This is a genomic window from Acidovorax sp. ST3, from assembly GCF_003231145.1.
Lineage (GTDB): Bacteria > Pseudomonadota > Gammaproteobacteria > Burkholderiales > Burkholderiaceae_C > Acidovorax.
This window is the reverse complement of record NZ_QKVP01000007.1, coordinates 1-55,474: the sequence shown is the minus strand read 5'-3', so window position 1 is coordinate 55,474 and position 55,474 is coordinate 1. Positions and strand designations below refer to the sequence as shown.

General features: G+C 66.6%; 54 protein-coding genes and 1 rRNA gene (1 of these 55 cut by a window edge). 29 read left to right on the top strand and 26 right to left on the bottom strand.

The features are described from left to right. Both DNK89_RS21455 and DNK89_RS21450 read left to right on the top strand, forming a co-directional pair. Positions 1-770: the 3' end of a HAMP domain-containing sensor histidine kinase gene (locus tag DNK89_RS21455; protein WP_238990890.1), read on the top strand. Its footprint begins 1,399 nt before the window's first position; the window shows 770 of its 2,169 coding nt (coding positions 1,400-2,169); its start codon lies off the left edge, out of view; the stop codon is at positions 768-770. Positions 771-898: 128 nt separating this feature from the next. After that, positions 899-1,297 carry a hypothetical protein gene (locus DNK89_RS21450; RefSeq protein WP_110961764.1) on the top strand — a complete coding sequence of 133 codons (399 nt, stop codon included), beginning with the start codon at positions 899-901 and terminating at the stop codon, positions 1,295-1,297. A gap of 21 nt (positions 1,298-1,318) precedes the next feature. Here the strand turns inward: DNK89_RS21450 and rpe are convergent, their stop codons facing one another. Then, on the bottom strand, positions 1,319-1,999 hold the full coding sequence (gene rpe / locus DNK89_RS21445) for a ribulose-phosphate 3-epimerase (protein ID WP_110961763.1): 681 nt from the start codon (positions 1,997-1,999) through the stop codon (positions 1,319-1,321). Positions 2,000-2,088: 89 nt separating this feature from the next. Between rpe and apaG the strand changes: the two genes are divergently transcribed. From apaG to DNK89_RS21425, 4 genes are all read left to right on the top strand, one after another. Beyond that, a complete protein-coding gene (gene apaG / locus DNK89_RS21440; RefSeq protein ID WP_015016065.1) occupies positions 2,089-2,496 on the top strand; it encodes a Co2+/Mg2+ efflux protein ApaG in 408 nt (135 codons plus the stop codon). Between the two features lie 88 nt (positions 2,497-2,584). Then, positions 2,585-4,603, top strand: a complete 2,019-nt coding sequence (locus DNK89_RS21435) for a site-specific recombinase (RefSeq protein ID WP_110961762.1) — start codon at positions 2,585-2,587, stop codon at positions 4,601-4,603. A gap of 159 nt (positions 4,604-4,762) precedes the next feature. Then, positions 4,763-6,022 (top strand): cation:proton antiporter, encoded by a 1,260-nt coding sequence (locus tag DNK89_RS21430; protein ID WP_110961761.1) that lies wholly within the window; start codon positions 4,763-4,765, stop codon positions 6,020-6,022. Beyond that, positions 6,012-7,136: a YbdK family carboxylate-amine ligase gene (locus DNK89_RS21425; RefSeq protein ID WP_110961760.1), complete on the top strand. Its 1,125-nt coding sequence runs from the start codon at positions 6,012-6,014 to the stop codon at positions 7,134-7,136. The genes DNK89_RS21430 and DNK89_RS21425 overlap by 11 nt, the downstream gene beginning before the upstream one ends. A gap of 40 nt (positions 7,137-7,176) precedes the next feature. On the opposite strand, the gene DNK89_RS24425 is transcribed toward DNK89_RS21425, so the two are convergent. After that, positions 7,177-7,575, bottom strand: coding sequence for a tautomerase family protein (locus tag DNK89_RS24425; RefSeq protein WP_161958967.1), 399 nt, complete (start codon positions 7,573-7,575; stop codon positions 7,177-7,179). A 493-nt stretch (positions 7,576-8,068) separates the two neighbouring features. Between DNK89_RS24425 and DNK89_RS21415 the strand changes: the two genes are divergently transcribed. The 4 genes from DNK89_RS21415 (at position 8,069) to DNK89_RS21400 (ending at position 10,882) form a co-directional block, all read left to right on the top strand. Further along, complete coding sequence (locus tag DNK89_RS21415; protein WP_110961758.1) at positions 8,069-8,986, top strand: LysR family transcriptional regulator; 918 nt, start codon at positions 8,069-8,071, stop codon at positions 8,984-8,986. A 36-nt stretch (positions 8,987-9,022) separates the two neighbouring features. Beyond that, positions 9,023-9,997: a thiamine-phosphate kinase gene (thiL, locus tag DNK89_RS21410; RefSeq protein WP_110961757.1), complete on the top strand. Its 975-nt coding sequence runs from the start codon at positions 9,023-9,025 to the stop codon at positions 9,995-9,997. A 119-nt stretch (positions 9,998-10,116) separates the two neighbouring features. Next, on the top strand, positions 10,117-10,320 hold the full coding sequence (locus tag DNK89_RS21405; protein ID WP_110961891.1) for a DUF2892 domain-containing protein: 204 nt from the start codon (positions 10,117-10,119) through the stop codon (positions 10,318-10,320). A 10-nt stretch (positions 10,321-10,330) separates the two neighbouring features. Continuing rightward, positions 10,331-10,882 carry an RNA polymerase sigma factor gene (locus tag DNK89_RS21400; protein WP_110961756.1) on the top strand — a complete coding sequence of 184 codons (552 nt, stop codon included), beginning with the start codon at positions 10,331-10,333 and terminating at the stop codon, positions 10,880-10,882. A 28-nt stretch (positions 10,883-10,910) separates the two neighbouring features. On the opposite strand, the gene DNK89_RS21395 is transcribed toward DNK89_RS21400, so the two are convergent. The 3 genes from DNK89_RS21395 to DNK89_RS21385 form a co-directional block, all read right to left on the bottom strand. After that, the gene (locus DNK89_RS21395; protein ID WP_110961755.1) at positions 10,911-12,227 is read right to left on the bottom strand and encodes a ferric reductase-like transmembrane domain-containing protein; all 1,317 of its coding nucleotides are present in this window, start codon (positions 12,225-12,227) and stop codon (positions 10,911-10,913) included. A gap of 151 nt (positions 12,228-12,378) precedes the next feature. Further along, positions 12,379-13,566 (bottom strand): twin-arginine translocation pathway signal protein, encoded by a 1,188-nt coding sequence (locus tag DNK89_RS21390; protein WP_110961754.1) that lies wholly within the window; start codon positions 13,564-13,566, stop codon positions 12,379-12,381. A 17-nt stretch (positions 13,567-13,583) separates the two neighbouring features. Next, positions 13,584-14,639: an NAD-dependent epimerase/dehydratase family protein gene (locus tag DNK89_RS21385; RefSeq protein WP_110961753.1), complete on the bottom strand. Its 1,056-nt coding sequence runs from the start codon at positions 14,637-14,639 to the stop codon at positions 13,584-13,586. 142 nt (positions 14,640-14,781) lie between these two features. Between DNK89_RS21385 and DNK89_RS21380 the strand changes: the two genes are divergently transcribed. Continuing rightward, entirely contained in the window at positions 14,782-15,666 is an 885-nt protein-coding gene (locus DNK89_RS21380; protein WP_015016075.1) for a LysR family transcriptional regulator, read from the top strand. 8 nt (positions 15,667-15,674) lie between these two features. Here DNK89_RS21380 and DNK89_RS21375 read toward each other — a convergent pair whose 3' ends face one another. After that, positions 15,675-16,145 carry a hypothetical protein gene (locus DNK89_RS21375; RefSeq protein ID WP_110961752.1) on the bottom strand — a complete coding sequence of 157 codons (471 nt, stop codon included), beginning with the start codon at positions 16,143-16,145 and terminating at the stop codon, positions 15,675-15,677. 15 nt (positions 16,146-16,160) lie between these two features. Beyond that, positions 16,161-16,859 carry a hypothetical protein gene (locus DNK89_RS21370; RefSeq protein ID WP_110961751.1) on the bottom strand — a complete coding sequence of 233 codons (699 nt, stop codon included), beginning with the start codon at positions 16,857-16,859 and terminating at the stop codon, positions 16,161-16,163. A 239-nt stretch (positions 16,860-17,098) separates the two neighbouring features. Between DNK89_RS21370 and DNK89_RS21365 the strand changes: the two genes are divergently transcribed. The 7 genes from DNK89_RS21365 to DNK89_RS21335 all read left to right on the top strand — a co-directional run bounded on the left by DNK89_RS21365 (position 17,099) and on the right by DNK89_RS21335 (position 24,091). After that, a complete protein-coding gene (locus DNK89_RS21365) occupies positions 17,099-18,754 on the top strand; it encodes a DUF4139 domain-containing protein (protein WP_110961750.1) in 1,656 nt (551 codons plus the stop codon). Between the two features lie 110 nt (positions 18,755-18,864). Then, positions 18,865-19,344, top strand: a complete 480-nt coding sequence (locus DNK89_RS21360; RefSeq protein ID WP_110961749.1) for a universal stress protein — start codon at positions 18,865-18,867, stop codon at positions 19,342-19,344. 18 nt (positions 19,345-19,362) lie between these two features. Then, on the top strand, positions 19,363-19,887 hold the full coding sequence (locus DNK89_RS21355) for a phosphatidylglycerophosphatase A (RefSeq protein WP_110961748.1): 525 nt from the start codon (positions 19,363-19,365) through the stop codon (positions 19,885-19,887). Beyond that, the gene (locus DNK89_RS21350; protein ID WP_110961747.1) at positions 19,887-20,414 is read left to right on the top strand and encodes a CinA family protein; all 528 of its coding nucleotides are present in this window, start codon (positions 19,887-19,889) and stop codon (positions 20,412-20,414) included. Before DNK89_RS21355 ends, DNK89_RS21350 begins: the two co-directional genes overlap by 1 nt. An 87-nt stretch (positions 20,415-20,501) precedes the next feature. Continuing rightward, entirely contained in the window at positions 20,502-21,407 is a 906-nt protein-coding gene (locus tag DNK89_RS21345; RefSeq protein ID WP_110961746.1) for an alpha/beta fold hydrolase, read from the top strand. Positions 21,408-21,625: 218 nt separating this feature from the next. Then, a complete protein-coding gene (locus tag DNK89_RS21340) occupies positions 21,626-23,515 on the top strand; it encodes a patatin-like phospholipase family protein (protein WP_110961745.1) in 1,890 nt (629 codons plus the stop codon). 84 nt (positions 23,516-23,599) lie between these two features. Continuing rightward, positions 23,600-24,091, top strand: coding sequence for a nuclear transport factor 2 family protein (locus DNK89_RS21335; RefSeq protein ID WP_110961744.1), 492 nt, complete (start codon positions 23,600-23,602; stop codon positions 24,089-24,091). 12 nt (positions 24,092-24,103) lie between these two features. Here DNK89_RS21335 and DNK89_RS21330 read toward each other — a convergent pair whose 3' ends face one another. After that, on the bottom strand, positions 24,104-25,600 hold the full coding sequence (locus DNK89_RS21330; protein WP_110961743.1) for a SulP family inorganic anion transporter: 1,497 nt from the start codon (positions 25,598-25,600) through the stop codon (positions 24,104-24,106). 306 nt (positions 25,601-25,906) lie between these two features. Continuing rightward, positions 25,907-26,761 (bottom strand): YecA family protein, encoded by an 855-nt coding sequence (locus DNK89_RS21320; RefSeq protein ID WP_110961742.1) that lies wholly within the window; start codon positions 26,759-26,761, stop codon positions 25,907-25,909. Positions 26,762-26,977: 216 nt separating this feature from the next. Between DNK89_RS21320 and DNK89_RS21315 the strand changes: the two genes are divergently transcribed. Then, entirely contained in the window at positions 26,978-28,720 is a 1,743-nt protein-coding gene (locus DNK89_RS21315) for an FMN-binding glutamate synthase family protein (protein ID WP_110961741.1), read from the top strand. Between the two features lie 8 nt (positions 28,721-28,728). Next, on the top strand, positions 28,729-29,535 hold the full coding sequence (locus tag DNK89_RS21310; protein WP_110961740.1) for a hypothetical protein: 807 nt from the start codon (positions 28,729-28,731) through the stop codon (positions 29,533-29,535). Between the two features lie 15 nt (positions 29,536-29,550). On the opposite strand, the gene DNK89_RS21305 is transcribed toward DNK89_RS21310, so the two are convergent. The 11 genes from DNK89_RS21305 to argS form a co-directional block, all read right to left on the bottom strand. Continuing rightward, a complete protein-coding gene (locus DNK89_RS21305) occupies positions 29,551-29,865 on the bottom strand; it encodes a CcdB family protein (protein ID WP_110961739.1) in 315 nt (104 codons plus the stop codon). A gap of 3 nt (positions 29,866-29,868) precedes the next feature. Further along, on the bottom strand, positions 29,869-30,108 hold the full coding sequence (locus DNK89_RS21300; protein WP_060986243.1) for a type II toxin-antitoxin system CcdA family antitoxin: 240 nt from the start codon (positions 30,106-30,108) through the stop codon (positions 29,869-29,871). 33 nt (positions 30,109-30,141) lie between these two features. Further along, on the bottom strand, positions 30,142-30,621 hold the full coding sequence (locus DNK89_RS21295) for a putative toxin-antitoxin system toxin component, PIN family (protein WP_110961738.1): 480 nt from the start codon (positions 30,619-30,621) through the stop codon (positions 30,142-30,144). After that, positions 30,611-31,903: a class I SAM-dependent RNA methyltransferase gene (locus DNK89_RS21290; RefSeq protein WP_110961737.1), complete on the bottom strand. Its 1,293-nt coding sequence runs from the start codon at positions 31,901-31,903 to the stop codon at positions 30,611-30,613. Before DNK89_RS21290 ends, DNK89_RS21295 begins: the two co-directional genes overlap by 11 nt. Next, positions 31,900-32,382, bottom strand: coding sequence for a thioesterase family protein (locus DNK89_RS21285; RefSeq protein ID WP_110961890.1), 483 nt, complete (start codon positions 32,380-32,382; stop codon positions 31,900-31,902). Before DNK89_RS21285 ends, DNK89_RS21290 begins: the two co-directional genes overlap by 4 nt. Before the next feature lie 80 nt (positions 32,383-32,462). Further along, the gene (locus DNK89_RS21280) at positions 32,463-34,061 is read right to left on the bottom strand and encodes an RNA polymerase factor sigma-54 (protein ID WP_110961736.1); all 1,599 of its coding nucleotides are present in this window, start codon (positions 34,059-34,061) and stop codon (positions 32,463-32,465) included. Between the two features lie 88 nt (positions 34,062-34,149). Further along, entirely contained in the window at positions 34,150-34,911 is a 762-nt protein-coding gene (gene lptB, locus DNK89_RS21275) for an LPS export ABC transporter ATP-binding protein (protein ID WP_110961889.1), read from the bottom strand. A 56-nt stretch (positions 34,912-34,967) separates the two neighbouring features. Continuing rightward, entirely contained in the window at positions 34,968-35,627 is a 660-nt protein-coding gene (gene lptA, locus DNK89_RS21270; protein WP_110961735.1) for a lipopolysaccharide transport periplasmic protein LptA, read from the bottom strand. A gap of 107 nt (positions 35,628-35,734) precedes the next feature. Beyond that, positions 35,735-36,391 (bottom strand): thiol:disulfide interchange protein DsbA/DsbL, encoded by a 657-nt coding sequence (locus DNK89_RS21265; RefSeq protein ID WP_110961734.1) that lies wholly within the window; start codon positions 36,389-36,391, stop codon positions 35,735-35,737. A gap of 92 nt (positions 36,392-36,483) precedes the next feature. Further along, positions 36,484-37,140: an SPOR domain-containing protein gene (locus DNK89_RS21260; protein ID WP_015016095.1), complete on the bottom strand. Its 657-nt coding sequence runs from the start codon at positions 37,138-37,140 to the stop codon at positions 36,484-36,486. 15 nt (positions 37,141-37,155) lie between these two features. After that, positions 37,156-38,865 (bottom strand): arginine--tRNA ligase, encoded by a 1,710-nt coding sequence (argS, locus tag DNK89_RS21255; protein WP_110961733.1) that lies wholly within the window; start codon positions 38,863-38,865, stop codon positions 37,156-37,158. Positions 38,866-38,976: 111 nt separating this feature from the next. Here argS and DNK89_RS21250 point away from each other — a divergent pair, with 111 nt between their 5' ends. Continuing rightward, positions 38,977-39,504, top strand: a complete 528-nt coding sequence (locus DNK89_RS21250; protein WP_015016097.1) for a hypothetical protein — start codon at positions 38,977-38,979, stop codon at positions 39,502-39,504. Positions 39,505-39,585: 81 nt separating this feature from the next. Further along, positions 39,586-39,879, top strand: coding sequence for a PsiF family protein (locus DNK89_RS21245; protein WP_015016098.1), 294 nt, complete (start codon positions 39,586-39,588; stop codon positions 39,877-39,879). A gap of 96 nt (positions 39,880-39,975) precedes the next feature. Here DNK89_RS21245 and DNK89_RS21240 read toward each other — a convergent pair whose 3' ends face one another. Continuing rightward, positions 39,976-40,422: a DUF2214 family protein gene (locus DNK89_RS21240; protein WP_015016099.1), complete on the bottom strand. Its 447-nt coding sequence runs from the start codon at positions 40,420-40,422 to the stop codon at positions 39,976-39,978. A gap of 174 nt (positions 40,423-40,596) precedes the next feature. Then, entirely contained in the window at positions 40,597-41,967 is a 1,371-nt protein-coding gene (locus DNK89_RS21235; RefSeq protein WP_110961732.1) for a dicarboxylate/amino acid:cation symporter, read from the bottom strand. Between the two features lie 240 nt (positions 41,968-42,207). On the opposite strand from DNK89_RS21235, the gene DNK89_RS21230 reads away from it, so the two are divergent. After that, complete coding sequence (locus DNK89_RS21230) at positions 42,208-44,889, top strand: PAS-domain containing protein (protein WP_110961731.1); 2,682 nt, start codon at positions 42,208-42,210, stop codon at positions 44,887-44,889. A gap of 169 nt (positions 44,890-45,058) precedes the next feature. Continuing rightward, the gene (locus tag DNK89_RS21225; protein WP_110961730.1) at positions 45,059-45,790 is read left to right on the top strand and encodes a hypothetical protein; all 732 of its coding nucleotides are present in this window, start codon (positions 45,059-45,061) and stop codon (positions 45,788-45,790) included. A 54-nt stretch (positions 45,791-45,844) separates the two neighbouring features. On the opposite strand, the gene DNK89_RS21220 is transcribed toward DNK89_RS21225, so the two are convergent. The 3 genes from DNK89_RS21220 to DNK89_RS21210 form a co-directional block, all read right to left on the bottom strand. Next, positions 45,845-46,486: a response regulator transcription factor gene (locus DNK89_RS21220; RefSeq protein ID WP_060986257.1), complete on the bottom strand. Its 642-nt coding sequence runs from the start codon at positions 46,484-46,486 to the stop codon at positions 45,845-45,847. Positions 46,487-46,515: 29 nt separating this feature from the next. Beyond that, positions 46,516-47,451, bottom strand: coding sequence for a LysR family transcriptional regulator (locus DNK89_RS21215; RefSeq protein ID WP_015016104.1), 936 nt, complete (start codon positions 47,449-47,451; stop codon positions 46,516-46,518). Positions 47,452-47,602: 151 nt separating this feature from the next. After that, positions 47,603-49,528 (bottom strand): acyl CoA:acetate/3-ketoacid CoA transferase, encoded by a 1,926-nt coding sequence (locus tag DNK89_RS21210; RefSeq protein ID WP_110961729.1) that lies wholly within the window; start codon positions 49,526-49,528, stop codon positions 47,603-47,605. A 230-nt stretch (positions 49,529-49,758) separates the two neighbouring features. Here DNK89_RS21210 and DNK89_RS21205 point away from each other — a divergent pair, with 230 nt between their 5' ends. From DNK89_RS21205 to DNK89_RS21185, 5 genes are all read left to right on the top strand, one after another. Then, positions 49,759-51,969, top strand: coding sequence for a malate synthase G (locus DNK89_RS21205; RefSeq protein ID WP_110961728.1), 2,211 nt, complete (start codon positions 49,759-49,761; stop codon positions 51,967-51,969). A 200-nt stretch (positions 51,970-52,169) separates the two neighbouring features. After that, positions 52,170-52,421, top strand: coding sequence for a cysteine-rich CWC family protein (locus tag DNK89_RS21200; protein WP_110961888.1), 252 nt, complete (start codon positions 52,170-52,172; stop codon positions 52,419-52,421). A gap of 43 nt (positions 52,422-52,464) precedes the next feature. Further along, on the top strand, positions 52,465-52,656 hold the full coding sequence (locus tag DNK89_RS21195; protein WP_015016108.1) for a 4-oxalocrotonate tautomerase: 192 nt from the start codon (positions 52,465-52,467) through the stop codon (positions 52,654-52,656). A gap of 56 nt (positions 52,657-52,712) precedes the next feature. Next, positions 52,713-54,170 carry a DHA2 family efflux MFS transporter permease subunit gene (locus DNK89_RS21190; RefSeq protein ID WP_110961727.1) on the top strand — a complete coding sequence of 486 codons (1,458 nt, stop codon included), beginning with the start codon at positions 52,713-52,715 and terminating at the stop codon, positions 54,168-54,170. A gap of 91 nt (positions 54,171-54,261) precedes the next feature. Continuing rightward, positions 54,262-55,029, top strand: coding sequence for a class II glutamine amidotransferase (locus DNK89_RS21185; protein WP_110961726.1), 768 nt, complete (start codon positions 54,262-54,264; stop codon positions 55,027-55,029). 327 nt (positions 55,030-55,356) lie between these two features. Here DNK89_RS21185 and rrf read toward each other — a convergent pair. Continuing rightward, positions 55,357-55,469: ribosomal RNA gene (gene rrf / locus DNK89_RS21180) — 5S ribosomal RNA — on the bottom strand. Between the last annotated feature and the right edge of the window lie 5 nt (positions 55,470-55,474).

Genomic DNA, 55,474 nt, shown 5'->3' with positions numbered 1-55,474 from the left:
GGCTGGGTGACCTGGATGTGTCGGACCTGCGAGGCTCGGACGAGCTGGGCATTCTGGCCGGGGGCCTGGCTGACCTGCTGCAGCGCGTGAAGGACGACCTGCAACGCGAACAACTGCGCGCCCAGCAAGAACGCGACATGTGGCACGCCGTGGGGCACGAGATCATGTCGCCCCTGCAGTCGCTGATGGCGCTGAACGGCCCGCAAGACCCCGGCCACCGCTACGTGCAGCGCATGCAGCAAGCCATCCACGTGCTCTACGGCACGGCATCGCCCGCCGAGGCGCTGCAGGCCGCCGATGTGCCCGAGGGGCGGCTGGACCTGGACGCCTTCTTGCGCAACGTGGCCAACAACGCACACTTTGCGGGCATTCTGGATGTGGTGTACGCCCCGGGTTCGAACAACTCAAGCCCGGTGATCGTGCGCGCCGACGAGTTTGCACTCGAAGACGTGGTGACCCATATCTTGCGCAATGCCGACCGCTACCGCCCCGCAGGCAGCCCGATCACACTGACGCTCACAGCATCAGAATCCACCGCCAGTGCCACGCTGCACAACCAGGGATCGACGATTGCCGAAGACCTGCTCGAGCGGATTTTTGAACTGGGTGTGTCCGACCCCAGCAGCCCCACCCCGTTGGGCGAAGGCGAACACCGGGGCCAGGGGCTGTTCGTGGCCAAGACCTACATGGCCAAGATGGGCGGCACTATCAACGCCCGCAACACCGAGGGGGGTGTGGCATTCGTGCTCACCTTCCAGCGGCTGGGCTGACGCGGGGCGCAGAAAAACACACCCCAGGCGGACAGGGAGGCTGCGCGCCGTCCGACAAGGCGTTGTAGGGTGGAGCGCTACGCTGCGATCACGCCTTCGGGCAATGACCACAACAAGGAGTCCTTCCCATGAAACGTCCCGGCTTTTTGCCCTCCGCACCGCTGTCTTTGGCACTGGCCAGCGCTTTGTTCACCGCCAGTACCCTGGCCATGGCACAGCCATCGCCCGCCGCAGATGCCCACGCACGCTACGAGCAGGAGCGTCAGAAATGCATGACCAACAATACCCAGGATTCGCTCGCCACCTGCCTGCGCGAGGCGGGAGCCGCCCAGGACGCAGCACGCAAGGGCCAGCTCAGCAACCCGGGGCCACAGGCAGCTGACAACGCCACGCAGCGTTGCTCCGCCTTTCAGAATGCCGACGAGCAGGCCGAGTGCGTGCGCCGTGTACAGGGCCCCGCCAGCGGATCGGTATCCGCAGGCGGTGTGCTGCGAGAGTCCGTCACCACCACCGTGGTGCCGCAGTAAGCAAGCACCCTGGGCGCGTGATCAGCCCAGTTGCGTGCGCATGGCGTCGATCACACCCTTGTAGTCGGGCTTGCCAAAAATCGCGCTGCCCGCCACAAAGGTGTCAGCCCCCGCGTCGGCCACACGGCGGATGTTGTCGGTCTTGATGCCGCCATCCACCTCCAGGCGGATGTCCTTGCCCGAGGCATCGATGCGCTTGCGCACGGCTTCGATCTTGCGCAGTGCAGAGTCGATGAAGCTCTGGCCGCCAAAGCCAGGGTTCACGCTCATGATCAGGATGAGGTCGATGTCGTCGATCACCCAGTCCAGCACAGCCAGAGGCTCAGCCGGGTTGAACACCAGGCCGGGTTTGACGCCCTTGGAACGGATGGCCTGGATGCTGCGGTGCACGTGGCCCGAGGCATCGGGGTGAAAGCTGATGTAGTCCGCCCCCGCGTCGGCAAACGCAGCGGCCAGAGCGTCCACCGGCTGGATCATCAGGTGCACGTCAATCGGCACGGCCGCACCCGCAGGCGTTTTGGCGTGAGGCTTCAAGGCCTGGCAGACCATGGGGCCAAACGTCAAGTTGGGCACGTAATGGTTGTCCATCACGTCGAAATGGATCCAGTCGGCGCCAGCGGCAATGACATTGCGCACTTCTTCGCCCAGGCGGGCAAAGTCGGCAGAGAGGATGGAGGGGGCGATTCGGAATGTGCGGCTCATCCCCCGATTGTCGCAAAGCGCAGAACCCCTGGGGTTTTTGGCGCCCGGCAGTGGCCCACACGCAGGGCGGCACGGTTACCATGCGGCCCATGCCAAAGTACCAGTTTGACGTGGAAGTGCTGCCCGAATACCTGCCCGAGCAGTCTGCGCCGGACACGGGGGTGTTCAGCTTCGCGTACACCATCACCATCACCAATGCGGGCGATGCACCCGGCCAGCTGATCTCGCGGCACTGGATCATCAGTGACGCGCGCGGCCACACCGAAGAGGTCAAGGGCCTGGGCGTGGTGGGACAGCAGCCCCTGCTCAAGCCCGGGGAGTCGTTCCAGTACACCAGCGGCTGCCGCCTGCGTACATCCAGCGGCACCATGCACGGCACCTTCCATTGTGTGGCCGAGGACGGCGAGCCGTTTGACACGCCCGTGCCCCTGTTTGTGCTGGAGGCGATCAGCCACGGCCCATCGGGCGAACCCCTGAGTGGCCGGGTGCTGCATTGAAGAACCATTCCCACAGCCCCCACGCTCACCCTTCCGTGGGGCCGCTTCCCATTGGAGGAGCTGCTTTGCTGCTGAGGGCAGTCCGACCATGAAAAATTCCGCCGAGCCCAAAGACCTCGCCGACCTGCTGGCCGCACTGGACCCCACCGCCGATCTGGCCCATCGCCATCTGTGGCTGGTCTACCTGCTGAACTGGGTGCGCGGCAAGCTGGATTCCGTCCCTGCCGCTGTGGGGCGGGTGCAGCTGTTCGTGGAGGCGGTTGCAGCGCGCCCCGATATTCAGGTGCGGCTGCGTGCCTGGTGGGCGACGCTGGTGGACCAGGTGGACATCACCACATTGCTCGCAGACTTTGGCTTTGCGCCCCGCACCGCCCTGGTGAGCGAGATCGCCGAGCGCCTGCGCACCAAGCTGTTGCCCGGCAGCCCCGAGACCATCGATGCGTCCGAACTGTTCATGCTGGCCTTGCCCAGCGCGTTCGACGCGCAATGGCTGGCCGCACTGGATGAAGCCACCCTGAATCGCCTGGTGATGCTGCTGGCCCAGGACAACGCCGACGAGCGCGCTGGCGGCGCCACGCGCTGGCACCGGGCGCTGCTCGATGCCATCACCTACTGTGCAGGGCAGATTCTTTCGACCGGTTTTGCACCCGAACTCCGGCTGCGTATGAGCGAATCCGCGCGCGACGCACAGCCCTTCCATGCGCTCATCCGCGATGTGGAAAGCCTGCGCGTGGAGGTGCTGCACGCCCTGCGCACTCCCGACCGGCTCAACGAAACCGCCCAACGCCTGCGCGAGCGGCTGGAGTCGTGCCGTGCCGCAGCCGCCACGGTGTACACCCACTTCGAGGACAACGGCATCTCGGTGGGCCTGGTCTTTCGCCTGCGCCAGTTGCGCGAGCGCATCTTGCGCGTGCGCGTGCTGCTCGACTGCCTGCTGTCCGCGCAGCCCGCCGTCACTGCGGCGCAGCTCATGGCACAGCTGGTGATGGTGGGGCAGGAGCGGCGCAGCCTGCGCGCGCTGCTGGCCTCCAACTCCTCCCTGCTCGCGGCCAAGGTGGCCGAGCGCAGCGCCGAAACAGGCGAGCACTACATCACCCGCACCAGCGCCGAATACCGTTCCATGCTGCGCAAGGCGGCGGGGGGCGGGGCGCTGATGGCCTTCACCACCCTGATCAAGTTTGGCCTGTATGCGCTGGCGCTCTCGGCCTTCTGGGGCGGTTTCATGGCCGGCATCAACTATGCCGTGAGCTTTGTGCTGATCCAGTTGCTGCACTTCACGGTGGCCACCAAACAACCGGCGATGACCGCGCCCGCCATGGCGGCCAAGCTCAAGGAGCTGGGCTCCGGCGACGCCATCGAGTCGTTCGTGGACGAGATCACGCACCTGGTGCGCTCGCAGGTCGCCGCGGTGCTGGGCAACGTGCTGGTGGTGTTCCCGGCAGTGCTGGGGCTGGCCGCGTTGATTGCACTGGCCACCGGCCACCCGGCCATCAGCGCGAAGCAGGCAGAGCATGTGTTCGAGTCCCTGCACCTGCTGGGGCCGTCGCTGTTCTTTGCCGCGTTCACCGGGGTGCTGCTGTTCGCGTCCAGCATCATCGCCGGCTGGACGGAGAACTGGTTTGTGCTGCACCGCATGGACTCGGCCCTGCACTACAACCCGCGCATCACCGGGCTGCTGGGGGCCGAGCGCGCTGCGCGCTGGGCGCGCTTCCTGCGCGAGAACCTGTCGGGCTTTGCGGCCAACATCTCGCTGGGCTTCATGCTCGGCCTGGTACCCGCGTTTGCTGCGTTCTTCGGGCTGGGCCTGGATGTGCGTCACGTCACCCTGTCCACCGGGCAGATGGCGGCCGCCAGCGCCACACTGGGGCTGCAGGTGCTGCAGCTGCCCGCGTTCTGGTGGGCCATGGCCTCGCTGCCTTTCCTGGGTGCGTTGAACGTGTCGGTGAGCTTCTACCTGGCCTTCAGCCTGGCGCTGCGCGCGCAGAACGTGAGCGGTGTGGACCGCGCACGCATCTATGCCGCCATCCGCGCCCGACTTCGCACTGCACCCTTGAGCTTTTTTGTGCCCGAGCGGCACAGCCCGGTGCCCACACCGGCACAGGGTTGACGCGCCAACCGCCGTCTCTGTCCTACAAGGGCGGAGTGTTTCCGCCTGTAAATTCGGGGGACCAACGCTCCGGCCCACACCGTCCCGCCTGCGGACGGCCCTTGTGCCGGAGTCTCCACAGCGACGGGCTCCGCCCGTCTGACGCAGAGGTCTGATGACATGAATGAAATCCTGAGCTTTTGGGCGCAGTGGCTGCGCCCGTCGGCCGGGCTGCCCACGGTGCAATGGTCACTGCTGCTGGCGGTGGCCGCCATGGCGGGTTATCTCACCCAGCGCCACACGGGCCTGCCCAAGGTCGTGGGTTATTCGCTCGTCGGCACGGCAGCGGGCCTGGCCGGCTTCAGCGGCGCGGTCTGGCCGCTGCAGGGCATTGGCCTGTTCCTGCTGGAGCTGGGGGTGGCCATCGTGCTGTTTGAATGCGGCGGCCGCATTCCGCTACGCTGGTTCCGCCACAACCCCATGGTGCTGGTGCAGAGCATTGCCGAATCGGTGCTGACCTACTTTGCCGTGTACTGGGTGCTGGTGTGGCTACAGTTGCCGCCCCAGGCGGCAGGTCCGCTGGCGCTGGTGGCGCTGGCTGCATCGCCTGCAGTGCTGACCCGCGTGGTGGCCGACACCCGCGCTGCGGGCCCGGTGACGGAGCGCGCCATCGTGCTCACCACACTCTCCACGCTCTACGCGCTGACGTTGGGCAGTGCCAAGGCAGAACTCATCAACCGCCAGAGCCTCACCCTGCTCGAAACCATCTCGCCCGTGGTGGTGGTGCTGGGCGTGTCCATTCTGGTCGCCGCCGCGTTGTCTCTGGTACTGCGCCTCGCGCTGCGCTTCATGAGCCCCACGAGCGAAAACACCTCCATGCTGTTCCTGGCGCTGGTGGCAGCAGGCACAGCGGTGGCGGCGCACATGGGCGGCTCCGCCCCCCTGGCCGCCTTGCTGGGCGGCATGATGCTCAAGCAGCTCAACCCCCGCCCCTGGGCCTGGCCACGCCAACTGGGCAATGCCTCGTCACTGCTCACCATGCTGATGTTTGTGCTGGTCTCCACCGTGGCGGCGCAGGCCGACTGGAGCGCCCCCGTGGCCGGTGTGGTGCTGGCCCTGATTGCCGTGCGCCTGTTGGCCAAGGCGCTGGGCGTGGCATTGGGCAATGTGGGCAGCGGCGCCAGCTGGAAGCAAGCCCTGTGGGTGGGCTGCGCGATGACGCCCATGTCCTCCATCGCCCTGCTGATTGCCTCGCAGTTCGTGCTCGCATCCCCTTCCACCGGCCATGTGATTGCGGGCGTGGCCCTGCCTGCCATCTTGCTGATGGAAGTGTTCGGCGCCGTCATTGCCACCGTGGCCATTTACCGTGCGGGCGAAAGCTCCAAACCCTGGGCGCCCCTGACGCGCAGCAACAATGGAGAGAACCACCGTGAGTCTTGAAGCCTTCAACCATTCCGAGCCGCTGACGCTGGGCGTCGAGCTGGAGCTGCAGCTGGTCAACACCAACGACTACGACCTCGCGCCCTATGCCGAGGACATGCTGCGCCTCATGAAGAAAACCCCGCTGCCCGGCAGCGTGGTGCCCGAGATGACGAACAGCATGATCGAAATCTCCACCGGCATCTGCCACTCGGCCAGCGAGGTGCTGGGCCAGCTCACCCCCATCCGCGATGCGCTGGTCAAAAGCGCCGACAAGCTCAACATCGCCGTGGTGGGCGGTGGCACCCACCCTTTCCAGCAGTGGCACGAGCGCCGCATCTACGACAAGCCACGCTTTCGCGAGCTGTCCGAGCTGTACGGCTACCTGTCCAAGCAGTTCACCATCTTCGGCCAGCACGTGCACATTGGCTGCCCCGATGCCGATGCCGCGCTGCTGATGCTGCACCGCATGTCGCGCTACATCCCGCACTTCATTGCGCTGTCGGCGTCCAGCCCGTACGTGCAGGGGCAGGACACGGCGTTTGACTCGGCCCGGCTCAACTCGGTGTTTGCATTCCCCCTGTCAGGCCGCGCCCCGATGGCGCTGACCTGGGACGACTTCACCACCTATTTCAACAAGATGACCCGCACGGGCGTGGTCAAGAGCATGAAGGACTTCTACTGGGACATCCGCCCCAAGCCCGAGTTCGGCACCATCGAGATCCGCGTGTTCGACACGCCGCTGACCATCGAGCGCGCTGCGGCCTTGGCGGGCTACGTGCAGTCGCTGGGCGCGTGGTTCCTGGCCGACCAGCCCTTCATGCCCGAAGAGGACGACTACCTCGTCTACACCTACAACCGCTTCCAGGCCTGTCGCTTTGGCATGGACGCGGTGTACGTGGACCCGGCCACGGGCGACCACATGCCGCTGCGCGAGCACATCCTGCGCACCATGGACAAGATCGCAGGCCATGCGGCTGTGCAGGGTGCGTCGAGCGCCATGCACATGCTGCGCACCGAGGTCGAGGCGGGGCAAAACGATGCCCGCTGGCTGCGCCAGCGCCAGAGCGAAGAGCAACTGTTGGCCGAGGTGAGCCGCCAGGCGGCACAGCGCTTTCGCGGCGCGGTGGCCTGATCTGCACGCCTGGAGCCGGCCGCCTCACGCACTCGCCAGCTCATGCAGCCAGCACCAATCTGCGCGCCTGCTGCGTGCGCCCGCCATAGCCCCAGTCGCTGGCGGGCAGCTCCCGCACCACCACATAGCTGGCCGCAGCCAGCGCGCCATCACCCGCCAGCTGGCGCTGCAGCTCGGCAAACGCGGCGGCGATAAAAGCGGCCTTCTCTTCCTCGGTGTTCGTGCCCTGGGTGATGCTGATCTCCAGCAAGGCCGTGGGTTGTGCCACGGACGCACCGCCGATGTGCCAGCGCGCGGCAGGCAGGTCGTCGATGACCACGGCCGTCACCTCGCGGCGTTTGCCCAATAGCTGGACCGTATGGTCCGTCAGCGCACGGGCCAGCGCCTGGTAGCGCTCGGGGTTTTGCAGCGGGGTCAGTTTCAGGACAAGGGTGGGCATGGCGTATTCGCTTCCAGGGTGGATAGGTGGGAGGGTGCGGATGGGATCCGCATTGCATGAAGAACCCGTCGGGTCAGGCGCACAAGCCCCCGGGCCACCCAGGCATGGGCTTCGCGGATCGCCTCCTGGCGCAACTGCAGAGCGTGACACTTGGCGGCATCGCGCAGGCGCTGGTAGTCGTCGGGGTGCAAGTCGGGAGGCAGATACGGACTCATGGCATTCCTTTCGGGGTGGAGCCACTGTAAGCAGCACAGGGCGCGGCGGAAACGGCCCGCGGGGCAATACCGTTTTGCGCGGACTGCAAGGCATGTCCTGCATCACGCTCGCGCGTTGGTGGTAGTGCGGATCGGGAGGGGCCGCAAGGCGTCTTTTTGCAGCCCATAGCGGGGCTATTGGCAAAAAAAGCAACGCAGCGGACCGCCCGAGGCCGCGCTATCACCGACCGCAGGGAGTGATGCAGGACATCACAAGACCCCGCCGTTACCATTGCCCGATGCGCGAGATCCGCTTTGAAGACATGCACCTGTTTGCCCGCGTGGCCGACCTGGGCTCGCTGTCGGCCGTGGCGCGCGAGCGCGATGCCTCGGTGAGCCAGGTCTCGCGCGCGCTGGCGCGCATCGAGCAATCCTGCGGTGCGCGGCTGGTCCACCGCAGCACGCACGGCCTCACGCTCACAGCCGAGGGGCAGACCTTTCTGGACTACTGCCGCCGCATCACCGGTGCACTCGACGAGCTCGAAGGCGAGTTCGCCCAGCAAAGCAGCCAGCCCAGCGGCTGGGTGCGCGTGGCCTCCAGTTCGGTAGTGGCTGAATACCTGCTGATCCCCAGCATTGACAGCCTGCAACAGCAACACCCGCAGCTGCGCGTGGAGCTGGTGGTGGACGACCGCATGGCTGACATGGCGCGCGATGGCATCGACATCGCCATCCGCACCGGCCCGCCACTGACCGACACCGTGGTGGCGCGCCCACTGGGCACGCTGGCCCGTGCGTTGTACGCCACGCCCGGCTACCTGCAAGCCCGCAGTGTGCCGCAGCAGCCGGGCGACCTGCGCCAGCACCGGCTCATCACCAACAGCGCGGTGGCCTTTCTGAACCACTGGCCCTTTTTGGTTGATGGCGTGCCCGAGGTGCTGGTGGCCGAGGGCCACTGGCGCTCGGGCAGCACCGCCATCACCGCGCGGCTGGCGTTGCAGGGCCTGGGCATTGCGCGACTGGCCACGGTAGTGGCCGAGCCCCTCGTGCGCCAGGGTCTGCTGGCGCCGGTGCTGGCCGACTGCGTGGACCTGCAGCCCACGCCCATCCACGCCATCACCCTCACGCGCAGGCACCGGCTGCCCAAAATTCAGGCCTGCATCGACCACTGGGCGACGTGGTTTTCTGCACAAGCCAGCAGTGCTGGATACCCATGACGCCTTTTGACCTTTTCTGGATTACCAACCACTGCCATGGGTGAATTCGACCTGATTACCCGCTATTTCACCCGCCCCGTGCGCAAGGCGGCCCTGGGTGTGGGCGACGACTGCGCGCTGCTGGCGCCCGCACCCGGCATGCAGCTGGCCGTCTCCAGCGACATGCTGGTGGAAGGCCGCCACTTCTTTGCCGACGTGGACCCCGAAGCCCTGGGCCACAAGGCGCTGGCCGTGAACCTTTCGGACCTGGCGGCGTGCGGCGCCAAGCCGCTCGCATTCACCCTGGCCCTGTCACTGCCCCGGGTGGATGAAGCGTGGCTCGCAGGTTTTTCGCGCGGGCTGCTGGCGCTGGCCGATACGCATGGCTGCGAGCTGGTGGGCGGCGATACCACGCAAGGCCCGCTCAACATTTGCATCACCGTGTTTGGCGAGGTTCCCACCGGCCAGGCCCTGCTGCGCAGCGGTGCGCGGCACGGCGACGACATCTATGTGAGCGGCACGCTGGGCGACGCCCGGCTGGCGCTGGAGGCCCTGCTCGGCCACATTACCCTGCCCGCCGAGGTGCTCGCCCGCGCGCGCCAGCGGCTGGAGCGCCCCACCCCGCGCGTGGCCCTGGGCCTTGCCTTGCGCGGTGTGGTCAGCAGCGCGATGGATGTGAGCGATGGCCTGCTGGGCGACCTATCGCACATCCTGAAGGCCTCTGGCGTGGGGGCCCGCATCGACACCTCATTGACTACTGATTTGATAGCAGAAAAGGCATATTCGACTAGCGCATCTGGCGTATTCGACGCCAAACTGCTCCACCAATGCACCTTGGCTGGCGGTGACGACTACGAACTGGCCTTCACCGCCCCACCCGCGCGGCGCGATGCCGTGGCTGCCGCGTCGCAAGCCAGCGGCACGCCCGTCACCCGCATTGGCACGGTGCTGGCCGAGCCCGGCCTGCAGTTGGTGGATGCACTGGGGCACGTGGTGGAGAACCGCTATGCCTCGTTCGACCATTTCGGGTGATGGGTGGTGGACGGCAAAAATTTTTTCAACCCATGAATCCTTTTGCGCAAACAGCGGCTCTTGGTGGTGAAGGCGCCCTGTGCTGGCACCTTCGTCACCCCACCAAGGAGCTTTTCACCATGCTGTACCGCAAGAACATCACCCGCCCCGAAAGCCTGCTGCGCGTTGTCGGTGGGATCGCCCTCATTGCCGCCGGGCTGTGGTGGCTGGCCGCATCGCCCCTGGGCCTGGTGCTGGCCGCCTCGGGCGTGGGCAGCATCCTGAGCGGGGCGTTCGGCTACTGCCCCGCCTGCGCCATGGTGGGCCGCAAGCCGGTCGAGTGAGCGGCGCCCCATGACAGCAACGTCCCCGCCCCTCACCGTGGCCCAGCTGCTGCCCGCCGCGCGCAGCGGTGACGCGAATGCGATGGAGCAGCTGCTGCGCCTCACCCGTCCTGACATCCGCCGCTATGCGCTGCGCCACTGCGCGGCCACCACCGCGACGGACGACGTGGTGCAGGAGGCCCTCATCATCGTCTACCGCCGCGTGGGCGCACTGCGCGAGGTGGCGGCGTTTGGCGGCTGGGTGGTGCGCATCGTGCAACGGCTGTGCATGCGGCCCATGCTGGCCTGGCTCAAGGGCGAGCCGCTGGCGCAGGTGGAGGACAACCTCGCCTGGTCCCACCGCCCCGACCACGAACTGCGCCACGACCTGGCCCTGGCCATTGACTCGCTGCCGCCCCTGTACCGCGAAGCCCTGCTGCTGCGCGACTTCGAGGAACTGACCATCGAAGAAATGGCGCAGCGGCTGGGTGTGACGCGCGAGGCCGCCAAAAGCCGCCTGCACCGCGCGCGGGCCCTGGTGCGGGAATATCTGGTGCCCACGGACCAGCACCCGACACGCTAGGCCACGGAGAGGCGCAGGGCCTCTGCCCTCAACGCATCTGGAACAACTCCTGGTGAAAGCGCGCAGGCGAACGCCCCAGCTGCTGCATACCCTGCCGCACCGCCTCGGCTAAACCCTGCGGCCCGCAGAACCACACACTGGCCGCCGGGCTGGTGCCTGCCAGGAGCACTGCCGGCGTCACGGGCCCGGCATCGTCGCTGTAGTGAATATCCAGCGCCACGCTGGGCAGACGGGCGCACAGCGCGGCCATGCGCTCGGCAAACACGGCCTCGCCCGTATGGCGCACGCAGTAGTGCAGGTGCACCCGGGGTGCCAGCGCGGGCGTGGACTGTAGCGACTCCAGCCAGGCCATGAACGGCGTGGCGCCAATGCCCGCAGCCACCCACACCTGTTCAGGGGCGCTATCGCTGCGGAAGTCGAAGCAGCCATACGGCCCCTCGATGTTCACCCGCTGGCCCGGCTGCACTTGCAAAGGCAACTGTGCCGTGTGATCGCCCAGCGCCTTGATCGCAAAGCGCAGCATGCCGGCGCCCTGATCGGCATTGAGCAGGGTGAACGGGTGCGCGCCTTCTGCCTTGCCAAACGTGACAAACGCAAACTGCCCAGCCGTATGCCGCCAGGCACTGGCGGGGCTGACCTGGCAGGTCACCTCCAGCACGCGGGCCCCTTGAGGCGCCACGCTCACCACGTGGGCCGCATGGCGGCGGCTGCGCCCGATGGCCCCGACCAGCGAGCGCACGGCGCACAACACCCCCACCAGCGTGCACAGGCCCACCAGCACGCCCGCAGGCTGCGCCCACCAGGCGGGTGGCGTCAGCACCACGGCATGAAACGCCAGCACCAGGTACACCCCGGCCAGCAGCTTGTGCAGGTAGCGCCAGACGTGGTACGGAAACCGCTGCCACAGCGTGATAACCAGCATGGCCGCCAGGAACCACACCGCCCATTCCCCCATCTCCTCAGCCAGGTGGCGGAAGGTGTTGAGCCACCAGTCCGCCCGCGGCGCACGCACCGGACGGCCCACCCAGGCCGCCAGCAGGCTGCGCGACAGCTGCAGCCCGTAGTGCAGCAGCGCCAGCACGATGGCCCCGATGCCCGCCCACTTGTGCAGGCGGTAGCTCTTGTCCAGGCCGTCCAAGGGCTTTTCCAACCACGCGGGGCGCACGGCCAGCACCATGATCAACGACATCAGCGCCCAGGCCGACACCCCGGTGAGCAGGATCAGCTGGTTGCGCCACCACCAGACATCGCCCCACGCAGGCGGCGCTGGCTGCGGCCCCCACAGTGCCATCAGCCAAGCCGCACCTGCCAGCGCCAGGGCGCCCACCAAAACCTTCTTCCACATCACCAGTCACCATTTATTGCAATGCAGCAACTGTAGAAAACTGCGATGAACGCCACCTGAACGGCGTGTGAAGCAGCGGCAAAGCGCGCCAGCTTGTAGCCGGAGGTTGATCTGCATCAGCCCTCTGCGCAGAGGACAGCCGGACTCGAACTCACGTCCGTACAAATTTCGCAAGCGCCCTGCGCGGCGTGGCGGGCGCCGGGTCGGGTGCGTAGCCCATGCGGCAGAACATCTGCACCGTGGCATCGTGCGGCGTGCGCGGCGCGGGCTGGCCCAGCACCAGCTGGTGCACCCGTTCGTAGTGCGGCGCCATCTCGGCAAACTCCTGCAGGGCCTGGCTCATGGGGTGTATGCCTACGCCCAGCGCGGTGGCCTGCAGCTGCAGACGCACATACGCACGCCCGGCCTGGACCTGGTCGCTGCGCGTGTTGGGCCCGGTGATCCACACAAACCCCATGGCCGTGCTGCTGTGGCCCTCAAAACGCCCCATCGCGCTTTTGTAGGCGGCGCTGCCTTCGGCCGGGGGCTGGGTGCGATCGAACAGGCCCAGCGCGGCCACGGCGCGCACAAAGGGCGAGTTGATCGAGATGCCGTCACGGTGCTGTAGGATCTCCGCCGGGCCCACGCGGGTGAGGTGGATGCTTTCCATCATGGTGCGCGGCGTGAGCAGCTCGACCTGGGCGGACTCCCAGCACAGCGTGCGCAATGCGGGCAACTGGTCTGCCGCCACGGTGCCGCCCACGCGCAATGCGGTCTGCCCGGAGGCTGGGGCGCTGGCCAGCAAGCGGGCCAGCAGCTCGGGCGCCACGGGGCGAGTGGTGTCGAAGTCGGTCTTGGGCGTGCGGCGCAACAGCACGTGGGCAAACAGTGGGTCGGGCTGACCACCGGGCTGCAGCGTGATGCGCGCCACCGGGCGGTCGTCCCAGTCTTTCGGCGCCAAGGGCAGCTCACCCTGTGGCCACAGTTGCACCTGGCTGGCCACGCCCTGATGGGCCAGCGCCATTACCAGCAGTTCCAGAAACGCGCCGTGGCCGATGAGGATCTGGCGGCCCAGCGGGTCGGTGTGGGGCAGCACGCGCTCGCGGTCGGTGCGCAGGGTGATTACGCTCTGCTCGCGCAGGTCCACCAGCCAGGGCTGCAGGTTGTGCGGGTTGGGCGCGGTGATGGCGTAAGCCACGGCGCGGCGGCGCAGGTCGGTCTCGCCCACTGGGCCGTTCCAGGCCTCCACCGCCTCGGCGGGATAGTGCGAGCCCAGTGCGCCACAGGCAGCCAGCGAGCCTGCCGTGGCAGCGGCGATGGTGCCGCCACCGGCCAGGCGGATGAAGTTGCGACGGTTCATGGGAGTGCTCCAAAGGGTCAAAGTGGGTGGGGTCCGGCCAGCGCGGCGCGGGGCGTGTGAATGGCCACCAGCCCTAGATCCGCCAGCGCCTGGCGCACGGCCTGGTCAAACGGGGTGTGGACTTCGTCGCCGGTCAGGGCGCGCAGGCGGGTGTTGTCCAGCCGGTGCGGCGTGCTCCACAGGTAGCGCATGTCCGCCAACGCGGCGAACGTGGGTGCCACCAAGCCGGCCAAGCGCAGCAAGGGCCAAGGCAACTTCCCCCCCCGTAGCGCGCCCGTTGCGGGCAGCCAGCCCTGCTCCGCCGCAATGGCCGTGAAGCTGCGCAGCCACTGCTGCGCGGTGACGTGGTGGCCCGCGAAGTGCAGGCACTCGAAGGCGGCCAGCCGGTGCCGCTCCTGCGCCACGCGCACCAGCGTGCGGGCCAGGTCGGGCAGGTACGCCCAGGGCGTGGTCACGTCCAGCGGGCCGGGCCAGGTGATGCGGCCCCGGGGCAGGTCCTTGGCGATGGCCTGGTCGATCCAGCTGCCGGTGCCGCTGCCAAAGAAGTCCCCGGCGCGCAGCACCACGGCGCGCATCTCGCCCGCTTGCGTGGCGGCCTGCAGGCGCTGCTCCAGCTGCACCCGCATGCGGCCCTTGAAACCGGTGGCGGCCTGGGGCGTGTCTTCGCGCAGCACTGGCGGCATGGTTTTGCCAAAGTTGTAGACGTTGCCCGGCAGCATCAGCGTGGCGCGCAGCTGGCGGCTGACGGCAATGGCCGCCTCCATCAATGCGGGTGCCTCTTCGCGCCAGGCCTTGTGGGTGTAGGCGGGGTTGAGCGCATGCACCACCACCTGCGCCCCTTGCGCCTGGGCAGCCAGCGCGGCGGTGTCGTCGACCGCCACGGGCATCCACCACACCCCGGCGATGGCAGGCAAGGTGGCGCGCTGCGCGCCGGGCCGCACCTGGGCCAGCACCTGCCAGCCTGCCTGTGCAAACGCACGGGTGGCAGCCAGGCCCAGGCGGCCGCGAGCGCCCAGGATCAACACGGTAGGCGGCTGCTCGCCAGCGGTGGGAAGCAAGGGTTGAGGGGTCATGCCAGGGCTCCATTCACAAGGGATAGAGCGATTGTGAAAACGCAGGAACTGTTACACAATTGGCTAAGCATTCATACCAGCAATGCAAATATGAATACCACCAACCACCCCGCTGTAGCCCTTTCGCAGGCACGCTATCGCCATGAACCAGACCTTTGACTGGAGCCTCGTGCAGTCCTTCCTGGCCGCGCTCGACCAGGGCAGCCTGCTGGGCGCGGCACGCGCACTCAACGCCAGCCAGCCCACCATCGGCCGCCACATTGCCGAACTGGAATCGCAGCTGGGCGTGGTGCTGTTCGAGCGCACCGGGCGTGGCCTGCTGCCCACGGCCACGGCGCTGCGGCTGGCCGAATCGGCCCGCGCTATGGAGATGGGCGCCCACCAGCTGGCTCGCAGCGTGTCGGGCGCCGAGGAAGGCGTGACCGGCACCGTGCGCATCACCGCCAGCCAACCCGTGGCCTGTGTGCTGCTGCCGCCCGTGCTGGCGCGCATGCGCCAGGCGCTGCCCGAGGTGCAGGTGGAGCTGGTGGCCAGCAACCAGGTCACCAACCTGCTGCGGCGCGAGGCCGACATTGCGCTGCGCATGGTGCGCCCCGACCAGGCCAGCCTGGTGGCCAAGCGCATCGGCGCCGTCACGCTGGGCGCCTACGCCCACCGCGACTACCTGCGCCGCAAGGGCACGCCCCGCCAACCGCCCGACCTGCTGCAGCACGAGCTGGTGGGCAACGACCGGCACGAAGACATCCAGCAAGGCTTTGCCGCCATGGGCTACCCCGTGGAACGCCAGCACTTCGCGTTCCGCACCGACGACCTCATGGCCTATTGGGAGGCCGTGCGCGCAGGGCTGGGCATTGGCTTTGTGGGCAACTACATGGCCCGCACCGACCCGAACGTGGTGGCCGTGCTGCCCCAGCTGCCGCTTCCTGATCTGCCCATCTGGCTGACAGTGCACCGCGAGATACGCACCAGCCGCAAGATCAGGGCGGTGTATGACTTTCTGGCGGCAGAGGTGCCCTTGGTGCTGTAGAGGCCGTGTCAGGTGTGCTCAGGCTGCGGCTGCCCACGCACGATGAAATGCCGGGTGAAACCTACAGGGCGGCTCACGCCTGTGGGCTCCGACCACAGCGGAATACGAAAGCCCGGCTCGGGGAGTACCTGAACGCTCCAGTCGGTGTCGCCGATGAAACGGAAGCGGAATGTGTCCAGCTCAGCCGACTCGAGCGGCGAGAACGATCCCGTCGCGTAGATGCCGCCCAGCGTCGCGGAATCCAGCAAGCGCAGATCAGCGTCCAGCAGGTGGATGTGCAGCAGCTCTTCAAACGGCGTGTCGTCGGTGGTGAACAACAGGTAAAACGACTGCCACTGAGCGGCCATCTCCAGCACAGCGCCCGGCACCCGGCATACGGACGCCTGACCGTTTCGCAGGATCTCGCACTGGGGTGGAGCGTCTTCATGGGGCGTACGGACGCGTACTACCGAGAGGTCTGCGGGGGACACGATCTGCATGTGAAAAGCCCCCCACTACCAGAAGAAGTCCACGCCAAACGCAGCCAAAGCGCCGCCTACAAAAGCTCCCACAGTGACACACACTGGAGCTCCCGGGCCACATGCCAGGCCCGCCACCGCACCGCCTGCAATACCACCGCCAATGCCTGCGCCCGTCACTGCCAGTTCGCGGCGCGCAGCACTGGCCTTGTCTTCGGCATTGGCGACGGAGTACACCGAGATAGCGATGGACACCACCAGCAGACCGCGCCCCGCGCGCGAAAGGTTGCGCATGGTGGCCGTCACCCGGGGATTGGAGGTGCCTGCGGACTTGACGATCTCCGCGTACACCGCATTCTTCTGCGTAGCCGACAGCCGGTTGAAGTCGGCGGACACGCCATGCAGTTGCTGCGTCTTGCGCGCAATCAGTTCATTGAGGGTTTTGCCCTCCCGCTTGAGTCGCTCCGCCATGGCGCGACCTACCGGGGTGCTGCGCCCGCGGATGACTTCCATGATCGCGTTGCGCGCCTCTTGGGCCTGCTGCGCGGCTTGCGCCCATGTCATGCGCCCGCTGGCCACCTGGCCCCGCAGTTCGTTCGCCATGACCTGTATCTGCATCGCATAGGACTGCCGCGCTGCGGCATCGATCGCCAGGTGGGTGCCAGCGTTGGCAATCTCGAACTCCAGCGCTCGAATGGCGGAATCAAAGGCACTCTTGTCCTGGGTGTCCTGCACGCGGTGTCTCCAACAAAGGCTAGAAAGGAGTGAGCGGGCTCCACGCCCGCGCCGGCATTTTTAAACGCCAAGGCACATCACACGGCAGATTGCCCTGCAGAAATGGTTACAGGACGTTGGGCGATCCTAGGGACATTGCACCCTCCAGCAAGCCAGGCAAGAGACAGGCCCCATCCCCAATGGCAGCAGTACGTGCGGCTGCTAGCATCCGTGCACTCTGCGCATCTCAGGAGCCGCTCATGCCCATCCCCCCTGCCGTGACCCGCCCCGTGTTGGCCAGTCTGGCACTGTTTCTTCTGGCGACCTTTCCTGCCCAAGCCCAAGACACCTCCCGCATCGCCCGCGTCACCGTCTACCCTGGCAGCGCCACGGTGGAGCGTGTGGCCAAGGTGACCGCTGGCGCACGCAGCCTCACGCTGGCCTGCCTGCCCGCGTCGCTGGATGTGCAGAGCCTTCAGATCAACGCCGACCCTGCCGTGCGCGTGGGCGAGTTCAATGTGCTCACCGAGGACCGCGATGTGGCAGCAGGCTGCGCCAGCCCGCTGGACGGCCGCATCCGCGAGCTGGAGGATCAGATCGCCGGGGTGAAGGCCGAGGCTTCGGCCCTGCAGCTGGTGGATGGCTACCTGCGCAGTGTGGCGCAAACCGGCACGGGCCCGGAGGCGCCAGCGTCTGCCAACACCGCCCCCCGTGCCGCCACTCCAACGCCCGCACAGATCACCGCCACCGCAGAGGTGCTGCGCAGGTCCGGGCAGGACAGCGCTGCGCGCGCGCACCAGCTCCAGCGCAAGCAGGAGGCGCTGGAACTGGCCCTCAAACCCCTGGTGGCCGAGCGTGACCGCGTGGCCAGCCAACGCGCACGGGTGGTGTCGGTCACCATCAACCTGGCCACGGAGCGCGAGGCCGAACTGCGCCTGTCCTACCAGGTGCGCGGCCCTGGCTGGCAGCCCAGCTACCGCGCCACGCTCGATGCCAACAAATCCACGGTGCTCATCGAGCGCCAGGCCCTGGTGGCGCAAAACAGTGGTGAAGACTGGGGTAACGTGCAGCTGACCTTGTCGACGGGCCAGCCCGGGCGCGCCACACAAGGACAACTGCCGCGCCCCTGGTGGCTGAACGTGGCGCCACCGCCCCAAGGCTCGCCTGCACCCGCCATGGCGATGGCACCAGCGCCCGCACCGACCGTTGCGTCGCTGTCCCGGTCGCGCAATGCCGCCGAAGAGGCCATGCCCACGTTTGACGTGAGCGCCCTCGACAAAGGGTTTGCCACCGAGTTCGCCGTGCCCCAGCGCATCACTGTGCCTTCCAGCGGCCAGCGCCTGACGCTGGCGCTGGGCAGCCACAGCGCCCCCGCCACACTGATCACACGCACGGCACCCGCCGTGGAAGAAGCGGCCTACCTGGTCGCGCAGATTGCGCAGCCGCCCGGTGTATGGCCCGCAGGCGCAGCGGGCCTGTACCGCGACGGCGCCTTTGTGGGCAACGGCCGCATCAACTTCGGCGCACCCAGCGCCGGTGCCCCGGCGGGCAGCACCAGCCTGCCGTTTGGCCGCGATGAACTGGTCACCGTGCGGGCCGAGCCTGTGCAGGACCTGACGGGCAGCAGCGGTTTTACCGGCTCGCGCGTGGAGCGCAAGACGCGCCGGGCCTACAGCGTGGAGAACCGCCACAAGACAGCCATCACGCTGCAGGTGCTGCATGCCGCACCGGTCTCGCGCAATGAAAAGATCGAGGTCGAATCGCGCTACCAGCCCCAACCAGCAGACACGGCATGGAACCGCACGCCCGGCACCGTGGCCTGGCAACAGCCCGTGGCCGCGGGGGCCACGGCACAGTTCAGTGCCGAGCACACCATCCGTTACCCCAAGGACGTAGAGCTGATCGAACGCCAGTGACCTTGGAGACACGGTGACTGGCCCTCTGAACGCCCCGCGCAACAGCGGGTCGGTCACAATCCGTCACAGCGCCTGCCAAGGCGCCACCGAGCCCCCAGGAGCCCGCCGCCATGAGTTACCAACACCTCCTCGTTGCCGTTGACGGCAGCCCCACCGCCGACCACGCCGTGAACGAAGCCACGGGCCTGGCCCAGGCCACGGGCGGACGCATTCGCCTGCTGAACGTGATGGACCCGTTGGCCCACATCAGCGGTTTTGAGCGGCCCGATGTGTACAGCCAGGAAGTGCTGCCCCGCCTGCGCCAGGCCGGCGAGGCCTGGCTGCGCCGCGCCCAGGAGCGCGTGGCGCAAAGCGGCGTGCCAGTGGACACCGTGCTGATCGAAAACCTCGACGCCCGGGTGGCTGACTTGGTGGTGGAACACGCCCAGGCCTGGGGCGCCGACCTGATCGTGCTGGGCACCCACGGGCGCCGTGGCCTCGCCCGCGTGCTGATGGGTAGCGATGCCGAGCAGATCGCGCGCACCGCCCCTGTGCCCGTGCTGCTGGTGCGCCTGCCCGCCGGGGCTACCGGCAACACCGCCAGCGCCTGACCCCTTTTCTTCCGTGCCATGACCGTTTCCGAGCCCCAGCCCAGCCTTGCCCCCCTGCGCCCCAGCGTGCGCTTCATGCTGTCCCACCCGGCCCACTTCATGGCGCTGGGCTTTGGTGCCGGCCTGGCCCCCAAGGCACCGGGCACCGTGGGCACGCTGTGGGCCTGGCTGGCATACCTGGTGCTGCAGCAGTGGCTGAACCCGCGGCAAATGGGCCTGCTGATCGCGATCAGCACCGTGGTGGGTTGGTGGGCCTGCACCACCACAGCACGCCACATGCGCGTGGCCGACCCCGGCAGCATCGTGTGGGACGAGGTGGTGGCCTTCTGGCTGGTGCTGTGGCTGGCCATGCCCATAGGGCTGTGGGGGCAGGTGGTGGCGTTTGGGCTGTTCCGCTTTTTTGACGCCGCCAAACCCGGCCCGGTGGGCTGGGCTGACAGCCTGTTCAAGGGCTTTGGCTGGCGCGGGGGCTGGGGTATCTTGTGGGACGACTTTGTGGCAGCCTTCTGTACCTTGCTGGTCATTGCACTGTGGAGGTTCTGATGGCACCCACGTCACTATCAAAAAGTGAGCTGCTAGCGCAAGAAATACAAGCGCTTGAGGCCAATTTGACGCAAATATCGCTGCGTTTGCTGGCCCGCCGCCACCTACTGGCCACAGCCGAAAGCTGCACCGGCGGCATGATCGCCGCCGCCTGCACCGACCTGTCGGGCTCCAGCCAGTGGTTTGAGCGCGGCTTTGTGACCTACTCCAACGAAGCCAAGGCCGAGATGCTGGGCGTGCCCCCCGGCCTGATCGATCAGCACGGTGCCGTGAGCGAACCCGTAGCGCGTGCCATGGCCGACGGCGCCCTTGCCCACTCGCGCGCGCAGGTCAGCCTGGCCGTGACGGGCGTCGCGGGCCCCACAGGCGGCACCGAGGCCAAGCCGGTGGGCACCGTGTGGTTTGCCTGGTGCGTGGGCGGCGAAACCCACAGCGAAATGCAGCACTTCGCCGGGGACCGCGCCGCCGTCCGCACCGCCACGCTGCGGTACGCCCTGAAGCGGCTGCTGAGCCTGCTGCCTGCCTGACCCTACCGGGGCACCATGCCCCGGCATGGGTAGCCGCTGTCGTCCACAAGACAGGGCTTCCCCCGCCCCTTGCCACACCATACGGCCATGACAACGACACCCTCCTGGTTTGACGGCTTTGCCACCCAGCGCATCACCACCTCCGGCGCGGAGATCTTTGTGCGCACCGGCGGTACCGTGGGCGCTCCGCCGCTGCTGTTGCTGCACGGCTTTCCGCAAACGCATGCGCTGTGGCACCGTGTGGCGCAGCAACTGGCGCGTGACTACTGCCTGGTACTGCCGGACCTGCGCGGTTATGGCGACTCATCCCACGCGCCCGGCTTGCCCGACCACAGCAACTACAGCAAACGCGCCCTGGCGCAAGACATGGCCGAGGTGATGACCACGCTGGGCCACGACCGGTTCTACCTGTGCGGCCACGACCGGGGCGGCCGGGTGGCCCACAGGCTGGCGCTGGACCACGCCGCGCGCGTCAGGAAGCTGTGCGTGATCGACATCGCGCCCACGCTCGACATGTACGCGCGCACCGACATGGAGTTTGCGCGCGCCTACTACCACTGGTTCCACCTGATCCAGCCCGCGCCGCTGCCCGAGACCATGATCGGCGGCAACGCGCGCGCCTACCTGCACGCCAAGCTGGGCGGCTGGGGCAGCGCAGGCCTGGCCCACATCGAGCCCCAGGCCCTGGCCGACTACGAGCGCTGCTTTTGCACACCCGAGGCCAGCCACACCGCCTGCGAGGACTACCGCGCCAGCGCAGGCATCGACCTGGACCATGACAGTGACAGCCGCGCGCGCGGCGAGAAGATTGCGTGCGATACCCTGGTGATCTGGGGCGCGCACGGTGTGGTGCACCGGCTGTTTGATCCGCTGGCGCTGTGGCAGGCGCAGTGTGCAGGCGTGGTCACGGGCCAGGCCGTGCCGGCGGGGCACTTCATTCCTGAACAATTGCCCGGCGAAACCGCCGAGGCACTTCGCAGCTTCATGCGCTGACGGCCCGGTCCCATTCGGCCCGAAGGGGCAATCGAAAGGGCCTGCCGTGCATTTGTTCACGCGCTGCGCAGGCGCCATGCTCCGTGCAGTGCGCACAGGGGCCTTCGCGTTCCTAGAATCCGCCGCTTCGCACGCTGCGGAACACTTGGCCAGCACCGGTGGCTGGCCAGCCATCACCTTTCGCAGCGCCTTCACTGTGCCTTGCCCATTGCGTGACCATGCCTCCCTTTACCGCGACCCAGAACCAACTGCTCACCGAGCACCTGCGCAACTTTCTGCCAGGCATCGAGCCCGAGGCGCTGGAGCTGCTGCGCGCCCAGCTGGAATGGGTGGAGGTGCCCGGCGGCAGCACGCTGATGACCCAGGGCGAGCCCGGCGAATCGATGTACCTCACCGTCAGCGGCCGCCTGCGCGCCTATGTGCGCAGTGACGACGGCCACAGTGGCACGCAGCGCCGCGTCGCCGACATGGGCCGGGGCCAGGTGATTGGTGAGATCAGCCTGTTCACCGACGCCCCCCGCGCCGCCACCGTGGTCGCAGTGCGCGACTCGGTGCTGGTGCGCCTGACCAAGGACGTGTTCAAGACCCTGCTGGCCAGCAGCGCCCAGGTGTCGATTGCCCTCACACGCCAGATCATCCAGCGCCTGCAGTCAGGCACCGCCGCCCACACGGCCGCGCAGGAGCGCCCTGTGGCCATGGGCCTGCTGCCCGTGAGCAGCGGCGTGGACCTGCAGGCCTTTGGCCAGCGCCTGGCGCGCCACCTCGGCACGGTGGGCCGCGTGCGGGTGGTGGACTCGACCACCGTGGATGCCGAATTGCACGAACCCGGCATTGCCCAGCGTGAAGGTGCCGACGCCACGGCCAACCGGCGCATCGCCATGCTGCTCGACGAGATCGAGGCGCGCAATGACTTCGTGCTGCTGCTGGCAGACCCGGAGCCCACGCCCTGGACGCGCCGCGTGAGCCGCCACTGCGACGAGTTGCTGCTGCTGGCCGACGCACAGGCCGAGCCCGCCATCCACCCCATTGAAGAAAACTGCCTGCTGCGCCGCGCGCCCCTGGCCGAGGCCGCCGAGATCCTGGTGCTGCTGCACCCGGAAGGCACGCAGTGCCCGCGCGGCACCCAGCAATGGCTGGACCGCCGCCCCGTGGCCGACCACGTGCATGTGCGCCCTGCCCTCGACCGCGACATGGCGCGCCTGGCCCGCATCCAGAGCCGCACGGCTGTGGGCCTGGTGCTGGCCGGTGGCGGCGCGCGCGGGTTTGCGCACCTGGGCATCTACCGCGCGCTGCAGGAAGAAGGCGTGGAGATCGACTGCGTGGGCGGCACCAGCATCGGGTCGGTGATGGCCGCGTATGTGGCGTCCGACCAGCCCCTGACCACGGTGATGGACAACGCCCGCGAGGCGTTCCGCACCAACCCCACGGGCGACTGGAGCCTGCTGCCGCTGATGTCGCTCATCAAGGGCCGCCGCCTGCGTCACATCCTGCACGACGCAGTGGGCCAGCTGGTGGGCTTTCCGGCGCAGGTCGAGGACCTGTGGAAGAACTACTACTGCGTGGCCACCAACTACTCGCGCGCCAGCGAACAGGTGGTGCGCCGGGGCAGCCTGGTGAAATCACTGCTGGCCAGCATCTCCATCCCCGGCGCACTGCCGCCCGTGGTGCACGAGGGCGACCTGCTGTGCGACGGCGGTACGTTCAACAACTTTCCCGTGGACGTTATGCGCAGCAGCATGCGCGGCGTAGGCACCGTGATTGGTGTGGACCTGAACTTCCGCAAACCGCGTCGCATCGAGCTGGACGACATCCCCAGCAGCTGGGCCCTGTTGCGCGACAAGCTGCGGCCGCGCGCGCAGCGTCGCTACAAGCTGCCCTCGCTGGCCAGCTACCTCATGCAGGTCACCATCCTGTACAGCATGTCGCGCCAGCGCCAGTCGCAGCAGCTCACAGACCTGTACTTCAACCCCCCCATGGACCGCGTGGGCATGCTGCAGTGGAACCGGTTCGAGCAGATCGTGCAGCAGGGGTATGCGCACGGCATCCAGGTGCTGGACGCATTGGACGACACCAAGCGGCGGCGCATCGGAGGGTTGCGCACCGGCTGAACGCACATCGCCGTGCCGGTCCCGCAGGGGGCAGGCAGCGCAACGGCCCCGGTGTAGCATGGGCGCCCTTGAGGAGGAGAACCCATGCACCCCAACGCCCAGACCCTGCAGCGCTTCTACACCGCGTTTGCGCAACTGGACCACGCCACCATGGCAGCCTGCTATGCCCCCGACGCCACGTTTGACGACGAAGCCTTTTCCCTGAAAGGCCGCGAGCAGGTGGCCGGCATGTGGCGCATGCTGTGCACTGCGACGAAAAAGCCCGGCGCCGCCGAGCACTGGAAGCTGGAGTTCAGCGGCATCGACGCCGATGCGCAGGGCGGCAAGGCCCACTGGGAGGCGCACTACCTCTTCAGCGCCACGGGGCACAAGGTGCACAACATCATCGACGGCACCTTCACCTTCACGCCCGAGGGGCTGATTGCCACGCACCGCGACCGCTTCAACTTCTGGCGCTGGGCGCGGCAGGCACTGGGTGCACCCGGGCTGCTGCTGGGCTGGTCGCCATCGCTCAAGCGTAAGGTGCGCAGTACAGCGGCGGGTAATCTGAAGAAGTTTCTGGCGCAGGGCGGCTAGGGAGCGAGCGGGCTATTGGGCCAGCGCTGCATCGCCCGCCAGGCGGTCGATCAGCACCGCACTGGCTTCGTTCAGCCCCAGCACCTGCACCGTGCAGCCGTGGTGGCGCAGGCGCTCCACCACCTTGTCGAGCGCAGCGACGGCAGTGATGTCCCAGAAGTGGGCGTGCGTCACGTCGATGACCACCGGGCGGCCTTCGGCGCCCAGCACGTCGAAGGCCTCGATGAACGCGTCGGCCGATGCAAAGAACACCTGACCGGACACATGCCAGGTGCGTTGGCCGGTCTGTGCGTCGTCGTGCATGCGCACGTCCAGCATGCGCGACACCTTGAACGCAAAGAACACCCCGCTGAGCACCACGCCCACGGCCACGCCGGCAGCCAGGTTGTGGGTGGCGATGGTGACGGCCACTGTGGACAGCATGGCGGCGCTGGACAGGCGCGGGTGGCGCACCAGGGCGCCGAGCGACTTCCAGTCGAACGTCTCGGCCGACACCATGACCATGATGGCCACCAGCGCAATCACCGGCACCTGCGACACCCAAGGCTTGAGCGCCACCATGAGGATGAGCAGAAACACCCCCGCGAACAGCGTGGACAGGCGCCCGCGCCCGCCGTATTTCACGTTGCCCACGGCCTGGCCGATCATTCCGCAGCCCGCAATGCCGCCAAAGCAGCTGGCCGCGATGTTGGCCACGCCGAGGCCCGCGCATTCACGGTTCTTGTCGCTGGGGGTGTCGGTCAGCTCATCGACCACGGCGGCGGTCAGCACCGATTCGAGCAGGCCCACCATGGCAATCGCCAGCGCGGGCAGCAGGATGATGCGCAGTGTGTCCAGCGACACGGGCACCTGCGGCAGCGCAAACACGGGCAGCGCATCGGGCAACTGGCCCAGGTTTCCCACAGTGGGTAACTTCAGGCCCAGTGCAGACGCCAGCACGGTGAGCACCACCACGCAGATCAGCGGTGACGGGATCACGGACAGCGCAGGCCACGCCAACCGCTGGCCCAGCCACGGCAGTCCGTAGATAAGCGCCAGCCCCAACGCCAACGCACCCCAGGTGGCTGTACTGGCCCCGTGCAGATGCGGCAGCTGCGCGGCAAAGATCAGGATGGCCAGTGCATTCACAAACCCGGTGCGTACCGAGCTGGACACAAAGCGCATCAGCACGCCCAGCTTCATCAGCCCAAACGCCACCTGCACCACACCGGCCAGCAACCCGGCTGCCAGCAGGTAGCCCAGCCCATGCGACTGCACCAGCGGCGCGGCCACCAGCGCCACCGAGCCCGCCGCAGCAGACACCATGGCCGGCCGCCCGCCGGTGAAAGCAATCACCAAGCTGATGACAAACGAGGCAAAGAGCCCCACCGAAGGGTCCACGCCCGCCACGAAGGAGAAAGCGATGACCTCGGGGATGAGCGCAAACGTGGCCACCGCGCCAGCCAGCAGTTCGCGCGGGATGCTGGGCGCCCATTCGGCGCGCAGGCGAGTCAAGGTGGAAGAGTTCATGCGGTGTGCCCTGCAAAAAGCAAAGCGCGCCCAAAGGCGCGCTGCGATGTTTTTCAGATCAAAAAAAGTTCTGACGCCTATCCATCAAGCGTCAATAGCTACAAATGTAATAGCATTCGAATGCAAACGATATGACCGGCGCTGGAGGCCAAGCGCTCGAACCGATTCCGATCTTTTCAGTGCGCGCAGCCCTACCAGCGGCCACCGCGCAAGGGCCGCCCCGCCGCGCTGGTGGCGTCCCCCTTCCCGAATCGCATAGCGATTCGAGAGAAGGGGGAAGGCCCGCAGGGCCTCAGGGGGTTGTACTCAACCTCCGTGGCACTTCTTGTACTTCTTGCCGCTGCCACAGTGGCAAGGGTCGTTGCGCCCCGGCTCGGGCGCCTTGCGCACCGTCTCCACGCGCGGGCCCATGCTCTTCCACAGCTGACGCAGGTCGTACACGGCCCAGATGGCTTCGCCGAAGGCTTCCACGCGCGCCTGGCTGGTGCTGGGCGGGCCGTCTTCGTCGTACATGCAGACCTCGGGCTTGCCGGTGTCGTCTTCGGTCAGGGCGACGATGCGCTCCAGCGCATCGTCCAGCCATTTGGCAGCTTCCTTGTCGCGCGGGGCGGCCCAGTCTTCGGGCCAGTTTTCCACCGCAAACATGAAGCCCAGCGCCCAGACCTGGCCGAAGGACGGGATCTCCTGGTCGTCACCCATCTCGGCGCGCTGTTCGTCGGTGAGGCTGGCCACCGCGCCGCGCATGTCCATGGCTTCGGGCTGGAAGGTGCGGTCGTCGTCCAGCGTCTTCACGTCGGTGTCGAGCTGGGCCACGATCTCGTTCCAGCGGCGCATCCACAGGTCCATGAAGCGGGCTTGCTGGGCAGCGTCGGCAAACGCGGGCAGCAGGGGCAGCGGCTCGCCCTCGGCCACATCCAGCTCGGCGCCGTCGCCCAGCAGCATGGGCAGGTATTCGGCCGGGCCGATGGGGCGGCGGCTGCAGATCAGCGCGGTCATGAAGCCGTCGCAGAACTCCCACTGCGGGATTTCCTCGCCGCGCGCGCGCAGGTCGTCGAGGATGTTGTCCATCTCCTCCAGCTCGTCGGGGCCCAGTGCGGCAGCGGGCGCAGCGGAGGCGTCGAGGTCGTCGTGAGCGGGAGTGGGCGATGTGGGTTCGGTCATGGGAGGCTCCGGTCGTCAAGCGAGAAAGCGGGGGCAGTAAAGCGATGTTTTACTTTTATGATGCGCTGGCCTTGTGCTGTGGCGCTCGTCAGCGGCAGATGCAAGGCGGCCCAGGCAAGGCCAGGGCGTGAAAAAAGAGCCGCGCGCAACATGGCAACCCGATAAAAAGGCGGTCAGTGTAGCCCTCCCGCGCCACCGCCCAGAACCAGGACCCCCATGATCCACCAACTGAACTCCCTGTACCCGGTGCGCTACACGGCCTTTGCGCTGTGCGTGTTCGGGCTGCTGCTGTCGCTGTTTGCGCTGGTGGCGTTTGGCGTGGGCCTGCCCGTGGTGCTGGTGTTTGCAGCGCTGGTGGCCCTGGGCGTGTACGACCTGCAGCAGACGCGCCACGCCATCCTGCGCAACTACCCGGTCATCGGCCACATCCGCTTCATGCTCGAATATGTGCGGCCCGAGGTGCGCCAGTATTTCATCGAAAGCGACAGCGAGGCCGCGCCCTTTTCGCGCGCCCAGCGCTCGCTGGTCTACCAGCGCGCCAAGGGCGACCCGGACAACCGCCCCTTTGGCACGCACCTGGACGTGGGGGCGCAGGGCTACGAATGGGTGAACCACTCGCTCGCGCCCACGCAGCTGCCGTCGCACGACTTCCGCGTGTGGATCGGCGGCAGCCCCGATGCGCCCTCGCAGTCGGTGTCGCCCTGCACCCAGCCCTACCACGCGAGCGTGTTCAACATCTCGGCCATGAGCTTTGGCGCGCTGTCCGCCAATGCCATCCTGGCGCTCAACCAGGGCGCCAAAAAAGGCGGCTTTGCGCACGACACCGGCGAGGGCAGCATCAGCCAGCACCACCGGGTGCATGGCGGCGACCTGATCTGGGAGATCGGCTCGGGCTACTTTGGCTGCCGCAACCCCGACGGCACCTTCAGCGAAGAGCGTTTTGCGGCCAATGCCACCGACCCGCAGGTCAAGATGATCGAGCTGAAGCTCAGCCAGGGCGCCAAGCCCGGCCACGGCGGCGTGCTGCCCGGCGCCAAGGTCACAGCCGAGATCGCGGCCGCACGCGGTGTGAAAGAGGGCGAGGCCTGCATCTCGCCCGCCAGCCACAGCGCGTTTCGCACACCAGTGGAGATGATGCAGTTCATCGCCCGGCTGCGCACCCTGTCGGGCGGCAAACCCACGGGCTTCAAGTTCTGCCTGGGCCACCCATGGGAGTGGTTTGCCATCGTTAAGGCCATGCTGGTCACGGGTATCACGCCAGACTTCATCGTGGTCGATGGCGCTGAAGGCGGCACAGGTGCGGCGCCGGTGGAGTTCAGCGACCATGTGGGTGCGCCGCTGCAAGAAGGCCTGCTGCTGGTGCACAACACCCTGGTGGGCGTGAACCTGCGCGACCGCGTGCGCATTGGCTGCGCGGGCAAGGTGATCAGTGCCTTCGACATCGCGCGCATGATGGCGCTGGGGGCCGACTGGTGCAACGCGGGGCGCGGCTTCATGATGGCGCTGGGCTGCATCCAGGCGCAGAGCTGCCACACCGGCCACTGCCCCACCGGCGTGACCACCCAAGACCCGCTGCGCCAACAGGCGCTGGTGGTGCCCGACAAGGCCACGCGCGTGGCGCAGTTCCACCGCAGCACGCTGCACGCACTGCAAGAGCTGGTGCAGGCCGCCGGGCTGCGCCACCCCAAGGACATCACGGCCCACCACATCGTGCGCCGCATCAGCGACACCGAGGTGCGCCTGCTGTCCAACCTCATCACCCGCATGCAACCGGGCGCGCTGCTGGGCCCGCTGGATGCGCAGCACAACGTATTCCGCCTGTACTGGCCGCTGGCCAATGCCCACAGCTTCCAGGCCAGCGAGCCTGCGCTGGAGCCCTCTGTGCCCCACCATGTCGAGCTGGCGCAGGCCGCCGCCGTCGGCACCGCCGCCGCAGTGGCTGGGGATGCCCCCGTATGACTTTGACGATGGACAGCACCAACGCCGCCCCCGACTACGCCGCCTTTTTGCAGCAGCAACTCGCCACCCAGCCGCACAACGTGATGGCCCATGTACTGGGCAACGAACAGATCTGGATCAAACGCGCGGGCGCTCCCCACGGCACAGGCCGCTACCGCGCCATGGCCGTGCTGGCCGCCCTGCTGCGGCTGGACGCCCTGCGCCCCGTGCCCAACCCCGGCGGCCCCGCGGCCATTGCCACCGAAGTGCAGCGCCTGCGCGACCTGGCCGCGCGCGGCATCCGCGTGCCCGTGGTGCTGGCCGCATCCACCCATGGCTTCGCCATGCGCCACCTGGGCCACACGGGTGAAGAAATCCATTCGCTGGGCAACGAGATCGACCACGCGGTGCAAGCGGGCGACACCGCCACCGTGCTGGCCCTGTGGCAGCAGGGGCTGGATACCTTGGCCCATGTGCACCGCCGAGGCACCTGTCTGAGCCAGGCCTTTGCGCGCAACCTGGTGCGCTGCCCTGATGGCGAGGTGGCCTGCATCGACTTTGAAGACGACCCCGCCGCCGTGCTACCCCTGGCGGTATGCCACGTGCGCGATGCGCTGTGTTACGCGCACTCCACCGCGATCTACCTGCACACCAGCGGCACGCTGACCGAGGGGCGCGCGCGCTGGGCGGCATGGGTGGCGCAGGGGAGCGCGGAGATGCGGGAGGTGCTGGCGACCAGCGTGCGGCGGATGGGGTGGATGCGACATCTGCCCACGAATCGCAAGCTGGGGCGGGATTTGCAGCGGGTGCGAGCCGCGTATGACTTGCTGGCCTGATTGAACGACTGAGCGTCAATAGGCGCCAAACAGTGCGTCCAGAGCGCTGACGATCAGATCGGCCTGAGCGCGGAGATTACCGACGGGGCTCTTCAACATGGACAGGGGCACAGCACCGATGGCTGCCGCGTCCAGAATGACCGCAACGCCTTCCACCTCCAGCGCGGGATTGAGGTCACGGAGCGGAATCGCCACACGCTCGGCGCTGCGCAACGGCAGCACCACGCGTGTCTGTAAACCGCTGATGTACTCGTTCTGAACATCCAGCAAGAAGGGGGTGGCGACACGCTGTTTGGCGTCGGGGTGCCGATAAACGTCAAACCGCGCCATCGCTCAGAAGCTCCTGTACTGGGCCAACGGCAGGCCTTCGCTCTCGATGCGCGCGTTGTAGGCTGCAATGGCCTCTTGGTTGGCGGCGTTCCAGCGCTCCCAGTACCGGCGCTGGACTTCGGCAGCGAGCAGTTCGTCCACGGTTTGGGAAATGTTCATGCCCATATCGCGTGCGGCTTCCAGCACCTTGCTGTTGAGCGACAGGTTGGTGGACTTCTTGGGGGCGTTGTCAAAGCGAAGCATGGCGGTGTCTCCAGCAGAGCATATGCGCAGATTTTATGCGCATACCACATCAACACCCAGTACGACTTCCGTCGCCACATCCGCCCCCAGGTTCTCCAGCCGCTTTCGCATGCAAATCACCGCCTTGTCCTTGCTCAGCAAGATCGCCCGGTGCGCCGCCGCCAAGTCGATGAACTTCTGGTCGTCCGCGTCCTTGCACACATAGGCCACCTTGGGAGCGATCTCCACCAGGCGCGCCTGCGCATCAAACGCCGTCAGCACCTGCGCGGCACCCACGCGGTAGAAGTTCATGCGCTCAACGATGTGCGGGTAGGTGAGCACACGCTCCAGCTCGTCGCGCATGACCTGCGTGGCAATCCAGGCCAGGCGCCCTTGGGCCAGCAGCGCGCGCAGGGGGGCGGTGCGCGGGTCGCTGAAGATCAGCAGGTCGAGCGCGACGTTGGTGTCCACCACCACGGGGCGCGCGGGCTCGTTCGCTGGCGCCTCGGCGGGCAGGCGCAGTTCAACCTTCATGGCGCGGGCCGCCGTCGGGGGCAGGCTTGGCAGCCCGGTCGCGCACGGCGCCCTTGATCATGTCAAAGCGGAACATGCGGCATTCGATGGGGCCGTTCCACATGGGCACGCGTCGCGATTCCTTCAGGCGCATCTTGCCGGGCAGTTTGAGGTCGGGGGTGAGCATCCAGGCCGTCCAGCCGCTGTAGTTCTTCTTCCAGTGCGTGGCCAGCTGGCTGAAGAACTCGCCGCCGTCTTCGGTCTGCGCCTCTTCGCGGCCCACAGCCAGGCCCTGGGCGCGGTCGGCCGCGCGCTCGCTGGCGTTGCGGCCTGCGGTACCGGCTGCGGCAATGCGCTCGCCGTAGGGCGGGTTCAGCAGCATCACGCCGGGCTGGTCGCAGGGCGGCATGCGCTGCAGGGCGTCGCCACCGCGCAGCTGCACGACCTGGGCCACACCTGCGCGCTCGGCGTTGCGCTGCGCAAAATCAACCATGCGGAAGGCCACATCACTGCCAAATATGGGTACAGCGCTAGTACATATTGCGCCTTCAGCTTCGTTTTTGATAGCAGACCAAACGTGCGCCTGGAAGGGCAGCAGCTTTTCAAACGCAAAGCGACGCAGCATGCCCGCCGGGATGCGGCAGGCGATCTGCGCGGCCTCGACCACGATGGTGCCGCTGCCGCAGCAGGGGTCGTACAGGGGCTGGGGGTTGTCGCCGTGCGGGTCCCAGCCACTGGCGGCGATCATGGCGGCGGCGAGGGTTTCCTTAAGGGGGGCATCGCCCTTGTCCTCGCGCCAGCCGCGCTTGAACAGTGGCTCGCCCGAGGTGTCGATGTAGAGCGTGGCTTCGTCGGTGGTCAGGTGCAGGTGGATGCGCACGTCGGGCCACTGGGTGTTCACATCGGGGCGCACGCCGCTCTTGTGGCGGAAGCGGTCGGCCACGGCGTCTTTCACCTTGAGGCCCGCGAAGTTCAGGCTCTGCAGCGGGCTGTGCTGGGCCGTCACTTCGACCTTGAAGGTCTGGCGCGTGGTGAACCAGATCTCCCAGGCCACATCGCTGGCCATGTTGTAGAGGTCGTTTTCAGACCGGTATGGGCGGTGGGCCAATTGCACCAGCACTCGCTGGGCAAGGCGGCTGTGCAGGTTGAGCTGCATGGCCTGGCGCCACGAGGCGCGCAAGAGCACGCCGCCCCGGCCCACCAGCAGGTCTTGCCCCGTGAGGCCGGTGATGGCATGCACCTCGTCGGCCAGAAAGCCCTCGACGCCTGCGGCGCAGGGGAGAAAAAGTTGGAGTTGGTTCATGTCGATGGGGAGGATACGCGCTCGGGCACTGCGGGGGAACCAGGCTCCCCCGCGCGGGCCAGCAGCAGCTGGCGGATGGAGTCCGGGATGGGGGCGACCTTGCGGCTGGCCTTGCCGATGAAGACGATGCCGATCTTGCCGCGCGCCACTTCACGGCCCGAGGCCTTTTCGGTCATGCAGAAGACGAGATCAAAGCCGTAGCGATTGAAGTCTGCCGGCGCCATCTCCACCCGCATGGTCTCGCCGTGGAAACCTTCGGACTTGTACTGCGCCACGATGTCGCCGACCACGATGGACAGGCCGCCCACATCGGCCTCGGGGTAGCCCAGCGACTGGAAGAAACGCACGCGTGCTTCGGACACCAGGGTGAGCAGCTGCGCGTTGTCCAGATGCCCGCCCTGGTTCACGTGGCTGATGTAGATCTGCAGCTCGGTGGCAAAGCCGAAGTACGGGGGAAGGTCAAAGACGATGCGGGCCATGGTGGGCTGCGGTGGGTAATACGGAAACAACAGAAAAGGTACGGCATCGCAGGCGCGCCGTGCGCCAGCCGCCGAGGCGGCTACAACGCCTTGCGCAAATTCGCCGGCGCGATCTTGAGCGCCTCGCGGTACTTGGCCACGGTGCGGCGGGCGCATTCGATGCCCTGCTCCTTGAGCATTTCGGCGATCTGGCTGTCGGACAGCGGCTTGGCCGGGTTCTCCGCCGACACGAACTGCTTGATCAGTGCGCGCACCGCGGTACTGGAGGCATTGCCACCGGTTTCGGTGCCCAGGCCGGAGCCAAAGAAGTACTTCAGCTCGTAGGTGCCGATGGGCGTCGCCATGTACTTGGCGGTGGTGACGCGGCTGATGGTGGACTCGTGCAGGCCCAGTTCGTCGGCAATGTCGCGCAGCACCAGCGGGCGCATGGCCAGCTCGCCGTGGGTGAAGAAGTTCTTCTGCCGCTCAACGATGGCGCGCGACACACGCAGGATGGTGTCAAAACGCTGCTGGATGTTCTTGATGAACCAGCGCGCCTCCTGCAGGCGCTGCTGCATGCCCTGGTGGCCCTCGCCGCCCTTGTGGCCGCGCAGCGCGCCTGCGTAGATGTCGTGCACGCGCAGGCGGGGCATCACGTCGGGGTTGAGCTGCACGATGAAGTTCTGCTGGCCGCTGCCATTGGCGCGACCAGCTTTGCGCACGATGACGTCGGGCACGATGATGTTGCGCTCCACGTCGGCAAACTTGCGGCCCGGGCGTGGTTCCAGGCGGGCGATGAGTGCCATGGCAGCGCGGGTGCGCTCTTCTCCAGCCACGCCGCCTTCGCTGCACAGCTGCGTCAGACGGCGGATGTCCCGGCGCGCCAGCATCTCCAGCGGCTGCTGGCAGATGCGCAGAGCGGTCTGCACGGTCTCGGGGTCGGCGTCGCTGTCTTCGTCGGCCGCCAGCGCCGTGAGCTGCAGCGTCAGGCACTCGGACAGGTTGCGCGCGCCCACGCCCACAGGTTCCAGGCTTTGCAGCAGGCGCTGGGCCACCGTGAAGCGGTGCACCAGCTCTTCGATCTGTTCCAGGTCGTCGGGCCCGGCGAGGCTGATGGCGAGTTCTTCCAGCGGCTCTTCGAGGTAGCCGTCGTCGTTCAGCGATTCGATAAGAAAACGCAGCGCGGCCGTGTCCACTTCGGACAGGCGCAGCGACAGCGCCTGGCGGTGCAAAAAGGCCGTCAGCGACTCGTGGGAACGGGCCAGCTCGGTGGCATCGGCTTCGTCGCCTTCCGTGTCGTTGCGGGTGCGCGCTGGGGCGTCGCCGCCCCACTCGGCATCGTTGGGCGCCATCTCGACGGTGCCGTCGCCGCTCCAGTCGGGCTCGTCGGAGCCTCCACCGGAGATTTCAGCGTCGTTTTGGCTGTCAGCGCTAGTACTGCTTGCGCCAGCAGCTCCTGAAAACATAGCATCATCGGCACTGTAGTCGTCGGCCTGCGCGGGCGTATCGGCGGCTTCCAGGCCAAATTCCTCGCGCGGGGCTTCGTCGGCATTGCGTTCGAGGAACGGGTTTTCGTCGAGCATCTGCTCGACTTCCTGCGAGAGTTCGAGCGTGGACAACTGCAGCAGCCGGATGGACTGCTGGAGCTGGGGGGTCAGTGCAAGGTGCTGCGAGACGCGCAGCGACAGTCCAGGCTTCATTGATTGAGCGCCGCCGGGCCGCCCCAAGGCGCGAAGGCCCCCTCGGGGGGCAGCGCGGTACACGAAGTGACAAGCGTGGGGGCCATGTCTACATCCTGAAGTGTTCGCCGAGGTACACCCTTCGGACCTCCGCGTTGTCCACGATCTCGGACGGCGTGCCCTGCGCCAGCACACGGCCGTCGCTGATGATGAAGGCGTGGTCGCAGATGCCCAGCGTCTCGCGCACGTTGTGATCGGTGATGAGCACCCCAATGCCGCGCGCCTTCAGGAAGCCGATGATGCGCTGGATTTCAATCACGGCGATGGGGTCGATGCCCGCAAAGGGCTCGTCCAGCAGGATGAAGCGCGGCTGGGTGGCCAGGGCACGGGCAATCTCGACGCGGCGGCGCTCGCCGCCCGACAGCGCCAGGGCAGGTGAAGCCCGCAGGTGGTCCACGCGCAGCTCTTGTAGCAGGGCCGTCAGGCGCTCTTCGATGGCGTCGCGCGACAGCGGCTGGCCGTCGTCGGCGCGCTGCAGTTCCAGCACGGCGCGCACGTTTTCTTCGACGGTGAGCTTGCGGAAGATGGAGGCTTCTTGCGGCAGGTACGACAGCCCCAGGCGCGACCGGCGATGGATGGGCATGTGGGCCACGGACTGGCCGTCGATACGGATGTCACCCGCATCGCTGCGTACCAAGCCCACGATCATGTAGAACGAAGTGGTCTTGCCCGCGCCATTGGGGCCCAGCAGGCCCACGACTTCGCCTTTTTGCACCTCCAGGGACACGTCCTTGACGACCTTGCGGCTGCCATAGGACTTGGCTAGGTGCTGCACCTCCAGGCGGCTGCCCGACTGCGAATCAGGCCCCAGACGGCTGTTCGCAGGGGTCGCCGGGGTCTCGGGACCAGTACTCACCACGGGCCCGCTCACTTGGCGCCGCCGCCAAGGGTGTTACTGGGGCGCAGCGCCGGTGCGGGCGACTCGGGCGCCTTGGCGGGGGCTGCCGTACCGGGCGGCGGGTCCTTGGGTGCCAGCACGGCGCGCACGCGGCCGCCAGACGTGGGGGCGTCGCCGGCCGCAGCCGAAGACGCAGGCGCCTTCTGGCCATCGACGGTGAACACGTCGGTGAGGTTGTTGTAAACGATCACGGCGCCGGTGATCTCATCGTTCAGCACCGACCCACGGTAGCGGCGCAGTTCGGCGCGGGTGATGAAGCGCACGTTGTCGGCCTTGCCGTCGTATTCGATGACTTCGCTTTCGCCTTCGATGAACTCATCCGGCGCTCCGGCCACGGTGTCGCGCTTTTGGCGGAAGAACGCCCGTTTGCCTGCCTCGGCCGTGACCACGCCGTACTGGTAGCCGTCGGCGTCCTGGCGCACATCCAGCCGCGCGCCGCGCAGCACGATGGTGCCCTTGGTCATCACCACGCGGCCCGAGAACACGCTGGTCTGCTTGAGTTCATCGTGCCGCAGGGCGTCGGCCTCGATGTTCATGGGCTTGGCACGGTCTGCCTTTTCGGCATGTGCCATGCCCGCAAGGCCGGTCAGGGCTGCGAGCACAAGGAGGGGGAGTAGGCGGTGGGTCATAGGGCACGAATCTTGCAATGATTGTAGCCACCCGATGGTACCTACCCCGAAAAAAAGCCCGCATCCGCGGGCCTTTGGGACAGCTTGCCGACAGGGTCGGCCACTCGTCAGGCTTTGCGCGCCGTGGCGGCCAGGTATTCAACCACCTGCAGCACGGTCTGCATGCTGCCGGCCATCGTGCCGTCGGTGTAGTACTTGCCCGCCACGCCCATGGATGGCACGCCTTCGACACCGTACGAATCCTGCAGCTGCGAGGCGCGACGCACCTGGTTGGCGACGCTGAAGGAGCCGTAGACCTCCTTGAACTTGGCCACGTCCACGCCCTGCTGGGTCACCCAGGCCAGGATTTCGTCGTCCTTGGCGAGCTTGGCCTTTTCCACGTGGATGGCGCGGAAGACCTTGGCATGCAGGGCTTCGAGCTTGCCCATGCCTTCAAGCGTATAGAACAGCTTTTGCTGGGGCACGAAGCTGGCGTTGAACGCCACGGGCACACGGCGGATGGAGAGGTCCTTGGGAGCAGCCTTGACCCAGGCGTCCAGCGTGGGCTCGAAGGCGTTGCAGTGGGGGCAGCTGTACCAGAAGAACTCGATCACATCGACCTTGCCAGCGGGGGCGTCTGGGGCGACGGGCTTGTCCAGCCGCTTGAAGTCCTTGCCCTCCTTGAACTGACGGGCTTGCGCCATGGCGGGGTTGGCCACTGGCAGCGTCAGGGCAGAAGCGGCAACCGCCGAGGCGGCGGACAAAGAAAACTCACGGCGTTTCATGACAAAGACTCTCCTGGTTCAGGTATGCGGGATGTGAGACATCCCTTTACAAAAAGTTCAGCCCTGGCGGTGGCGCCGCTTTTGCAAGCGCTTCAGCGCTGCACGCGCACCAGCGCCGATTCCAGCCCGGCGCCGTCGAGTTTCTCTTTGAGCACCTCGGCATCGTCCCGCTTGGTGAAGGGGCCGATGCGCACCCGGAACACCGCCCGGCCATTTTGCTCACGCTCGCTCACGCGGGCCTCCCAGCCCAGCATGGCCAGCTTGGCGCGCTGGGCGTCGGCGTCGGCCTGGGTGCGGAAGGCACCTGCCTGCACAAAGTAGTCAAAAGGGTCCACGCTGCCCTTGGCGGCTGCCTTGGCCACGGCCAAGTCGCCCAGCGGGTCTGCGCCCGGCTTGCTCTCTGCCTTGGCCTCGGCTTTGGCATCTGGCTTGCTCGCAGCCGGCTTGGCGGCCGATGCGGCGGCGCGCACCTCAGGCGCTGGTGCCGACGCAGGGGCTGACGCAGCTGCGGCCACCGGAGGCGCCGCAGGGCGGGCCGGGTTCTTGCCATACAGCGGCGAGTTCGGGTCCCAGTTCTTGTTTTTCTGGGACTCCGCAGCGTCCATGTCTGCGCCGCGGCCGTTGCCCTTGTTCAGGAACGGCACCGGCACCTTGGTCACGTACACGGCCACGGCCAGCGCCGCGCCCAGGCCCACAATGACCCCGACGATGAAGCCGACAATGGTCCCGCCCGTCTGTTGCTTTTTCATATTGGTAGTAACTGCTTACATTCTGGCCGGGGCCGACACGCCCAGCACCGCCAGGCCATTGTGCAATACCTGGGCGGTGGCAGCGACCAGCGCCAGGCGCGCCTTCTTCACCACCTCGTCGTCCACCAGGATGCGCTCGGCATCGTAATAGCTGTGGTAGCTGGCGGCCAGATCGCGCAGGTAGAAGGTCACATCGTGCGGGGCTTCGCCCTCGGCAGCAGCCGTGAGCATCTCGGGGTACTTGGCCAGCTGCAGCATCAGGGCCTGGGCCTGCGGGCCTTCCAGAGCCGACAGGTCCACGTCCTGGAGCGACGCTACGTCGCCACCGCCCGCCTCCTGCCAGGCGCGCAGCACGGACTGGATGCGCGCGTGGGCGTACTGCACGTAGTAGACCGGGTTGTCGTTGTTCTGTGCCACCGCCAGGTCCACATCGAAGGTGTACTCGGTGTCGGGCTTGCGGCTGAGCAGGAAGAAGCGCACGGCGTCCTTGCTGGTCCACTCGATCAGATCGCGCAGCGTGACATAGCTGCCCGCGCGCTTGCTGATCTTGACCTCTTCACCGCCCTTGACCACCCTCACCATGGTGTGCAGCACGTAGTCGGGGTAGCCCTTGGGGATGCCCACATCGGCCGCCTGCAGGCCAGCGCGCACGCGGGCGATGGTACCGTGGTGGTCTGTGCCCTGGATGTTGACGACCTTGGTGAAGCCACGCTCCCACTTGGCAATGTGGTAGGCCACGTCGGGCACAAAGTAGGTGTAGGTGCCGTCCTGCTTGCGCATGACGCGGTCCTTGTCGTCGCCGTAGTCCGTGCTCTTGAGCCACAGCGCGCCGTCCTGTTCGTAGGTCTTGCCGTTGGCGATGAGCTTGTTCACCGTGGCCTCGACGCGGCCGCTGGTGTACAGGCTGGACTCCAGGTAGTACTCGTCGAACTGGAGGTTGAAGGCCTGCAGATCCTTGTCCTGCTCGTTGCGCAGATAGGCCACCGCAAATTGGCGGATGTTGTCATAGTCGTCCACGTCGCCATTGGCGGTGAACTCGCGGTCATCGGCCTTCACGGTGGCCTTGGCCTTGAAGGCCTCGGCAATGTCGGCGATGTAGTCGCCGTTGTAGAAGTTTTTGGCCAGCGGGTTGTCGCTGTCGGTGGGCCAGCAGTCGTCGCCGGGCTTGAAACCCTTGGCGCGCAGCTGCGTGCTCTTGGTCAGCGTGTCGATCTGTACGCCCGCATCGTTGTAATAGAACTCGCGGTGCACCTTCCAGCCCTGGGTGCTGAACAGGTTGCAGATCGCATCGCCCAGCGCGGCCTGGCGGCCGTGGCCCACGTGCAGCGGGCCGGTGGGGTTGGCAGAGACGAACTCGACCAGCACCTGCTGGCCGTTGCCGGGCTGGTAGCCAAAGCGGTCGCCGGCGGCCAGTACCTCGCGCACCACCTCTTGTTTGGCAGCGGGCTTGAGGCGGATGTTCAGAAAGCCGGGGCCGGCGATTTCGATGGCCGACACCCAGCGCTGAAAGGCGGGCGTGGCTTCGAGTGCGGCCTTGAGCTGCTCGCCCAGGGCACGCGGGTTGAGCTTGAGCGGCTTGGCCAGCTGCATGGCTGCGGTGCAGGCGAAGTCGCCATGGGCCGCCACCTTGGGGGATTCAAAGGCTGCCTTGGCGCCAGCGCCGGGAGACAGGTTTTCCAGCTCGGCCGCGAGCGCAGCGAGCAATTCATTTTTGGCTGTGAGCATCGGCGGATTTTACGGGCCCGCCAACAGCGGGGCGCCAGACGCACCACCGGGGTGGCGTCCCACAGCCAAAGGCACAATAAGTTGCTGTGCCCTTTCAACCGGAGATTGCACATGCCACCCCAACCCATCCTGCTCTACCGGCGCCGCTGGACCCTGGTGTTTCAGGTGCCTTTTGTGTTGCTGATGGCGATATGCCTGGCGTTCTCGCTGTATGGGGCTTTGGCATCGAACGACCGGCTGCTCACGATCCTCTGTCTGTGTGCCGCGTTCGTCTCCTTCTGTGTGGGCGGAACCCTGGGCCGGTCCGCTCTGGAGGCCTACCGGGAGCAAGACCCTGCAATTGTCATTGATGCCACCGGCATCACCGATCTGCGCCAGGACGACCCGCACACCGTGCCCTGGGAAGCCATGGAACGAGTGCACCTGGACGACTACGAAGGCGTGATCCTGGTCAAGTTGCGACCCGGCCACAAGGACTCTGCGCTGGGCGTGATCATCAAAACACTCAAACGCTGGCAGCAACGGGGTGATGTGGTGTTTGCCCTCGGCGGGCTGGCGCACGACCCCCGGCAGATCCAGACGGCACTGAAAGCCTTTCACGCGGCAGCGGCCACCAAGCCCCGTACAAGGTTGTCATGACTTGTGCGCGTTGTCGCACGCCATGTTCTATGGTGCAATGCCGTCGGGACCCCCCATAACGCATTCACACCAGGAGATTCCATGAAAAAGCTTCTTTCCCTGACTGCACTCGGCCTGGCCCTCACACTGGGCGCGGGCGCTCACGCCGCCGAAGACGCCAAGGCCCCTACCAAACAGCAATCGAAGATGGCGACCTGCAACAAGGACGCTGGAGACATGAAGGGCGACGAGCGCAAGGCCTTCATGAAGACCTGCCTGAGCAACAAGCCGGCCACCCAGCAGGACAAGATGAAAACCTGCAACGCCGACGCCAAGGCCAAGACGCTCAAGGGCGATGAACGCAAGGCCTTCATGAGCGAGTGCCTGAAGAAGTGACGTAAGTTCACACCCGGTGCACCATCACCGGGGTCGATAAGCAGAAGCCCGCCGGCATCCAGCCAGGCGGGCTTTTTCAATAGGGGATACGTCCGCTTACCAGCCGCGCGCCCAGAACACTGCAATCACGGCCACCACGGGCAGCACATGCGACTGGATCATCACCAGACGGCGCACCCGCGCGACTTCTGCGGCGGGCGGCAGGGCGCCAGTGCTGCGCAGGTTTTGGCGCCAGCGGCGAAACGCAGCCGAGGGCACAAACGACAGCACGACCATGGCCAGCACCAGGGTGATCTTGATGTGAAACAGGGGCTGCGACAGGTACCACGAGGCGCCCTTCACGCCCCAGATCAACCGGGCCAGGCCGCTGCCAATCATCACCGCCCCGGCCACACCGTAGATCACATCCAAGCGGGCCAGGCGCTCGACCACGGCAGCATTGAGCCACTCGATACGGCACAGCGCCGCCTGGCTGGACAAAAAAACCACAAAGGTCAGGATGGCCAGAAGGTGAAAGGCGGCCAGGATGGCTTCGAGGGTCATGGTGCGGATTCCTTGTAACGCCCGAGGCCACTGCGCCGCGCCAAGCGCTCGCAGTGCCATCCGGCAGGGCCACCATTGTGCGCGATGGCGCGGGCCTGACCGCTCCAAAAAAAGAAGCGGCGCGGGCCCGAAAGCCCGCGCCGCTGGGAGCGCTGATTCAGCAAGTACCCGCCATCAAGCCACGGTGCGCACCACCGTCGCCATAGGCACATCCGCCGGCACCACGGGGGCCGAGGCCGCAGACGCCGCGAGCGGCAGCGGATGGCCGTTCATCGCCGCGTCCAGGCGCTCCTGGTCCAGCGCGTTTTCCCAGCGGGAGACGACCACCGTGGCCACGGCATTGCCGATGAAGTTGGTCAGCGAACGGCATTCGCTCATGAAACGGTCCACGCCCAGAATCAGCGCCATGCCGGCCACGGGCACTTCGGGCACCACGGCCAGGGTGGCGGCCAGGGTGATGAAGCCCGCGCCCGTCACGCCCGCCGCGCCCTTGGACGACAGCATGGCGACGAGCAATAGCGCCACTTGGTGGCCCAGCGTCAACTCGGTGTTGGTGGCCTGGGCGATGAACAGCGCGGCCAGCGTCATGTAGATGTTGGTGCCGTCCAGGTTGAACGAGTAGCCCGTGGGCACCACAAGACCCACCACCGACTTGCTGCAACCCGCCTTTTCCATCTTTTCCATCAGCGATGGCAGGGCGGATTCAGACGAAGACGTGCCCAGCACCAGCATCAGCTCGGCCTTGAGGTAGCGGATCAGCTTGAACACCGAGAAGCCACACAGGCGCGCCACAAAGCCCAGGATCACCACCACAAACAGCAGCGAGGTGACATAGAACGAGCCCACCAGCCACGCCAGGTTGACCAGCGAGCCCAGGCCAAACTTGCCAATAGTGAACGCCATGGCTCCAAATGCCCCCAGGGGTGCGGCCTTCATCACGATGCCCACCACCTTGAACACAGGCGTCGTCAGCGCGTCCAGAAAGTTCAGCACCGGACGGCCTGCCTCACCCACCATGGCCAGGCCAATGCCAAACAGCACGGCCACCAGCAGCACCTGCAGGATGTTGTCGCCCACAAACGGGCTCACCAGCGTCTTGGGGATGATGTCCATGGCAAAGCCCGTGAGCGTCATCTCGTGCGACTTGGCCACGTAGCCCTTCACCGCCGTCTGGTCCAAGTCGGCCACGTTGATGTTCATGCCCGCGCCGGGCTGCACCACGTTGGCCACCACCAGGCCCACCACCAGGGCCAGCGTGGAGAAGAACAAAAAGTACGCCATGGCCTTGCCGAACACGCGGCCCACAGTGGAGAGCTGCGACATGCCCGCGATGCCGGTCACGATGGTCAGGAAGATCACCGGGGCGATGATCATCTTGACCAGCTTGATGAACGCGTCGCCCAGCGGCTTGAGAGCCTCGCCGTAGGACGGCTCGAAATGGCCCAGCAGCACGCCCAGCACGATGGCGAACACCACCTGGAAGTACAGTTGCCGATAAAAAGGCAGCTTCAAGGTCGAGGCTGCGGGAGCGGAATGGTTGTGCATGGAACGGGTCTCCTGGGGTCACGGGTCTGCACCACCGGGGTGCCTCCGGCGCGCTTCAAGGGTGCCGTTTGTACCGCTGCACTTTGTTTCAGCCGATAACCTATTGGTATTAGTCGCCCGACGCCCCAGAGGAGAGCATCGGCGCACCATAAGGGTAACTACCTAGCCCTTAGAGCCCCCTGGAACCGGTGCGGCACACTCCCCACCTGCACCCAACTGGTTTCAGAACTCCGTTTTTTCATGCCCACGCCCCGCCTTCGCCAGTTCTGGACGCTGCTCCTCCTGCTTGCAGGCACGGCGGCCAGCATGTTTGCCGCCGGCCAGTGGGCCTGGCACCGGTCCTTGCTGGACGAAAGCGAGAGCGTGCAGCGCCAGCTGGCCCTGTACGGCCAGACGCTGGCACAGCGCATCGACCGCTACCGCACCCTGCCCGAGGTGCTGGCCCTGGACGCGCAACTGCAGGACGCACTGCGCCGTCCCCTGAGCCCGGACGAGGTGGCGCAGCTCAACCGCAAGCTGGAGCAGGCCAACGGCGCCAGCCAGTCCTCCACCCTCACCCTGCTCAACCGCGACGGCCTGGCCGTGGCCGCCAGCAACTGGCGCACGGCCACCAGCAACGTGGGCGTGGACTACAGCTTTCGCCCCTATGTGCAGCAGGCGCTGGCCCAGGGGCGCGGCAGCTTCTACGGCATTGGCGTAACCACGGGCGAGCCCGGCTACTTCCTGTCGCAGGCCATCCGTGACGACAGCGGCCACATCCTGGGGCTGGTGGCCATCAAGATTGCGCTGCAGGAGCTGGAGCGCGAATGGCTGCAGACCCCCGACATCGTGCTCGCGTCGGATGCGCATGGCGTGGTCTTTCTGGCCAGCCAGGACGCCTGGCGCTACCGCCTGCTGGAGCCGCTGGACGACGAAGAGCGCCGCGAGCTGAACGCGACCCGGCAATACTCCGACCAGCCCCTGCGCCCGCTCGACGTGCGCGTGGACGACCGCCTGGACAACGGCGGGCGGCTGGTGCGCGTGCAGGCCTTGCCCGACATGCCCACCCCACCCAGCCGCATGCTGTGGCTGACCCAGCCCCTGCCTGGCACGCCCTGGCAACTGCACCTGGTGCACACCACCCACAGCAGCATTGCCGACAGCCGCTGGGCGGCCGCAGCCGGGGGCGGCGGCTGGCTGGCCCTGTCGCTGCTGGTGCTGTTTGTGCGCCAGCGCCAGCGCCTGGCCCGCCTGCGCCAGCGCAGCCGCCAGGAGCTGGAGACCGTGCTGCAACAGCACGCGCAGGAGCTGCGCACCGCGCAGGACGGCATCGTGCAAGCCGCCCAGCAAGCCGCGCAACAAACGGACACGGGCCTCTCCCGCAGCCTGGAGCACCTGCCCCAGGGCGTGGTCATCATCGACGCCGACCTGAAGCTGGTGGCGTGGAACTCGCGCTATGTGCAGCTGTTCCGCTACCCCGCCGACCTGATGCAGGTGGGCCGCCCCATCGAAGACCTGATGCGCCACAACGCCCGCCGGGGCCTGCTGGGCCCGGGCCCGGTGGAAGAAGCCATCGAACGCCGCCTGGCCCACCTGCGCAGCGGCACCCCGCACCTGCACGAAAGCGCCAAGGAAGACGGCACCGTGCTGGAGATCCGGGGCAACCCGCTGCCCGAGGGCGGCTTTGTGACCAGCTACGCCGACATCACCAGCTACAAGAACGCCGCGCGCGAACTGCGCTCGTTGGCCGATGCACTGGAGCAACGCGTGGCCGACCGCACCCGCGACCTGGACGCAGCGCGGCGCGAGGCCGAGCAGGCCAACCGCTCCAAAACCCGCTTTGTGGCCGCCGCTGTGCACGACCTGCTGCAGCCCCTGAACGCCGCGCGCATGTTCACCTCGCTCTTGCGCAGCCACCTGCCGGGCGATGCCGAACGGCACGCGGTGGACAGCATCGACGGCGCCCTGGCCGCGCAGGACGCCATCCTCAACAGCCTGCTCGACATCTCGCGCATGGAATCGGGCCAGTTCGACGTGCACATCCACGACGTGGCGCTGGGCCCGCTGCTGCAGGTGCTGGGCCACAACTTCGGCGTGCTGGCCGAAAGCCAGGGGTTAAAGCTGCGCTGCATGCCCACGCGTGCCGTGGTGCGCACTGACGAAAACCTGCTGCGCCGCATCCTGCAGAACTTTGTCTCCAACGCCATCCGCTACAGCCGACGCGGGCGCATTGTGGTGGGCTGCCGCAGGATGGGCGACCACCTGCGCATCGAGGTGCACGACCAGGGCCCCGGCATCCCCGAGGCATTGCAGCGCGAAATCTTTGAAGAATTCCGCCGCCTGGACGAAGGCCGCGCCGACGACCGGGGCGCAGGCCTGGGCCTGGCCATCGTCGAACGCCTGGGCCGCTTGCTGGGGCACGAGATCGGCCTGCGCTCGCAACTGGGGCGCGGCAGCGTGTTCTGGGTGTGTGCGCCACTGGGCAACCCCGCCGCCGCACAGCAGGCTGCGCCCCCCGCCACCACGCTACAACCCAGTGACGACGCGCCCCTGCAAGGCAGCAGCGCCTGGGTGATTGATGACGACGGCCCCACCTGCGCTGCCACGCAGGCCCTGCTGCAGCGCTGGGGCTGCACGGTGCCACTGGCCGCTGGCGCACCCGAGGCCCTGGCCGCCGCCCAGCCCGGCCAGGCACCGCAGTTGGTGCTGCTGGACGTGCACCTGGGCGCCGGCCTCCACGGCCCTGAAGTGTTCGCGCAGCTGTGCCAGCGCTGGGGCCAGACGCCTGCAGTGATCCTGGTCACCGCCGAGCGCGATGCCACCCTGCGCCGCCAGGCCGCCGAACGCGGCTGGGGCTTTCTGGCCAAGCCGGTGCGCTCCCCGGCGCTGCGGGCGCTGATGAGCCAGACACTGCTGCGGCTGGGGGAAAGCAATAGAAAGTAAGCCCTGTCGCGTGCAGACAGGCAGGCCGGCAGGCGGAAACACCATTGCACAGCCCAAAGCAGCGCAGGCTCTCGTAAAGTACCTTGCCACCAAAACACCCGAGGTGCCGCCCGCGCCACGCAGACACTGCAGGACGGCCACCACCCACACCAAAGCGGAGGACGGAAAGATGAGCGAAGCGATTCTGTATGCGATGGATGCACCGCGTGCCAAAAGCGCAGACGCGGCGGCAGACTTTGTGGAGAAATGGCAGGACAGCAAAAAGGCCCCCACTGCGCGCATCGCGGCCTTCTTTGAACATCTATTGCAAGCCTGGCCGACAGACGGCACCGGAAGCGCCATCTGGTACGAAGGCTTTGACCACAACCCGCCCACAGGGCCTGTGCTCGCCATGGCGTTCGAGCTGCGCGAGTTCAACACCGACCGGCTGCAGCAGCTGCGTGCAATGGCCCAGGAACATGGCGTGCACATCTTCGACCCGGAAGGCCATGTGCTGTACCTCGCCGATGGCAGCGAAGCTCGGGCGCCGTCGTTGACCCCCCCGGAACCCGGCGCCCCCGTCCAGTGCCCATCTGGCGTGCGCTTGGACGGCGTGTACGAGACGAAGCGGGAGAAGGGCTGGACCTACCTGTGCTTCACGGCCGATGGAAAGATCTTCTGGCAAAGCACCGGGGGCCGCTTCCAGGCCCGCGCTGCGATGGAGAGCTTTGCCACCGGCGACTCCTTCATTGTCAAAGGCACCTACAAACCTGGCGACAACGCGTTCAGCGCACGGCTCAAAGCCTCGTTTGGCGCGTTCAAGATGAACGGCGTGCTGAAGGAGGACGGCTTGCACGTCCATTCGGAGCGCACCAACGGCAGCTACCCGTTCGACTCCGTGTACACGTTCCTTCCGCTGTAGCACGCCATCGATTCGGATCTGCGCCACGCACTTGGCGTAGACACGCCCGGCCGCTCACGCGGTGGACTCTGTCTCCAGGCTCTTCACCAGCACCGCCGCCTGCGTGCGGCTGTAGCACTCCAGCTTTTTCAGAATGGCGGTGACATGCACCTTCACCGTGTTTTCGGCCAGCCCCAGCGTGGCCGCGATCTGTTTGTTGAGCAGCCCATCGGCCAGGCAGAGCAGCACGCGGAACTGCTGGGGCGTGAGCTGCGCCAGCCGGGCAGCCAGCTCGGCATCGGCCTCAGAGCGTTCGGCCGCCATGGGCGGGAACCAGCTGCCGCCGTCCAGCACGGCCTGGATGGCGTCGCCCATGGCGTCAGCGGGCGCGGACTTGGGGATAAAGCCGGCCGCGCCAAACTGCTGTGCGCGGCGGATAACGCGGGGGTGGTCGTTGGACGAGATGATGACCACGGGCAGCTCGGGGTATTCGCCGCGCACATGCAGCAGGGCCGAGAAGCCGCGTGTGCCAGGCATGCTCAGGTCCAGCAGCACCAGCTCGACCTCGGGGTGGTCCTGCAGCGCCTGGCCCAGCGTGGCGGCGCTGGCGGCCTCCAGCGTGCGGAACTGGGGCAGCCGCTCGCGCAGCACGTGCAGCACGGCCGCACGGAACAGCGGGTGGTCGTCAGCGACGAGGAGAGTGGGCGCGGTGGACATGGAGTGTGTGCAGTCTGCCACGGGGGCCATCAGCCGCCGGCCTGCGGGCCTTTCCAGAACGCGGGCTGTGCGTACTGGTGCTTGAGGTGCTCGATCCACAGCCGCACCCGCAGCGGCATGTGCTTGCGCTGCGGGAACACCACATAGATGCCGTTGGGCGGCGCGGCAAAGTCGTGCAGCACCTCCACCAGTCGGCCTGCAGCGATCTCGGCCTCAACCTCCCAGGTGCTGCGCCAGGCAATGCCGTAGCCCGCCAGGCACCAGTCGTGCAGCACCTGCCCGTCCGAGCAATCGAGCGGACCGCCGGGCTTGAGGTGGATGACCTCGGTGCCACCGCCCTCGACCGGCATGCGGAACGCCCAGCCGCGTGTTTGCGAGGCCTCGCTCGACAGCGTGAGGCAGTCGTGTTGCACCAGCTCGCTGGGGTGGCGCGGCGTGCCGTGGCGCTGCAGGTAGGCGGGTGTGGCCACGCACAGGCGGCGGTTGTCGGCGATGCGCACGCTCACCAGCGACGAGTCGGGCAGGTCGCCCACGCGCACTGCACAGTCATAGCCCTCGCCCGCCAGGTCCACCACACGGTCGCTGAGGTTGAGCGAGATGGTCACATCGGGGTGCGCCGTGCGAAAACGCGGCACCAGCGGCGCCACATGGCGGCGGCCAAAACCGGCGGGCGCGGTGATGCGCAAATGGCCCGTGGCCTTGACCCCCCCTTCGGACACGCTGGCCTCGGCATTGGCCACATCGGACAGCAGGCGCTGGCAGTCTTCCAGAAACGCGCTGCCCTCGTGCGTGAGGCTGATGCGGCGCGTGGTGCGCACCAGCAGCTTCACGCCCAGGTGTTCTTCCAGCGCATCGAGCCGCCGGCCCATGATGGCCGGGGCCACGCCCTCGGCCTTGGCCGCAGCGGTGAGGCTGCCGCGCGTTGCCACCGACACAAACGATTCGAAGGCCTTGAGTTTGTCCATGGGCGCTGATTATGGGGATAAAGCGGCAAAGGGCCTGGTGGCGGACTTGGGCACGGCCTGTGGTCGGTTTTTGAAGCCAAACAGGCCGCATGCGCTAGTGCAACATGCCTGAGCAGCTACATAAATGATAGTGAACCGGCATCCCCCCACTTCACACCAGGCGCGACTTGAGGAACCCCACGGTGCCATAGCGCTTGACCTCGGTGTAGAGGTCGCGCGTGAGGCCCTGCACCATGGCGGTGTAGGCATCGGCCAGGTCGGGGACGATGGTGAAGTGGTCGTAGTTCACGATCACGCCCACGCGCTCGCCCTGTGCGGCAAGCGGGGCGAGCAGGCGGCGCACCTCCTGCTCGATGGCGTCGATGGTGCTGGCGGTGTTGATCTGCAGGCCCGAGAAGTCGATGTGCAGCAGCTGGCGCGCGGCGTCCAGCTCAAAGCGTTGCACCAGCGGGCGGTTGAGCAGCTGCTCGCGCAGGCCCAGCGGGCCGGGCTCGAACAGGCGCAGGTCCATGGTCTGCAGGCCGGGGCTGATGCGCGGCGTGAATGCCATGTGGGCCAGCACGTCGCGGTGCAGGTCGATGCCGGGCGCCAGCTCGATGAGTTCCAGCGCACCGCCGCCATCCGCCTCGCCCGAGGGCACCAGGCGGAACACGCAGCGCTCCGTCACATACAGCACGCGCTGGCTGCGCCGCAGCGCCTCGGCGCCACTGAAGGTGCGGTGCTCGACCTCGCGCACCAGCTTGCGCGCGCCGCCTTCGTGCAGGATGTGCAGGTGGCCGTCCACCGCCTCGACCTGCAATGCTCCCGCCGTGAAGGTGCCGACAAACACCACGGTCTTGGCGTTCTGGCTGATGTTGATGAAGCCGCCCGCGCCCGCCAGGCGGGGCCCGAACTTGCTCACGTTGAGGTTGCCGTGCTGGTCGGCCTGCGCCAGGCCCAGGATGGCGATATCGAGGCCACCGCCGTCATAAAAGTCGAACTGGTTGGGCTGGTCGATGATGGCCTGCGGATTCACGGCCGCGCCAAAGTTCAGCCCGCCTGCGGGGATGCCGCCGATCACTCCGGGCTCGGCCGTGAGCGTGACCAGGTCGATGATGCGCTCCTCAGCCGCCACGTTGGCCACGCCCTCGGGCATGCCGATCCCTAAGTTGACCACCTGGTGCGGGCGCAGCTCCAGCGCCGCGCGGCGGGCGATGATCTTGCGCTCGGTCAGGGGCATCGAATCCAGCGTGTCCATGGGCACGCGCAGCTCGCCCGCAAACGCGGCGCTGTAGGGCTCGGCAAAGGTCTGGTGGTGGTGCGCGGGCTCGGTGGCCAGCACCACGGCATCGACCAGCACGCCGGGCACCTTCACCTGCCGGGGGTTGAGCGTGCCGCGCTCCGCAATGCGCTCGACCTGCGCGATGACCACACCGCCCGAGTTGCGCACGGCCATGGCGATGGCCAGCGCTTCGAGCGTGAGCGCCTCGCGCTCCATGGTGAGGTTGCCATCGGCGTCGGCTGTGGTCGCGCGAATGATGCCCACGTGGATCGGGAAGGCCTTGTAGAACAGGTAGTCCTGCCCGTCGATGGGCAGGATGCGCACCAGGTCTTCGGTGGTGCGCGCATTGAGCTTGCCACCGCCGTGGCGCGGGTCCACAAAGGTGTCGAGGCCCACGCGCGTGAGCGTGCCGGGCTTGCCCGCAGCGATGTCGCGGAACAAGTGCGTGATCACGCCCTGCGGCAGGTTCCAGGCCTCGATCTGGTTGTCCACCGCCAGCTTCTGGATGCGGGGCACCAGACTCCAGTGCCCGCCGATCACGCGCTTGAGCAGGCCCGCGTGGCCCAGGTGGTTGAGGCCGCGCTGCTTGCCGTCGCCCTGGCCTGCGGCGTAGACCAGCGTGAGGTCGCGCGGGGTTTGGGTCGTTTCCCAGCGCTGGGCCAGCGCCACCGCAATGCTCTCGGCAAAGCCGATGCCCACAAATCCGCCCGTGGCCACGGTGTCGCCGTCGTGGATGAGCTGCACCGCGTCGGCGGCGCTCACGATCTTGTTCTTGTGGGCCGCGTTGAGCGCGCTGGCGTCCAGGGGGGCCTGCATGGGTTTGTCTCCCAGTGGGTTTGTTGTGCGCGCAGCGTAGTGGGTAACGGGCGAAAGCACCATTCAGGGTGACTACGGACTGTCACCAGTTTTGCGTAAAAGTCACTGGTTTAGAGATTTTCAGCGTATTTATGTGGGCAAACATTTGCAATACAGTCTGTCCATGGCCTGCTGTTGCGGGCACCGTTTTTCATTGATCTCCGTTTTCACCACTCTTCTTGAGGCACCCCATGACCGAACGCACCCAAGTCCACGGCCTGCAAGTGGCCACCTCCCTGTACCGCTTTGTCGAAGACAAGGTGCTGCCCGGCACGGGGGTGGACGCCACCGCCTTCTGGAAGGGCTTTGACGCCATCGTGTCGGACCTGGCCCCGCGCAACATTGCCCTGCTGGCCGAGCGCGACCGCCTGCAGACCGAGCTGGACACCTGGCACAAGGGCAACCCCGGCCCCATCAAGGACATGGTGGCTTACCGCGGCTTTCTGGAAAAGATCGGCTACCTGGTGCCCCAGCCTGCTGACGTGAAGGCCACCACCGCCAACGTGGACGACGAGCTGGCCACGCAGGCCGGCCCGCAGCTGGTGGTGCCCATCCTGAATGCACGCTATGCACTCAACGCCGCCAACGCGCGCTGGGGCAGCCTGTATGACGCGCTGTATGGCACGGATGCGATCCCCGAGACTGACGGCGCCGAAAAGGGCAAGGGCTACAACCCCGTGCGCGGTGCCAAGGTGATCGCGTTTGCACGCCAGGTGCTGGATGACACGGCGCCCCTGGCCTCGGGCTCGCACAAGGACTCCACCGGCTACAAGGTCGAGGGCGGCCAGCTGGTGGTGTCACTGGCCAACGGCAGCACCACGGGCCTGAAGGACGCTGCGCAGTTCAAGGGCTACCAGGGCAATGCCGCCTCACCGTCGTCGGTGCTGCTGCAGCACAACGGCCTGCACCTGGACATCCAGATCGACCGCAGCACGCCCATCGGCCAATCCGACGCCGCGGGCGTGAGCGACCTGGTGCTCGAAGCGGCCCTGTCCACCATCCTGGACCTGGAAGACTCCGTGGCCGCCGTGGATGCCGAAGACAAGGTGCTGGGCTACAGCAACTGGCTGGGCATCATCCAGGCCACGCTGACCGAGCAGGTCGCCAAGGGCGGCAAGACCTTCACGCGCGGCCTGAACCCCGATCGCATCTACACCGGCCCCCAAGGCGGCGAAGTGCGCCTGCATGGCCGTTCGCTGATGTTCCTGCGCAATGTGGGCCACCTGATGACCAACCCGGCCATCCTGTGGAAGGACGCCCAGGGCAAGGTGCGCGAGATCCCCGAAGGCATCATGGATGCAGTGGTCACAACGGCTATCGCATTGCACGACTTGCAAGGCCATGGCGCCAACGGAATCCGCAACTCCCGCAAGGGCAGCGTTTACATCGTCAAGCCCAAGATGCACGGCCCCGCCGAAGTCGGCTTTGCCGCTGAACTCTTCGGCCGTGTCGAGAAGCTGCTGGGCCTGCCCGACAGCACCGTCAAGCTGGGCATCATGGACGAGGAGCGCCGCACGTCGGTCAACCTCAAGGCCTGCATCGCTGCCGCATCGAGCCGCGTCGCCTTCATCAACACCGGCTTCCTGGACCGCACGGGCGACGAGATGCACACCGCCATGCACGCAGGCCCCATGGTGCGCAAGGGCGACATGAAGACCAGCGCCTGGATCCAGTCGTACGAGAAGAACAACGTGCTCGTGGGCCTCTCCTGCGGCCTGCGCGGCAAGGCCCAGATCGGCAAGGGCATGTGGGCCATGCCCGACCTGATGGCCGAGATGCTCAAGCAGAAGATCGCCCACCCCAAGGCCGGTGCCAACACCGCCTGGGTGCCCAGCCCCACGGGCGCGACGCTGCACGCACTGCACTACCACCAGGTGAAGGTGAGCGACATCCAGATCGAGCTGGAAAAGACCGATGTGAACGCCGAGCGCGACAACCTGCTGACCGGCCTGCTCACCGTGCCCGTGGCCGCCGCCCCGAACTGGAGCGACGCCGAGAAGCAGCAGGAGCTCGACAACAACGCCCAGGGCATCCTGGGCTACGTGGTGCGCTGGGTGGACCAGGGCGTGGGCTGCTCCAAGGTGCCAGACATCCACAACGTGGGCCTGATGGAAGACCGCGCCACGCTGCGCATCAGCAGCCAGCACATGGCCAACTGGCTGCACCACGGCGTGGTGACCGAAGCCCAGGTGCGCGAGACCTTTGAACGCATGGCCGCCGTGGTGGACCAGCAAAACGCGGGTGACCCGTTGTACCAGCCCATGGCGGGACACTTTGACACCAGCATGGCGTACCAGGCGGCGTGCGACCTGGTCTTCAAGGGCATGGAGCAGCCGAGCGGCTACACAGAACCGCTGCTGCACGCCTGGCGCCTGAAGCTGAAGGCAGCGCAAGCAGCCTGATTCCCGATAGCAGTCGGCGCCATGTTCGTGGCGTCACTCGCTCCAATTTTGATAGCTGCTAGCGCAATCAACATATGTGCTAGCAGCTATTTTTCTTGGGCGGCACTTTAGCTGGCCTCATTGGCGTGGATGGGACGCAGCGGCCGCGCGCGGGCAGCGCCGCGCCGTACACTGGTACCGGCGCCCACGCATTCCTCCCCATGCCTGCAGCACTCTCCACTCCTCTCACCCCCTCTGTCTGCCCGCTGTGCGGGCAGTCCAATGAATGCGCTATCGCAGCGGGACGCCCTGCAGAAAGCTGCTGGTGCATGACGCAGGCCATCGACCCTGCGGCCTTGGCCGCTTTGCCGCAGGAGGCACGCGGCAAGGTCTGTATCTGCGCGGCATGTGGTGCACCGGCCCCAGTCGCGCAGCAACCCTCCGCCGCCGGCAACCCGCCTTCGCCGATATGATTTGGGCTTTTCGCTGTCTTCACAGCGCGCGAAGGAACAAGACATGCCCACGTACCACATCGAAATGATGGAAGGCCGCACGGTCGAGCAGAAGAAGAAGCTGGTGGAAGAGATCACCCGCGTATCCGTCGAGATCCTGGGTGGCTCGCCCGAATCGGTGGACATCCTGATCACCGATGTGAAGCGCGAAAACTGGGCCACGGGCGGCAAGCTCTGGCTGGAGCGCACGTCCTGAGCGATGCGCCCCGTCCTCATTGACTCCGTGGTGTTGCTTCAGCATTTGATCGCTTCATGACTTACGCCTCGGGGTCTTTGGCTGTATTGCGCGAGCGCTATGGCGAGCGCTACCGGTGGCTGCTGCTGCTATCCGTCATGGTCGGCACCATGGCCTCCATCATGTCCTCCACCATCGTCAACGTGGCGATTCCGGACATGAGCCATTACTTCGCACTGGGCCAGGAGCGCGCCCAGTGGGTCACATCAGGCTTCATGGTGGCCACCACCGTGTCCATGCTCACCACCCCCTGGCTGTTGTCTCGCTACGGTTACCGCGCGACCTATGTGGGCGCGATGTTGCTGCTGCTCGTTGGGGGTGTGGGTGGTGGCCTGGCGCGCGACTTCGGCCTGGTGCTGGCTGCACGCGTCGCCGAGGGACTGGCAGCCGGTGTCGTGCAGCCCATCCCGGCCGTCATCATCCTGTATGCCTTCCAGCCCCATGAGCAGGGGCGCGCCAGTGGCATCTTCGGCATGGGCGTCGTGTTGGCGCCGGCCATCGGCCCAAGCATGGGCGGTTTGCTGGTGGATTGGTTTGGCTGGCGCTCCATATTTTTCATGGTGGTGCCGCTGTGCCTGGCCTCACTCTGGCTGGCCTACAAGTTTGTACCGGTCACCGCCCCCGGAGGAGTCGAGGCCAACCGGCAAGGCCAGGCGCTGGACTGGAGAGGCCTTCTGCTGGGCACGGTCGGAACGCTGTGCCTGCTGAACGGGTTGGTGTCGCTGCATGGCGGCTCTCACGTCGAGGCGGCGGGCCTGCTGATCGGTGCGGTGGTGGCCGTCGCCTGTTTTATTGCCTGGCAGCGCAGGCTGCTGCGCACCGGGCGGAAGCCGCTCATGGACCTGCGCCTTTTTCAATACCGCCAGTTCGCCATGGGCAGTGTGGTGGCCTTCATTTACGGCACAGCCTTGTTCGGCTCCACGTATCTGCTCCCGGTGTTCATGCAACTGGGGCTGGAACTGTCTGCATCGCACGTGGGTACCCTCATGCTGCCGGCGGGGTTTGTATTGGCCGCCACCATTGCCGTGGTGGGCCGCCTCGCGGACCGGCAGCCGACCCATTTACTTGTCAGCACCGGCCTGGGTTTGCTGGCCTTGTCCTTCGGGCTGATGGTGTTTGTGGGCCTTGGCTCATCGCTGTGGATGCTGGTCGCTTTTGCGATCCTTGGACGCATCGGACTCGGCTTCATTCTGCCGTCCCTGAATCTTGGCTCCATGCGCCCGCTGGACAAGTCGCTGATCTCGCAAGGCTCTAGCGCCATTGGTTTCTTGCGCATGCTGGGCGGTGCCGCCGGGGTGAGCCTGTGCGGTATCGTGCTTGAATGGCGACTCGGCGCGCATGGCACCTCGTTGACTGCCGGGGCCAGCAACCCGGCGCGCATTGCAGCGTTCGGTGAAACCTTTTTGATGCTGACTTTTCTGTGCGGTCTGGCGCTGGTAGCAGCCTGGCAGCTGCGCGAGCGGCAGCCAGATTGAGGGCGGGCGTACCTTGTCCTGTTGCTTGAAGGCAGATACGCACAGTACCCCGTCAAGCCTTTCAAGAAATCAAAAAAACGGAACCTTCGCCATGTGCCAACTGCTCGGCATGAACTGCAATGTGCCCACGGATGTGACCTTTAGCTTCACAGGCTTTGCGCAACGCGGCGGAAAGACCGACCACCATACCGACGGCTGGGGCATCGCTTTTTTTGAGGACAAGGGGCTTCGTCACTTCGTGGACCATCTGGCGGCGGTGGATTCTCCAGTGGCCGAACTCATTCGCCGCTACCCCATCAAAAGCCGGAACGTCATCGCCCACATTCGCAAAGCCACCCAGGGCGTGGTGAGCCTGCAGAACTGCCACCCGTTCGTGCGGGAGCTATGGGGCCGCTACTGGGTCTTTGCCCACAACGGGGATCTGAAAGATTTCCGCCCTCGCCTGCATTCGCATTTCCGACCCGTAGGAGATACCGATAGCGAACACGCGTTTTGCTGGATCATGCAAGAGTTGGTCAAATCGCATGCCAGCGTGCCTTCTATCCCAGAGCTGACGCTAACGCTCAAAGAACTCGCTGCGCGCATAGCGCCCCACGGCACATTCAACTTCCTGCTCTCCAATGGCCAGGCCTTGTGGGCACATGCCTCCACCCATCTGCACTACATAGAGCGCCGTCACCCCTTTGGCGCCGCGCATCTGAGTGACGAAGACCTTCAGCTGGATTTTTCGAAGGAAACTGGCGAGAACGACCAGGTGGCAGTGATCGTGACCAGTCCTCTCACCACAAACGAAACGTGGACCGCCTTCGGAATAGGCGAACTGCTAGTGTTTGAGCAAGGTCGGCGGCTGCCTATCTGATGCAGGCGAGGCATCGGCGCTGAGAGAGGCGGCATGTTGTGTGCGCCATAAGAATGAGCGTCGCGTGGCGCGTGGGTCGCTCAATTAGTTCACGCCGTATTCGGTTCGTGCAAACGGATTTGTCCCAACTCTTCGATCCAGAGCTCAGGGCCCGAACGGCTTTATAGGTTCGCGCCAGCGATACAGGTCTGGTAAGTAAGGCAGACCAAGTGAACCCCATGTCATCCACAATCGTGGATTAGCGCCTATTGGCCTTGGCGTATTTTCGATGTCTGCAAAGCAAAAAACCCCAGTCTTTATGAGACTGGGGTTTTCTGGGCTGTAAGAGCCTGACGATGACCTACTTTCACACGGGAACCCGCACTATCATCGGCGCAAAGTCGTTTCACTGTCCTGTTCGGGATGGGAAGGAGTGGGACCAACTTGCTATGGTCATCAGGCATAA

Coding starts and splice junctions, on each gene's coding strand:
- DNK89_RS21450 (WP_110961764.1), top strand. CDS start 899: ATGAAACGTCCCGGCTTTTTGCCCTCCGCACCGCTGTCTTTGGCACTG.
- rpe (WP_110961763.1), bottom strand. CDS start 1,999: ATGAGCCGCACATTCCGAATCGCCCCCTCCATCCTCTCTGCCGACTTT.
- apaG (WP_015016065.1), top strand. CDS start 2,089: ATGCCAAAGTACCAGTTTGACGTGGAAGTGCTGCCCGAATACCTGCCC.
- DNK89_RS21435 (WP_110961762.1), top strand. CDS start 2,585: ATGAAAAATTCCGCCGAGCCCAAAGACCTCGCCGACCTGCTGGCCGCA.
- DNK89_RS21430 (WP_110961761.1), top strand. CDS start 4,763: ATGAATGAAATCCTGAGCTTTTGGGCGCAGTGGCTGCGCCCGTCGGCC.
- DNK89_RS24425 (WP_161958967.1), bottom strand. CDS start 7,575: ATGCCCACCCTTGTCCTGAAACTGACCCCGCTGCAAAACCCCGAGCGC.
- DNK89_RS21415 (WP_110961758.1), top strand. CDS start 8,069: ATGCGCGAGATCCGCTTTGAAGACATGCACCTGTTTGCCCGCGTGGCC.
- thiL (WP_110961757.1), top strand. CDS start 9,023: ATGGGTGAATTCGACCTGATTACCCGCTATTTCACCCGCCCCGTGCGC.
- DNK89_RS21405 (WP_110961891.1), top strand. CDS start 10,117: ATGCTGTACCGCAAGAACATCACCCGCCCCGAAAGCCTGCTGCGCGTT.
- DNK89_RS21400 (WP_110961756.1), top strand. CDS start 10,331: ATGACAGCAACGTCCCCGCCCCTCACCGTGGCCCAGCTGCTGCCCGCC.
- DNK89_RS21395 (WP_110961755.1), bottom strand. CDS start 12,227: ATGTGGAAGAAGGTTTTGGTGGGCGCCCTGGCGCTGGCAGGTGCGGCT.
- DNK89_RS21390 (WP_110961754.1), bottom strand. CDS start 13,566: ATGAACCGTCGCAACTTCATCCGCCTGGCCGGTGGCGGCACCATCGCC.
- DNK89_RS21385 (WP_110961753.1), bottom strand. CDS start 14,639: ATGACCCCTCAACCCTTGCTTCCCACCGCTGGCGAGCAGCCGCCTACC.
- DNK89_RS21380 (WP_015016075.1), top strand. CDS start 14,782: ATGAACCAGACCTTTGACTGGAGCCTCGTGCAGTCCTTCCTGGCCGCG.
- DNK89_RS21375 (WP_110961752.1), bottom strand. CDS start 16,145: ATGCAGATCGTGTCCCCCGCAGACCTCTCGGTAGTACGCGTCCGTACG.
- DNK89_RS21365 (WP_110961750.1), top strand. CDS start 17,099: ATGCCCATCCCCCCTGCCGTGACCCGCCCCGTGTTGGCCAGTCTGGCA.
- DNK89_RS21360 (WP_110961749.1), top strand. CDS start 18,865: ATGAGTTACCAACACCTCCTCGTTGCCGTTGACGGCAGCCCCACCGCC.
- DNK89_RS21355 (WP_110961748.1), top strand. CDS start 19,363: ATGACCGTTTCCGAGCCCCAGCCCAGCCTTGCCCCCCTGCGCCCCAGC.
- DNK89_RS21350 (WP_110961747.1), top strand. CDS start 19,887: ATGGCACCCACGTCACTATCAAAAAGTGAGCTGCTAGCGCAAGAAATA.
- DNK89_RS21345 (WP_110961746.1), top strand. CDS start 20,502: ATGACAACGACACCCTCCTGGTTTGACGGCTTTGCCACCCAGCGCATC.
- DNK89_RS21340 (WP_110961745.1), top strand. CDS start 21,626: ATGCCTCCCTTTACCGCGACCCAGAACCAACTGCTCACCGAGCACCTG.
- DNK89_RS21335 (WP_110961744.1), top strand. CDS start 23,600: ATGCACCCCAACGCCCAGACCCTGCAGCGCTTCTACACCGCGTTTGCG.
- DNK89_RS21330 (WP_110961743.1), bottom strand. CDS start 25,600: ATGAACTCTTCCACCTTGACTCGCCTGCGCGCCGAATGGGCGCCCAGC.
- DNK89_RS21320 (WP_110961742.1), bottom strand. CDS start 26,761: ATGACCGAACCCACATCGCCCACTCCCGCTCACGACGACCTCGACGCC.
- DNK89_RS21315 (WP_110961741.1), top strand. CDS start 26,978: ATGATCCACCAACTGAACTCCCTGTACCCGGTGCGCTACACGGCCTTT.
- DNK89_RS21310 (WP_110961740.1), top strand. CDS start 28,729: ATGGACAGCACCAACGCCGCCCCCGACTACGCCGCCTTTTTGCAGCAG.
- DNK89_RS21305 (WP_110961739.1), bottom strand. CDS start 29,865: ATGGCGCGGTTTGACGTTTATCGGCACCCCGACGCCAAACAGCGTGTC.
- DNK89_RS21300 (WP_060986243.1), bottom strand. CDS start 30,108: ATGCTTCGCTTTGACAACGCCCCCAAGAAGTCCACCAACCTGTCGCTC.
- DNK89_RS21295 (WP_110961738.1), bottom strand. CDS start 30,621: ATGAAGGTTGAACTGCGCCTGCCCGCCGAGGCGCCAGCGAACGAGCCC.
- DNK89_RS21290 (WP_110961737.1), bottom strand. CDS start 31,903: ATGAACCAACTCCAACTTTTTCTCCCCTGCGCCGCAGGCGTCGAGGGC.
- DNK89_RS21285 (WP_110961890.1), bottom strand. CDS start 32,382: ATGGCCCGCATCGTCTTTGACCTTCCCCCGTACTTCGGCTTTGCCACC.
- DNK89_RS21280 (WP_110961736.1), bottom strand. CDS start 34,061: ATGAAGCCTGGACTGTCGCTGCGCGTCTCGCAGCACCTTGCACTGACC.
- lptA (WP_110961735.1), bottom strand. CDS start 35,627: ATGACCCACCGCCTACTCCCCCTCCTTGTGCTCGCAGCCCTGACCGGC.
- DNK89_RS21265 (WP_110961734.1), bottom strand. CDS start 36,391: ATGAAACGCCGTGAGTTTTCTTTGTCCGCCGCCTCGGCGGTTGCCGCT.
- DNK89_RS21260 (WP_015016095.1), bottom strand. CDS start 37,140: ATGAAAAAGCAACAGACGGGCGGGACCATTGTCGGCTTCATCGTCGGG.
- argS (WP_110961733.1), bottom strand. CDS start 38,865: ATGCTCACAGCCAAAAATGAATTGCTCGCTGCGCTCGCGGCCGAGCTG.
- DNK89_RS21250 (WP_015016097.1), top strand. CDS start 38,977: ATGCCACCCCAACCCATCCTGCTCTACCGGCGCCGCTGGACCCTGGTG.
- DNK89_RS21245 (WP_015016098.1), top strand. CDS start 39,586: ATGAAAAAGCTTCTTTCCCTGACTGCACTCGGCCTGGCCCTCACACTG.
- DNK89_RS21240 (WP_015016099.1), bottom strand. CDS start 40,422: ATGACCCTCGAAGCCATCCTGGCCGCCTTTCACCTTCTGGCCATCCTG.
- DNK89_RS21235 (WP_110961732.1), bottom strand. CDS start 41,967: ATGCACAACCATTCCGCTCCCGCAGCCTCGACCTTGAAGCTGCCTTTT.
- DNK89_RS21230 (WP_110961731.1), top strand. CDS start 42,208: ATGCCCACGCCCCGCCTTCGCCAGTTCTGGACGCTGCTCCTCCTGCTT.
- DNK89_RS21225 (WP_110961730.1), top strand. CDS start 45,059: ATGAGCGAAGCGATTCTGTATGCGATGGATGCACCGCGTGCCAAAAGC.
- DNK89_RS21220 (WP_060986257.1), bottom strand. CDS start 46,486: ATGTCCACCGCGCCCACTCTCCTCGTCGCTGACGACCACCCGCTGTTC.
- DNK89_RS21215 (WP_015016104.1), bottom strand. CDS start 47,451: ATGGACAAACTCAAGGCCTTCGAATCGTTTGTGTCGGTGGCAACGCGC.
- DNK89_RS21210 (WP_110961729.1), bottom strand. CDS start 49,528: ATGCAGGCCCCCCTGGACGCCAGCGCGCTCAACGCGGCCCACAAGAAC.
- DNK89_RS21205 (WP_110961728.1), top strand. CDS start 49,759: ATGACCGAACGCACCCAAGTCCACGGCCTGCAAGTGGCCACCTCCCTG.
- DNK89_RS21200 (WP_110961888.1), top strand. CDS start 52,170: ATGCCTGCAGCACTCTCCACTCCTCTCACCCCCTCTGTCTGCCCGCTG.
- DNK89_RS21195 (WP_015016108.1), top strand. CDS start 52,465: ATGCCCACGTACCACATCGAAATGATGGAAGGCCGCACGGTCGAGCAG.
- DNK89_RS21190 (WP_110961727.1), top strand. CDS start 52,713: ATGACTTACGCCTCGGGGTCTTTGGCTGTATTGCGCGAGCGCTATGGC.
- DNK89_RS21185 (WP_110961726.1), top strand. CDS start 54,262: ATGTGCCAACTGCTCGGCATGAACTGCAATGTGCCCACGGATGTGACC.